General features: G+C 36.6%; 55 protein-coding genes (1 of these 55 running past the window's edge). 40 read left to right on the top strand and 15 right to left on the bottom strand.

The window, feature by feature from the left end; genetic code table 11:
* The 5 genes in view from DKK79_RS12140 to galU are tightly spaced (at most 49 nt apart) and all read left to right on the top strand, a layout consistent with a single transcriptional unit that may run on beyond the window.
* Positions 1-818, top strand: partial view of an amino acid aminotransferase gene (locus DKK79_RS12140; protein ID WP_110424314.1) — the 3' portion only. 376 nt of this gene lie to the left of the window's left edge; 818 of the gene's 1,194 nt are visible here — the last part of the coding sequence; its start codon lies beyond the left edge, outside the window; its stop codon occupies positions 816-818.
* Positions 819-847: 29 nt separating this feature from the next.
* Entirely contained in the window at positions 848-997 is a 150-nt protein-coding gene (locus DKK79_RS12135) for an entericidin A/B family lipoprotein (RefSeq protein WP_258363464.1), read from the top strand.
* 49 nt (positions 998-1,046) lie between these two features.
* Positions 1,047-1,544, top strand: coding sequence for a hypothetical protein (locus DKK79_RS12130; protein ID WP_034883935.1), 498 nt, complete (start codon positions 1,047-1,049; stop codon positions 1,542-1,544).
* 9 nt (positions 1,545-1,553) lie between these two features.
* Positions 1,554-2,024, top strand: a complete 471-nt coding sequence (locus DKK79_RS12125) for a DUF2569 domain-containing protein (protein ID WP_110424313.1) — start codon at positions 1,554-1,556, stop codon at positions 2,022-2,024.
* A gap of 48 nt (positions 2,025-2,072) precedes the next feature.
* Positions 2,073-2,987, top strand: a complete 915-nt coding sequence (galU, locus tag DKK79_RS12120; RefSeq protein ID WP_034883931.1) for a UTP--glucose-1-phosphate uridylyltransferase GalU — start codon at positions 2,073-2,075, stop codon at positions 2,985-2,987.
* Positions 2,988-3,070: 83 nt separating this feature from the next.
* Here galU and DKK79_RS12115 read toward each other — a convergent pair whose 3' ends face one another.
* The 5 genes from DKK79_RS12115 to orn all read right to left on the bottom strand — a co-directional run bounded on the left by DKK79_RS12115 (position 3,071) and on the right by orn (position 8,950).
* Positions 3,071-4,492, bottom strand: coding sequence for a cation:dicarboxylate symporter family transporter (locus DKK79_RS12115; protein ID WP_034883929.1), 1,422 nt, complete (start codon positions 4,490-4,492; stop codon positions 3,071-3,073).
* A gap of 134 nt (positions 4,493-4,626) precedes the next feature.
* Positions 4,627-5,958 carry a CoA-disulfide reductase gene (locus DKK79_RS12110; protein WP_110424312.1) on the bottom strand — a complete coding sequence of 444 codons (1,332 nt, stop codon included), beginning with the start codon at positions 5,956-5,958 and terminating at the stop codon, positions 4,627-4,629.
* 164 nt (positions 5,959-6,122) lie between these two features.
* Complete coding sequence (gene hemH, locus DKK79_RS12105) at positions 6,123-7,100, bottom strand: ferrochelatase (protein ID WP_110424311.1); 978 nt, start codon at positions 7,098-7,100, stop codon at positions 6,123-6,125.
* Between the two features lie 9 nt (positions 7,101-7,109).
* Positions 7,110-8,381, bottom strand: a complete 1,272-nt coding sequence (gene waaA / locus DKK79_RS12100) for a lipid IV(A) 3-deoxy-D-manno-octulosonic acid transferase (protein ID WP_110424310.1) — start codon at positions 8,379-8,381, stop codon at positions 7,110-7,112.
* 2 nt (positions 8,382-8,383) lie between these two features.
* Positions 8,384-8,950: an oligoribonuclease gene (orn, locus tag DKK79_RS12095; RefSeq protein ID WP_034883923.1), complete on the bottom strand. Its 567-nt coding sequence runs from the start codon at positions 8,948-8,950 to the stop codon at positions 8,384-8,386.
* An 80-nt stretch (positions 8,951-9,030) separates the two neighbouring features.
* Here orn and rsgA point away from each other — a divergent pair, with 80 nt between their 5' ends.
* A complete protein-coding gene (gene rsgA, locus DKK79_RS12090) occupies positions 9,031-10,056 on the top strand; it encodes a small ribosomal subunit biogenesis GTPase RsgA (protein ID WP_110424365.1) in 1,026 nt (341 codons plus the stop codon).
* A gap of 84 nt (positions 10,057-10,140) precedes the next feature.
* On the opposite strand, the gene DKK79_RS12085 is transcribed toward rsgA, so the two are convergent.
* Together DKK79_RS12085 and dauA are read right to left on the bottom strand one after the other, a co-directional pair.
* Positions 10,141-10,692: an HdeD family acid-resistance protein gene (locus DKK79_RS12085; protein WP_110424309.1), complete on the bottom strand. Its 552-nt coding sequence runs from the start codon at positions 10,690-10,692 to the stop codon at positions 10,141-10,143.
* 187 nt (positions 10,693-10,879) lie between these two features.
* Positions 10,880-12,553: a C4-dicarboxylic acid transporter DauA gene (gene dauA, locus DKK79_RS12080; RefSeq protein ID WP_110424308.1), complete on the bottom strand. Its 1,674-nt coding sequence runs from the start codon at positions 12,551-12,553 to the stop codon at positions 10,880-10,882.
* Between the two features lie 187 nt (positions 12,554-12,740).
* Here dauA and DKK79_RS12075 point away from each other — a divergent pair, with 187 nt between their 5' ends.
* Positions 12,741-14,108, top strand: a complete 1,368-nt coding sequence (locus tag DKK79_RS12075; RefSeq protein WP_110424307.1) for a histidine-type phosphatase — start codon at positions 12,741-12,743, stop codon at positions 14,106-14,108.
* Positions 14,109-14,112: 4 nt separating this feature from the next.
* Here the strand turns inward: DKK79_RS12075 and dtd are convergent, their stop codons facing one another.
* From dtd to rpsT, 4 genes are all read right to left on the bottom strand, one after another.
* Positions 14,113-14,547: a D-aminoacyl-tRNA deacylase gene (gene dtd, locus DKK79_RS12070; RefSeq protein WP_110424306.1), complete on the bottom strand. Its 435-nt coding sequence runs from the start codon at positions 14,545-14,547 to the stop codon at positions 14,113-14,115.
* An 8-nt stretch (positions 14,548-14,555) separates the two neighbouring features.
* A complete protein-coding gene (locus DKK79_RS12065; RefSeq protein WP_034884780.1) occupies positions 14,556-15,398 on the bottom strand; it encodes a virulence factor BrkB family protein in 843 nt (280 codons plus the stop codon).
* A 12-nt stretch (positions 15,399-15,410) separates the two neighbouring features.
* Positions 15,411-16,004, bottom strand: coding sequence for an SPOR domain-containing protein (locus DKK79_RS12060; protein WP_181415319.1), 594 nt, complete (start codon positions 16,002-16,004; stop codon positions 15,411-15,413).
* Between the two features lie 112 nt (positions 16,005-16,116).
* The gene (rpsT, locus tag DKK79_RS12055; protein ID WP_086358832.1) at positions 16,117-16,380 is read right to left on the bottom strand and encodes a 30S ribosomal protein S20; all 264 of its coding nucleotides are present in this window, start codon (positions 16,378-16,380) and stop codon (positions 16,117-16,119) included.
* Between the two features lie 228 nt (positions 16,381-16,608).
* Here rpsT and pgk point away from each other — a divergent pair, with 228 nt between their 5' ends.
* The 32 genes from pgk to DKK79_RS11895 all read left to right on the top strand — a co-directional run bounded on the left by pgk (position 16,609) and on the right by DKK79_RS11895 (position 53,214).
* Positions 16,609-17,772: a phosphoglycerate kinase gene (gene pgk / locus DKK79_RS12050; RefSeq protein WP_086358833.1), complete on the top strand. Its 1,164-nt coding sequence runs from the start codon at positions 16,609-16,611 to the stop codon at positions 17,770-17,772.
* Between the two features lie 73 nt (positions 17,773-17,845).
* Positions 17,846-18,925, top strand: coding sequence for a class II fructose-bisphosphate aldolase (gene fbaA, locus DKK79_RS12045; protein ID WP_110424304.1), 1,080 nt, complete (start codon positions 17,846-17,848; stop codon positions 18,923-18,925).
* A gap of 183 nt (positions 18,926-19,108) precedes the next feature.
* Positions 19,109-19,537: a 50S ribosomal protein L11 gene (gene rplK / locus DKK79_RS12040; RefSeq protein ID WP_034884321.1), complete on the top strand. Its 429-nt coding sequence runs from the start codon at positions 19,109-19,111 to the stop codon at positions 19,535-19,537.
* Between the two features lie 3 nt (positions 19,538-19,540).
* Positions 19,541-20,242, top strand: a complete 702-nt coding sequence (gene rplA, locus DKK79_RS12035; RefSeq protein WP_065561813.1) for a 50S ribosomal protein L1 — start codon at positions 19,541-19,543, stop codon at positions 20,240-20,242.
* Positions 20,243-20,464: 222 nt separating this feature from the next.
* Positions 20,465-20,962 carry a 50S ribosomal protein L10 gene (rplJ, locus tag DKK79_RS12030; protein WP_034884318.1) on the top strand — a complete coding sequence of 166 codons (498 nt, stop codon included), beginning with the start codon at positions 20,465-20,467 and terminating at the stop codon, positions 20,960-20,962.
* A gap of 58 nt (positions 20,963-21,020) precedes the next feature.
* Entirely contained in the window at positions 21,021-21,389 is a 369-nt protein-coding gene (rplL, locus tag DKK79_RS12025; protein ID WP_034884317.1) for a 50S ribosomal protein L7/L12, read from the top strand.
* 243 nt (positions 21,390-21,632) lie between these two features.
* Positions 21,633-25,661: a DNA-directed RNA polymerase subunit beta gene (rpoB, locus tag DKK79_RS12020; RefSeq protein ID WP_110424303.1), complete on the top strand. Its 4,029-nt coding sequence runs from the start codon at positions 21,633-21,635 to the stop codon at positions 25,659-25,661.
* A gap of 90 nt (positions 25,662-25,751) precedes the next feature.
* A complete protein-coding gene (gene rpoC, locus DKK79_RS12015; RefSeq protein ID WP_110424302.1) occupies positions 25,752-29,969 on the top strand; it encodes a DNA-directed RNA polymerase subunit beta' in 4,218 nt (1,405 codons plus the stop codon).
* A gap of 83 nt (positions 29,970-30,052) precedes the next feature.
* The gene (locus tag DKK79_RS12010) at positions 30,053-30,364 is read left to right on the top strand and encodes an antibiotic biosynthesis monooxygenase family protein (protein ID WP_110424301.1); all 312 of its coding nucleotides are present in this window, start codon (positions 30,053-30,055) and stop codon (positions 30,362-30,364) included.
* Between the two features lie 357 nt (positions 30,365-30,721).
* Entirely contained in the window at positions 30,722-31,321 is a 600-nt protein-coding gene (locus tag DKK79_RS12005) for a LemA family protein (RefSeq protein ID WP_110424300.1), read from the top strand.
* 5 nt (positions 31,322-31,326) lie between these two features.
* Entirely contained in the window at positions 31,327-32,247 is a 921-nt protein-coding gene (locus tag DKK79_RS12000; RefSeq protein ID WP_110424299.1) for a TPM domain-containing protein, read from the top strand.
* 428 nt (positions 32,248-32,675) lie between these two features.
* Entirely contained in the window at positions 32,676-33,011 is a 336-nt protein-coding gene (locus DKK79_RS11995) for a hypothetical protein (protein WP_034884880.1), read from the top strand.
* A 45-nt stretch (positions 33,012-33,056) separates the two neighbouring features.
* Entirely contained in the window at positions 33,057-33,425 is a 369-nt protein-coding gene (locus DKK79_RS11990; RefSeq protein WP_034884881.1) for an SFCGS family glycine-rich protein, read from the top strand.
* Between the two features lie 13 nt (positions 33,426-33,438).
* Complete coding sequence (locus DKK79_RS11985) at positions 33,439-33,735, top strand: DUF4312 family protein (protein WP_110424298.1); 297 nt, start codon at positions 33,439-33,441, stop codon at positions 33,733-33,735.
* A 15-nt stretch (positions 33,736-33,750) separates the two neighbouring features.
* Entirely contained in the window at positions 33,751-34,503 is a 753-nt protein-coding gene (locus DKK79_RS11980) for a DUF4311 domain-containing protein (protein WP_110424297.1), read from the top strand.
* Positions 34,504-34,521: 18 nt separating this feature from the next.
* Complete coding sequence (locus DKK79_RS11975; RefSeq protein ID WP_110424296.1) at positions 34,522-35,175, top strand: DUF4310 family protein; 654 nt, start codon at positions 34,522-34,524, stop codon at positions 35,173-35,175.
* A gap of 48 nt (positions 35,176-35,223) precedes the next feature.
* On the top strand, positions 35,224-36,378 hold the full coding sequence (locus tag DKK79_RS11970; protein ID WP_110424295.1) for an amidohydrolase/deacetylase family metallohydrolase: 1,155 nt from the start codon (positions 35,224-35,226) through the stop codon (positions 36,376-36,378).
* Positions 36,356-37,495, top strand: a complete 1,140-nt coding sequence (locus DKK79_RS11965) for a DgaE family pyridoxal phosphate-dependent ammonia lyase (protein ID WP_110424294.1) — start codon at positions 36,356-36,358, stop codon at positions 37,493-37,495. Before DKK79_RS11970 ends, DKK79_RS11965 begins: the two co-directional genes overlap by 23 nt.
* The gene (dagF, locus tag DKK79_RS11960; protein ID WP_110424293.1) at positions 37,495-38,235 is read left to right on the top strand and encodes a 2-dehydro-3-deoxy-phosphogluconate aldolase; all 741 of its coding nucleotides are present in this window, start codon (positions 37,495-37,497) and stop codon (positions 38,233-38,235) included. The genes DKK79_RS11965 and dagF overlap by 1 nt, the downstream gene beginning before the upstream one ends.
* Before the next feature lie 3 nt (positions 38,236-38,238).
* Positions 38,239-40,158 carry a BglG family transcription antiterminator gene (locus tag DKK79_RS11955; protein ID WP_110424292.1) on the top strand — a complete coding sequence of 640 codons (1,920 nt, stop codon included), beginning with the start codon at positions 38,239-38,241 and terminating at the stop codon, positions 40,156-40,158.
* Positions 40,159-40,455: 297 nt separating this feature from the next.
* Positions 40,456-40,965: a 23S rRNA accumulation protein YceD gene (gene yceD, locus DKK79_RS11950; RefSeq protein WP_110424291.1), complete on the top strand. Its 510-nt coding sequence runs from the start codon at positions 40,456-40,458 to the stop codon at positions 40,963-40,965.
* A 4-nt stretch (positions 40,966-40,969) separates the two neighbouring features.
* On the top strand, positions 40,970-41,137 hold the full coding sequence (rpmF, locus tag DKK79_RS11945; RefSeq protein ID WP_025316508.1) for a 50S ribosomal protein L32: 168 nt from the start codon (positions 40,970-40,972) through the stop codon (positions 41,135-41,137).
* Positions 41,138-41,170: 33 nt separating this feature from the next.
* Positions 41,171-42,217, top strand: coding sequence for a phosphate acyltransferase PlsX (plsX, locus tag DKK79_RS11940; RefSeq protein WP_110424290.1), 1,047 nt, complete (start codon positions 41,171-41,173; stop codon positions 42,215-42,217).
* Between the two features lie 4 nt (positions 42,218-42,221).
* Positions 42,222-43,175 (top strand): beta-ketoacyl-ACP synthase III, encoded by a 954-nt coding sequence (locus DKK79_RS11935; protein WP_110424289.1) that lies wholly within the window; start codon positions 42,222-42,224, stop codon positions 43,173-43,175.
* A gap of 36 nt (positions 43,176-43,211) precedes the next feature.
* Entirely contained in the window at positions 43,212-44,147 is a 936-nt protein-coding gene (gene fabD, locus DKK79_RS11930; RefSeq protein ID WP_110424288.1) for an ACP S-malonyltransferase, read from the top strand.
* Positions 44,148-44,165: 18 nt separating this feature from the next.
* The gene (fabG, locus tag DKK79_RS11925) at positions 44,166-44,900 is read left to right on the top strand and encodes a 3-oxoacyl-ACP reductase FabG (protein WP_110424287.1); all 735 of its coding nucleotides are present in this window, start codon (positions 44,166-44,168) and stop codon (positions 44,898-44,900) included.
* A gap of 149 nt (positions 44,901-45,049) precedes the next feature.
* Positions 45,050-45,283 (top strand): acyl carrier protein, encoded by a 234-nt coding sequence (gene acpP / locus DKK79_RS11920; protein WP_025316503.1) that lies wholly within the window; start codon positions 45,050-45,052, stop codon positions 45,281-45,283.
* 159 nt (positions 45,284-45,442) lie between these two features.
* On the top strand, positions 45,443-46,687 hold the full coding sequence (gene fabF, locus DKK79_RS11915; RefSeq protein WP_110424286.1) for a beta-ketoacyl-ACP synthase II: 1,245 nt from the start codon (positions 45,443-45,445) through the stop codon (positions 46,685-46,687).
* Positions 46,688-46,919: 232 nt separating this feature from the next.
* A complete protein-coding gene (locus tag DKK79_RS11910) occupies positions 46,920-48,011 on the top strand; it encodes a glycerol dehydrogenase (protein ID WP_110424285.1) in 1,092 nt (363 codons plus the stop codon).
* Positions 48,012-48,178: 167 nt separating this feature from the next.
* The gene (gene dnaE, locus DKK79_RS11905; protein ID WP_110424284.1) at positions 48,179-51,658 is read left to right on the top strand and encodes a DNA polymerase III subunit alpha; all 3,480 of its coding nucleotides are present in this window, start codon (positions 48,179-48,181) and stop codon (positions 51,656-51,658) included.
* A 213-nt stretch (positions 51,659-51,871) separates the two neighbouring features.
* The gene (gene accA, locus DKK79_RS11900) at positions 51,872-52,831 is read left to right on the top strand and encodes an acetyl-CoA carboxylase carboxyl transferase subunit alpha (protein WP_220019267.1); all 960 of its coding nucleotides are present in this window, start codon (positions 51,872-51,874) and stop codon (positions 52,829-52,831) included.
* A 14-nt stretch (positions 52,832-52,845) separates the two neighbouring features.
* The gene (locus DKK79_RS11895) at positions 52,846-53,214 is read left to right on the top strand and encodes a diacylglycerol kinase (protein WP_110424282.1); all 369 of its coding nucleotides are present in this window, start codon (positions 52,846-52,848) and stop codon (positions 53,212-53,214) included.
* Between the two features lie 79 nt (positions 53,215-53,293).
* Here DKK79_RS11895 and DKK79_RS11890 read toward each other — a convergent pair whose 3' ends face one another.
* From DKK79_RS11890 to metK, 4 genes are all read right to left on the bottom strand, one after another.
* Entirely contained in the window at positions 53,294-54,136 is an 843-nt protein-coding gene (locus DKK79_RS11890) for a 23S rRNA (adenine(2030)-N(6))-methyltransferase RlmJ (protein WP_110424281.1), read from the bottom strand.
* On the bottom strand, positions 54,130-54,504 hold the full coding sequence (locus DKK79_RS11885; protein ID WP_110424280.1) for a hypothetical protein: 375 nt from the start codon (positions 54,502-54,504) through the stop codon (positions 54,130-54,132). The genes DKK79_RS11890 and DKK79_RS11885 overlap by 7 nt, the downstream gene beginning before the upstream one ends.
* A gap of 257 nt (positions 54,505-54,761) precedes the next feature.
* Positions 54,762-55,265: a SprT family zinc-dependent metalloprotease gene (locus tag DKK79_RS11880; RefSeq protein ID WP_110424279.1), complete on the bottom strand. Its 504-nt coding sequence runs from the start codon at positions 55,263-55,265 to the stop codon at positions 54,762-54,764.
* Complete coding sequence (gene metK, locus DKK79_RS11875; RefSeq protein WP_110424278.1) at positions 55,249-56,400, bottom strand: methionine adenosyltransferase; 1,152 nt, start codon at positions 56,398-56,400, stop codon at positions 55,249-55,251. The genes DKK79_RS11880 and metK overlap by 17 nt, the downstream gene beginning before the upstream one ends.
* A 209-nt stretch (positions 56,401-56,609) precedes the next feature.
* Here metK and murI point away from each other — a divergent pair, with 209 nt between their 5' ends.
* On the top strand, positions 56,610-57,437 hold the full coding sequence (gene murI, locus DKK79_RS11870; protein WP_110424277.1) for a glutamate racemase: 828 nt from the start codon (positions 56,610-56,612) through the stop codon (positions 57,435-57,437).
* The last annotated feature ends 234 nt before the right edge of the window (positions 57,438-57,671 follow it).

Genomic DNA, 57,671 nt, shown 5'->3' with positions numbered 1-57,671 from the left:
TTAGTGATCCAACTTGGGAAAATCATATCGCTATTTTCAATGGAGCAGGCTTTAAGGTAAATAAATATCCCTATTTTGATCCTGAGACTTGTGGCGTAAAATTTGATGCTATGCTTGCGACATTAAATAGTTTACCGGCTAAAAGTATAGTATTGTTGCATCCTTGCTGTCATAACCCAACGGGGGCAGATTTAACCCATCAGCAGTGGGATAAAGTGATTGAGGTTTTACAAAATCGTGATCTCATCCCATTTATGGATATTGCTTACCAAGGTTTTGGGGAAACTATCGAAAGTGATAGTTATGCAATAAAAAAAGTGGCGGAGCAAGGCTTGTGTGGTTTTATCAGTAATTCGTTTTCTAAAACGTTCTCACTTTATGGTGAGCGAGTAGGTGGTTTATCGGTTTTATGTGATGATAATCAAGCGGCTAATAGAGTGTTTGGCCAATTACAAGCTACCGTTCGTCGAAATTATTCAAGTCCAGCCGCTTATGGTGCGCAATTAGTGTCATACGTACTAAACAATGCTGAACTTAAAGCTTTATGGTTTAAAGAAGTTGAATCAATGCGTAACCGTATTGTTAGTATGCGCTCAACATTAGTCGATCTATTAAAAACAGCAGCACCTAAGCAGAATTTTGATTATTTACTCAAACAAAGAGGTATGTTTAGTTATACTGGTTTTTCTAAAGAGCAAGTCGCACAATTAAAAGATGATTTTGCTGTTTATTTGGTGGGCAGTGGAAGAATGTGTGTGGCGGGTTTAAATCACCTTAATATACATCGTGTAGCAGAAGCTTTTGCTACAATCAAATAGCTAGTTCATTAATCAGAGGAGTATTTAAAATGTTCCACAAAATGTTAATGGTAGTAGTAGCTCTTGTTATGGCAACATTGGTTGTAGGTTGTAATACGGTCAAAGGTGTAGGTAAAGATGTTCAATCAGGCGGTAAAGCAATTACCAATACCGCCGAAAATGTTAGTGATAAAATGTAAACAATGAGTGCAATTGCTTATAAATATTTTTATAAGCAAACAGAAAATTATGTATCGAATCTTTATTTTAGTGTTTTTGCTTGTAGGGTGCAGTTCGTTAAATTTTCGAACTGCGCCTTTAACAATGGAAAATTGCCAGTATCAAAATCGTTCTGGTATTGAATTTAAGCTAAACCAGCTTGAATCCAATCTTACAGAATATCCCCATATTTATCTCTCACAAAGTCGAGCGGGTAATCATTTACCAATAAGTTATGCAGGTTTAAAAGGTAAATTAACCGGTCAAACTTTTGAGCGCGATTATCCAAAAGAGACATTTTGGCGTAGCACTAATATATTTGAACGAGCATCAATGTATGATGATGGTTATGATGATCTCTATATTAGCGCCAAACAGAAAGAAGCACGCGATCGTAAAGCAAAATTTGTAGTTAAAGAAGCTGTGTTAGAGACCTGTCAGATTGTCTATATTTCCATTGATTCTTTAGCTAAAGATAGGGATAATCCGTCACTAATTGAATCTAACGATTTATCTATTATCAAATAAGGAATTTATATGACTGACAACTTACCCCTTAGGGGATTAGGTGGCTGGCTTATTATTGTTGCAATAAGATTAATTTTTGGTTTCATCAGTAGTTTATTTTTGATTCTTAATTCAGGCATTGTCTTTATAGGATGGTCTCAATTGACGAATCCAGACTCCGATTTTTATATTGAAAATCTTAAGTGGGTTTATCCATTTGAAATTGGTATTAATCTGATTATTATTCTTTTTAGTATCTATTTGCTCTATCTGTTTTTTACTAAAAATTATAAATTCCCATCTTTAATGATCTGTTTTGAATTTGTAATCGTTATATTTCAGATTTTAGACCTGTTTATTAATGATCAATTTACTATATTTAAACTTGAAATTCGTGATATTTTTATTACAACAAATAGCATAATTTGGAGCACTATTTGGGTTTTGTATATGCTAAATTCAGTTCGCGTGAAGAACACGTTTGTAAATGGACATCGTTGAGAGGAAAGTTATAATATTATTAGTTAATTTATTTTTTAAGGAATTAAAATGCCATTAAATTTTGAAACCTCTGTTAAGGGAAAAGTTAAAAAAGCGGTTATCCCTGTTGCTGGTCTTGGCACAAGAATGTTACCTGCAACCAAAGCGATTCCTAAAGAGATGTTACCAGTGGTTGATAAACCACTTATTCAATATGTAGTCAAAGAGTGTATTGCTGCGGGAATAACCGAAATTATCTTCGTGACACACTCTTCGAAAAATTCTATTGAAAACCATTTTGATACCAGTTTTGAGCTTGAAGCTATGCTTGAAGCGCGTGTTAAACGCCAGCTATTGCAGGAAGTACAAGGTATACTACCAAAAAATGTCACTATCACAAGTGTTCGTCAAGGTTTAGCTAAAGGTCTTGGTCATGCAGTGCTTTGTGCTTATCCTTTAGTTGGTGATGAACCTTTTGCTGTTGTGTTACCGGATGTAATTATTGATGAGTATGATAGCGATCTTTCTCAAGATAATTTAGCGGCGATGATTAATAATTACCATAACACTAAACATAGTCAAATTATGGTTGAACCTGTACCGAAAGAGCTAGTTTCCTCTTATGGTATTGTCGACTGCCGAGGGGAAGAGTTATCCGCTGGTAATGTCGTCCAAATGTATAGTGTAGTTGAAAAACCGTCCATTGATGAAGCACCGTCTAATCAATCAGTTGTTGGACGTTATGTACTGTCTGAAAAAATTTGGCCTTTATTAGCCAAAACGCCATTAGGAGCTGGTGGTGAGATTCAATTAACTGACGCGATTGCGATGTTACTAGAAGATGAGCCTGTCGATGCCTATTGTATAAAAGGTCGAAGCCATGACTGTGGAAATAAATTAGGTTATGTACAAACTTTCGTACAATACGCAATGCGTCACAATAGTTTAGGTGATGATGTTAAAGCGTGGTTAAAAACCCTATAAGTTTGCTTTACTGTTAAGATAAAAAAGACGCCAATTGGCGTCTTTTGCAATTTACAATAAATTTAGTGCAAATTATTTCTTGGTTAAACTTCTGACTGTTCATTATCTAAAGTTACATTTGGATCGTTATAGATATCCATATTCATTAATCCAACTTCGTGATCCGTTGCTATTGCTGCGGTCATTGCTCCAGATACGTTAGCTAAGGTTCTCGCCATATCAATAATTGGATCGACGGCTAACACCATACCGATTAATGGGAAGTGCTCAGCCATTCCCATACCAGAAAGCACCACAGTAGCGGCAACAGTTGCAGTACCTGGAATACCGGCGATGCCAATCGAACCGATAACTACCACAATTACTAGCATAATATAAAATTGAATATCAGTATTAATGCCAACCATATGGGCAACCATAACCGCGAGTAAAGCAGGGAAAAAGCCAGCACAACCATTCATACCCATTGTGCTACCAAGCGATCCGACTAGGTTTGCGGTACCGGTATTTACCCCCATTCTGACTGTCAATGTTGATATCGTCATTGGTAATGTACCAACCGATGAGCGGCTGGTGAAGGCTAGTAACCATGTGCCGAGTGCCTTTTTAATAAAGAGGATAGGGGAAATACCATGCACCATCACAATTACAATATGTACAACAAGCATTATTATAGTGGCAAGGTAAATTGCTAATACAAAGCTTGATACTTCAATAATTGCTGGGATACCGTTTGAAATAATGGTGCGAGCAAGTAAGGCAATTACCGCATAAGGCATATATTTGATGACCGTCATGGCAATTGACATGATGATTTTATAAAGCGCCTCAATAAAAGTTTTAAAAAGAGCGATAGGTTGTGGATTCTTTTTTTCCATGCGGTTAGCGGCAAGCCCCATTAAAGCCGAAAAGATAACTAAACCTACGATATTCTCTTTTACCATAGAAGCAATAATATTACTTGGAATAAGATTGACAAATGTATCGATGATATTTGTATATTGTTTAGCGGTAGCTGTTTTGGCTGAGGCTGAACTGATTTCACCTAAGGATAAGACATTGGCTAAGAGGATACCGACTATACATGCAATTGCGGTAGTAAATAGTAACCAAAAAATCCCTCTGAATGCGATTTGTGGTAAATTCTCTTTACCAGAAAAATCAATAATCACTTTTACGATTGAGACAAAAATTAACGGGATCACCAGCATGCGTATAAAGGCGATAAAGGCGCGACCAAATAAACCATACCATGTTGCTGTTTCTTGCATCCAAACTGTTGAGTCAGTAGGAAAACCGGCTGCGGCTTGGATACCTAAACCAAGAACGGCACCAAGTATCAATCCGACTAACATTCGAATGGAAAAATTAACTTTTTTTGTTTGTAGTGGCCGCATGATAGCGAAAAAGCAAAGCAGTAATAACCCAATGCCGATTAAGGTTTGATAATGAGTGATAGATAAGAACTTTTCGAAAAAAGTTCCCTGAAATATGGCATCTGACATGTTTACCCCCAGCGTTTGGATAAAATTAAATTAATTTTGAATAATCTGTTTTTGGGTTGGATTAACCATTTAAATTAACCCAACTGCCCATTCTGAATCTTAATAACTAAGCAAATATTTATTATGCTTAAACTCTATTTAGCGATACCTCCGGCGATATTTAAAATATCCCACGGTCTTGAAAAAGGTGGTGCATATAAAAAGTCCATCATCGCTAATTCATCAATTTTCATATTTGCCCAAATAGCCGTAGCTAAACTATTGGTTCTTAATGCAGCGCCACTGCCTCCAGCCAGTTGTCCACCTAATAAAACACGAGTTTCAGCGTGATAAATCAGTTTAGCAATAACGCTAGTTTGCCCTGCAACATAGTTACTATGATTTTTATCTTTAACTATCACTGTTTTGTAAGGGATAGCTGCTTGGATAGCTTGCTGTTCGGTGAGTCCTGTTCGGCCAGCTTCAATATCAAACACTCTTAATGCTGATGTGCCAAGGGTTCCTGGGAATTGATTATTACCGCCGGCTAAATTGTCACCAACCACCTTACCGAGTTTGTTGGCGCCAGTCGCTAATGGAATATAGGTCATTGATTGGCTAACACGATGATAAAGTGCGACACAGTCGCCCGCGGCATAAATATCAGCAATATTAGTTTTGCCATAACTATCAATGACAATAGCCCCATTGCTAAGTGTTTCAAGATCTAAATCTTTATATAGCTCGCTATTAGGTTTTACCCCGGTGGCAATAATGACTATATCAGCAGGATATTTAGCTTTATTGGTAATAACATGAGTAACTTTGTGATCGCCTTCGAAACCTTGTACTCGTTCTTGTAGGTGTAAATCACAATGTTGTTTTAGGGTTTCTTCAATTATCTGGGTAAGTTCCGGATCGAAGGCGTCGACCAATACTCTTTCATCTAATTGAATTAGCTTTACATTTTTGTTTAATGCGACTAAAGATTCGGTTATTTCAAGCCCGATATAGCCGCCACCTATGACCACAATATTGCTGTTTTGCCGATTGGTTAAGGCATTTTTTATAGCTAAACCATCATACATATTGCGTAAAGTGAAAATATTTTCCAGTTGGTGATTTTCTAACGGTGGAATTATTGGTGTAGCGCCAACCGCAATAAGTAATTTGTCATAATCATCATCAAAACAATTATTGCTTTTGATATCCCTAATGGTAATTTTTTTCAATTTTGGGTCAATAGCGATAACTTCATGCAATGTTTTGATTTCAATCCCATCTTTAGCAAATTGTTCTGGTGTTCTCGATATCATTTCATTTTCATCACCAAAGTGGTTGCCAATAAAGTAAGGTAGTCCACACGCACCGAATGAAACAATATCTGATTTTTCATATATGCGAATTGTCGCATTGGGGTCCCTTCTTTTGGCTTTTGCCGCAGCACTTGCGCCAGCTGCTTGAGCGCCAATGATGATTATTTTCATCGATTATTCTCCTTTGAGCGCTAATAATTTTTAACTATCATCCTAACACAGGTTAATCATACTAGTTAAATTAGTTGGTTATTTAGCGTTAATATTAATCAATTTTAAGTTGAGCAGATAAGATTTAATATATTTGATTATTATTAAAAATAGATCTTAGTTGGTTAAAACTTTTTGAGGAAAGGAGGTTTTTCAACTATATTTTTGATTAATTTAACCTGTAATGGTGTATCGTTTAGGGCTGGAATATAATAAAACTGTTTACCGCCAGCATTTAAGAATATTTCTCGATTTTGTTCGTCAATTTCATAAATAGTTTCAATACAATCTGCCGAAAAACCTGGACAGATAACCTGCACATGTTCAGTACCGGTTTTAGCCAAGTTTGCTAATATATCGCTGGTGTTGGGTTCAACCCATTTCCCTTTACCAAACTTTGATTGATAAGCCATTATTATTGGCAAACAAGTGCCATTTGCATGGCACTTGTTTGCCAATAATTTAGTGGTTAACTGGCATCTTTGCACATAGTCGTCTTGGCGTTTATCAATATAGCGTTGAGGAATACCATGGTAAGAAAGGAGTAATACATCCGGTTGCCCTTGGGTTGAAAACGCTTGCTGAACTTGCCAATAAAGTGCATCAATATAACTTGGGTGGTCGGCATAATCACGAATATAGCTAAGATTAATTTTGATATTATTGTCAGCAATAAGTTGCTTTACTTTAGCTAATACCGCTTGAGTTGTGGTGGTCGAATATTGCGGAAATAACGGTAATAAAGTGACTTTTTCACATGAATTTAAATTATTTAGCGCCGACAGTAAGTTCGGTTCCCCATAGGTCATGGCTAATTCGCATTGCATATCAGGTAATGCGGGTTGTAATTGATTGATCAAGCGTTTACTGTAATGGAGTAGTGGTGATTCACCCTCTATCCATATCTTTTGATAATGGTTGATGATATAGGGGACACGTTTAGGCAGTACTAGGTATTTTAAAATTGGATACCAAATAAAAGCAGGCAGGTCGACAACATGGCGATCGAGTAAAAACTCGGTCAAGTAACAACGAATCGCCATTGGTGTTACGGCACTTGGTGTGCCTAAATTAACTAGCAATAACCCCTGTTTTTTATTCACAAGCCATCCTTATGATTTTTCAAGATAGTGATGGATAACCTCAAGAAGGCGATTTAGTGCACCTTGGTTATTTTTTAAAACTTGATAGGCATTTTCGCCAATTTGCTGACAACGACTTTCATCATTTAATAAGCTATTAATGGTGGAATAGAGCGAATCAGCAGAACTATCACATACTAGCATGCCATTAGCCTCAATTAACTGTTCACCAATAACTTTAAAGTTAAAAAAATGTGTACCGCTTATAATGGGAATATGGTGTAGAGCCGGTTCCAGTGGGTTATGTCCGCCATGTTCAATTAAACTACCGCCAACAAAAGCAATATTAGCCAAACCATAAAGTTCTAGTAATTCTCCCATGGTATCACCCAAAATCACTTGTGTCTGATCTGTAGGGTGTTGTTTGCTACTGCGAGTAATATAATTCAAACCATTATCGGCAATCAGTTTTTCAACGGTTTTAAAACGTTCAGGGTGACGAGGGACTAAAATAAGTAATAAGTTGCTATGATTTTTAAGAAGCTGTTGAAATGCTGATAAAATGATTTCATCTTCGCCTGAATGCGTGCTGGCAGCGATTAGTACTGGTCGATGCAATTGCCATTGCTGTTTTAACTGCGCAAGATTCTGTTGTTGCTTGGCCGTGAGTTCAATATCAAACTTAATACTACCCGTTACCGCTAAATGATCTGCCGGTAAACCCAATGAGATAAATCTATCACCGTCTTGTCTATTTTGGGCGGCAACCGTGCTGATTTTAGCTAATAGTTTACTAATTGCTTTTCCTAGTTTATGGTATCTTTTGGCTGAACGTTCAGATAAGCGGGCATTAGCAATGATCAATGGAATTTTTTTGCTATCACATTGGCTAATTAAGTTTGGCCAAAGCTCTGTTTCCATAATTATGACTAATTTGGGCTGAACTGTTTTTAGAAAGCGATGTATTGCACAAGGCAGATCATAAGGCAAGTAGACATGACTAACACTCTCTTTGAGTATTGATTTAACTTGTTTAGAGCCAGTGGGGGTCATGGTCGTCACCGTAATCGGTAACTGTGGATATTGGCTTTGAAGTGCTTTAATCAATGGAATTGCGGCTAACGTTTCGCCGACAGAAACCGCATGTACTAAAATTCCACCTGATTTGACTTTATTTTTACAAAATCCATAACGTTCCAACCAGCGTTTACGATAATCTGGCGCTTTACGGCTACGCCAAAGTAATCTCAGCCAGACTAGTGGTTGAATTAGATAAAGTAAGATCGTATATACAATACTCATGATCATTCATTAGTAAGATTAAAAAAATGTTGTCGGTAATAAACTAATTCGGCAATTGAATCACGAATATCATCCAACGCTTGGTGAGAACTCTGTTTACTGATACCTTTTAATATTTCCGGTTTCCAGCGTCTGGCTAATTCCTTAATCGTACTGACATCTAAATATCGATAATGAAAATATTTTTCTAAATTTGGCATATAGTTAAATAGAAAACGGCGATCTTGACCAATGGTATTACCACAGATTGGTGAACTGTTTTCCGGCACCCATTGTTTTAAAAATTCAATGGTTTGTTGTTCAGCTTGTTGTTCGCAAATGGTACTTTGACGTACACGATCAATTAATCCGGATTTGCCATGCGTTCTTTGATTCCAATCATCCATAAGCGCAAGTTGTTCATCTGATTGATGGATAGCAATGACTGGGCCTTCAGCGAGGATATTTAAATTAGAATCAGTTACGATGGTAGCGATTTCGATAATCCGATCGCTATTTGGATCAAGACCTGTCATTTCTAGGTCAATCCAGATAAGATTACTACTGTTTATATTTACTTGTGTCGTCATAATTTTCGAGATAAATTTTCTTTTTAATACCGAGTAGTGTAGCATAAGTACCAAACTGTTTGAGCAAAAAATTAGTTACTGTGGCGAAAAATCAACTCTCAAAAAATCAAAAAAGGCGTATGGCCGCCAAGCATCAACAGCGTTTAGAAACTAAGTTAGATGACAATCTGGCTAATTTTTCTGCGCCTCATGATGGCGTGGTAGTGAGTCGCTTTGGCAAATCAGCGGATGTTGAAGATAATGCTGGCAACATCTACCGATGTAGTATTCGTCGTACTTTACCATCATTAGTGACCGGCGATAAAGTATTGTGGCGTGAAAGTTTAGAACCGAATACTAATGGTATTATAGAAGCCGTGCATCCTCGTCATTCCGAGTTAGTACGACCTGATTTTTATGATGGCGTTAAACCTGTTGCCGCCAATGTCGATCAAATTGTTATTATTTCTGCGGTATTACCTGAATTATCATTTAATATCATCGATCGTTATTTAGTTGCATGTGAAGCGACTAAAATTACCCCAATTATCGTATTAAATAAAATTGATTTGCTTGATGAACAAAAAAAACAAGAGATTGAACAACAGTTTCTTATTTACAGCAAAATTGGTTATCAAGTTTTATATGTCTCTTGCCAATCACAACAGGGTATTGCGCCTTTGCAGCAGGTATTAGATGGCAAAATATCTATTTTAGTTGGGCAATCAGGTGTCGGTAAATCGAGTATTATCAATTTGCTATTACCTCATGACCAAGCTACGCTAACTGGCGAAGTGTCTGAAATATCTGGGCTTGGCCAACATACCACAACTTCAACTCGGCTTTACCATTTACCTAATGGCGGTGATATTATTGATTCGCCGGGAATTCGGGAGTTTGGTTTATGGCATTTAGAACCTGAGGAAGTTATTGCCGGTTTTGTCGAATTTGATGATTATTTAGGGGGCTGCCAATTTCGGGACTGTAATCATTTAGATACCCCAGGTTGTTTATTGCAAAAAGCGGTTAATGAAGGCGCGATAGCGCCATCAAGATTAGCTAATTATCATCGAATATTGCAGTCAATGCGCGAAGTTAAAGGGAAAACCAATAAAAGTTATAAATAGCAATCTTTGATTGAGTCGTTAACATGGTCTTTTTTGAACAGCAAAAGAGAATTGCTCACAAATTATATTGTGAGCAATAACATATTAAGCGTTAGGCTTTTTTAACGCTAAACCAATGGTAATATAAGCAAAACCTTGGAAAATAAGATCGATACCTAAAAACATTCCTAGCACCCAAATACTATCATATGGCCAACCGGTTATTAGCATAAATCCTAATATGATGTTAATAATCCCAGAAAAAACCACCCATCCCCAACGTGGTAAATTGCGGTTACTCATGGCAACAAAAATTTGGCTAAATCCACTAATAGTCAATAATAGTGAAATGAGTAACGTTAATGCTGAGGAGACGGCAAGTGGTTGTAAAAACGACATCACCCCAATAAAAATATATAAAATCCCCATGATGGCCCATAAAGCCGTCTGACCGAAACCTTTAAGGTTAAATGCGTGGATAACTTGGATAACACCGGCGATAAAAAGTAGAGAGCCGATAAAATAAACAGAAAACACAGTGGCGATGAATTGATAACCCAATGCCAAACAACCAAGAATAATTAAGATCACACCAATTACAATAAACCAATTCGCTTTTTGCTTAACATGTTGAATAATATTTTCATTAGCTATCATATTAATTTCCTATTTTTGTTGTTAATGTAACGTATTAAATAACACAATCTTGCTGAGCTAACTTTGATGCATATTAGTTCGAAATAGGGAAGTGTGCATAGGTGGTACAAAATACTTAGTGAAAATCAGGACGATTTATTTTCACTAAGTATAATATTTAATCAATATAATAAAACCAATTTAGCTATTAAATTTTATCTTTCAGTGCTTCATCTAAAGTTGAATAAAACATTAATTTGTCTGCGATTGGTACAACTCTTGCTCGCGCTAAGGTTTTTAATGGTTGAAATTGTAGTTCGCAAATAGATAGATCGACTTGCGGTGGTAATTCATCAATAAAATGGATCAGTGCATTTAAGCCACCAGCATCAAGAATAGGTACGGCATCCCATTGTAAAACAATATGTTGGTACCCATTAATTTTTTGATATAACTCTAAGAATGTCTTTTCAGCAGCGGCGAAGAACAATGGACCATTAATACGTAGAACTAAGGTTTTTTCATTGCTTTGATTCAATTCGACCAAGCGAGTCATACGGGCAATACGTCGCATAAATAAGATAGAGGCTAATACAATCCCCAGTGTAATAGCAATAACCATATCGAATAATACGGTAAGTGACATGCAAATAAGCATGATAATAATGTCGTCTTTAGGCGCACATTTAATAATATAGATTACGCGTTGAACGGCACTCATATTCCATGCAACAATTAACAATAATGCTGCCATTGCTGATAATGGGATAAATGATAAAAGCGGGGCAAAACAGATAAGGGCCAATAATACGATTATTGAATGTAATACAGCGGCAATCGGCGAGGTAGCACCAGCTTTAACATTGGCTGCTGAACGAGCAATGGCGGCAGTTGCTGAAATTCCGCCAAAAAATGGTGCGATGAGATTACCTAAACCCTGACCAATGAGTTCGCTATTGGAGTGATGTTTGGTATGTGTCATTTCATCTAACACGACTGCACATAGCAATGATTCAATTGCACATAACATTGCCATAGTTAACGAGATCGGCATTAAAGCGGTTAATGTCGACCAATCCCAGGTAAAAGTGGCGTGTTCCCATGGTAAGATAAATTCTGGTAAAACCGGCGGAATACCATGACCAACAGTGTTATCGGCCAATGTATAAGTGAATCGTGAACCTATTGTTTCGATGTGATAGCCAAATTGATTGAATAACAACATGGTTAAAATACCGGCAATTAATGCTGGTAAATGGCCAGATATTTTTACCCGAAATTTAGGCCAAACAATTAGAACAATCAGTGTAACAAAACCAACCAAAGTATCGGCGATATTAATAGTTGGAAAAGTTTTAACCAGTTCAATAACTTTATTGATATAGCTTTCTGGCATATGTTCTAGCGTTAAGCCAAAGAAATCTTTTATTTGCATGGTGGCAATGGTTATCGCAATACCGGACGTAAAACCTAATACCACCGGTAGTGGAATGTATTCAATCAATCGCCCTAAACGAATCACACCCATTAATATCAAAAAAACACCGGAAAGTAGGGTGGCAATTAACAGTCCGGATAAACCAAATTGTGTAGAAACAGGATATAGAATTACCACAAATGCCGCAGTTGGCCCCGAAACGCTAAAACGTGAGCCACCGGTAAGGGCTATCACAAACCCGGCGATAATTGCCGTATAGAGGCCATGCTGAGGCGCAACACCACTCGCAATAGCTAACGCCATAGCCAGCGGAATAGCGATAATACCAACGGTTATTCCGGCAATGAGATCTTTAAGAAAACGCGTTGTGTTGTATGGAGTAGTTATGCAGGCTGATATAAACGCACAGCTAATTTTAGTACCAGAAAGGCCATATAATTTCATTATGTTTTAAATCAATTAAATGAGTTATAAAAAGTAGCTAATAAGATAATCTTTTTTTTAAAAATTGAAAGAGTGTTATTAAAATAATTACATGATTTTCAGTTAAATTATGTCATTAATAGTATACAATGATCAAAAAAGCATTCATATTTTCCACTTATATTGTTGATTATAGGTAGGAGTCATTATGTCTTTTATAAAACACTCTTTTTTTATCCAGTTTTTAATCGTCGCAATTTTATTGCTGATATTTTCCCCCCTCAGTTTGGCAACAATGATGACATCAGGCTCAAAGACCGCGTATCACTATGTTAAACAACCAATTTCTGCACCAGCTGGCTATCAAGCATTTTATATTGATCATATTGGTCGCCATGGTTCACGTTATCTTAGTAAACCGAAATATGAAGATATTGCTTATAGGGTATTAACCTTAGCTGAAAAAAATAATCAATTAACCGATATGGGAAAATCATTATTAAAACAAATTATTGGTATTAACGCACTGAATAGAAATCATTATGGAGAACTTACAGATCTTGGTCGAAAAGATATTAGTTTGATTAGTCAACGGATGTTAAGCAACTATCCGACAGTTTTTAAAGGACAAAAAATCGAAGTAATATCATCAACTTCGCCACGAGCGAAAGAAACCGCGGAAATTTTTGTTAAACCATTTAAAGCGAATTATCCTGATATTCACATTTTTCAACCACCAGAAAATAAACAAACGTTATTACGCTTTTTTGAGTATTCTCCAGCCTATGAAGCTTATAAGAAGAGTAAAAGTATCAAAGCCGCATTAAAATCGTTAGAACGTGCAACTAAAACCGCGGATATGAGCCAAGATGTTGCTCGTTTGATATTCACAGCTGATTTTATTCATCAGTTAAATAATGGTGTTGCTTTATCTGAAAAATCTTCAATTAAAACAGCAGATTTTGTTATTGCTATTTATCAACTTTATCAAGAATTACTATCGTTTTCGCCAGAAACGCTAGCTAGTAACCATCTTGATTTTAGTGATTATTTTACTCAAGATCAGCTAGTGTGGTTTAATACGGTAGTTACAGCTAAAAATTTTTTACAAATAGGTCCTGCTTTTGATGCAAAGGGGATTCAAGTTAAAATTGCTGCCCCACTATTGTTGGATATGCTAAAAACTGCTGATAAGGCTATAACCGATAAGAATGTCGATGCTAACTTACGCTTTGCGCATGCCGAAACCGTTTCGCCATTAGCAACATTGCTGGAACTTGAGGGAGCATATACAGCGGTTAATTCAGTGGAGGACTACCCTTCCGTTTGGCAAGCAGAAAGAATTATTCCTATGGGAGCCAATATTCAATGGATTTTTTACCAAAGTAACCAATCTAATCAACCTATATTAATCAAAGTGATGTTAAATGAACGAGAAGTCCATCTCCCTTTGCCAACCAATAATTTTCCATACTATCGATGGGATGAAGTTAAACAGTACTATAAAAATAAATTGCATCAGTTAGGTCTGACTGATGAGAGCGCCTCATTGGAATGGTTAAATAAGGTAAAATAAGTTATTAAACTTGTAGCCAAAAGGTCACTGGGCCATCATTAATCAGCGCAACCTGCATGTCAGCGGCGAATTGTCCTGTTTGAGTTTCAATATGCTGTTGGCACTGTTTGACAAAAAATTGGTAAAGCTCATTGGCCATAGCGGGTGGTGCGCCTTTTGTGAAACTTGGGCGCATACCTTTTTGTGTATCCGCTGCTAGCGTAAATTGTGAAACAACTAATAATTTGCCATTTATTTGCTGAACATTGAGGTTCATTTTGCCATCATCATCACTGAAAATACGATAACCAAGTACTTTTTCCCGCAAACGTATCGCTTTTTGCTCGTTATCACCTTGCTCAATACCAAGTAAAACAAGTAATCCCTGATCTATTTGACCAATAATTTGACTATCAACAGAAACTGATGCCTGTTTTACGCGTTGAATTAGGGCAATCATAATTGATACTACTCCGGTTTAGGTGAGTACTTTAACAGTACTTTTCTTTGTTTATTAAAATCTGTTAGGGTTGCTGCAAATTCAGCACCAAATAGCACTATACACCACGAGCAATAGATCCACACTAACATAATAGGAATTGAAGAAACTACGCCATAAATTAGTTGATAAGTTGGGAAAGAAGTAACATACAGCGCAAAAGCACGTTTACCAATTTCGAATAATATTGCGGCAACTAAAGCACCAATAGCCGCTTCTTTAAACGGTATTGATTCGGTAGGAATAATGCTGTAAAGCAACCAGAATCCAACAATCGATATGATAAATGGTAAAGTGCTCAGTAGTAAATCACCACTAGCGGCAGTTGATAACCATTTTAGCGAGAATATATAAGAACTAACCGCAACACTCGATCCAGCTAAAATAGGACCTAATGTTAAAATTGTCCAATACATGGTTAAGTTATACATGAATGAGCGTTTACGTTTGGTTCGCCAAATGCGGTTTAACGCATTATTAATTGAATTAATCAGTAGTAATGATGTCACCATTAAACCGATAATTCCGACAAAAGTCATTTTTTTGGTATTGGCAATAAATTGTTCGAGATAATTTTGAATGGTGTCACTTGCAGTAGGTACTAGGTTGCTATAAATGAGCCGTTTTAATGATTGACTAATTTCGTCAAACATTGGAAAGGCAGAGAGTAAAGAAAAAATAACAGTTATCAGAGGGACTAATGCCAGTATGGTTGTATAAGCAAGCTCTGCTGATGAGGTGGTTAAACGGTCATGATTTACTCGAAACCATAACATTATCAAAAAGGCTCGTATATGCTTAAGTATATTCATAATATACCTTATTTAATTAGATATAATACAGTTATTAATCCCATTAGTTTCTAATGTGCTTAACACCTTTTGCGCATCACCTTTACTGGTATAGGGGCCGGCAGTGACTCGATATAACTGCTGGTTTAAAGCGATATTGCTACTAATACCAGCCATCGCCAAAGAGGCTTTTACTGCATCGGCATTGGTTTTATCTTTAAATGCACCACATTGTAGTAACCATTTACTATTATTGGCATTTGCTGATGGAGTTGGAGTGGTCGAGGTGATAGGTTTATTATTCATAAAACTATTTAGTGCTTGTTGTCTTTCGCTCGTGGTGGTATTTGAATTACCACTGGCGTTAGAGGTTTCTAGTTCTTTAAGATAGGTCCAACGTTCTTGAGGTTTTTCTGGTAAGGTAATAGCTGGCGTCTCAGTTTTTACTTTTGGCTGCTCAACTGGCTTTTTAGGGGAATTGCTTGAAATAAAGTACAAAATAGTCGAAAACAAAATAATAATGACGATCGCAAAGATTATCATTATAGTTGGCAATAATCGTGATTTATTTTTTTTCTTTTTCTTTTTTGATTGGCTCTTTTTTCTTACATAATCACGCTGAACCACAATATGCTCTCTTTTTTTATTCATATAATTAAAATAGTATATAAATAAAAAAAGTGGCCTACACCACTTTTTTTCAATTTTGTTTAACTTTATTTGTCAACAGAGTAAAGTATTAAGCTAATGCTTTAATCTGTTTAATTAAATTCGCTTTATGACGTGCAGCTTTATTTCTGTGGATTAAACCACGAGCCGCTTGACGGTCAACAACTGCTTGCATGTCTTTGAATGCTACTTCAGCTGTTTGTTTATCACCAGCTGCTACAGCTGCGTAAACTTTTTTAATATAAGTACGCATCATTGAACGGTTACTAGCATTGTGTTTACGGCGTTTTTCGGACTGAACCGCACGCTTTTTAGCTGATTTGATATTAGCCAAAGTCAACTCCCAAGTTTAGATAAAATACATATTAATAAGGCGGGGAAATATGCCTGATTTTCTTTCTATTGTCAATGCTGTTACATAAAAAAATTTGCTATAAAAGTATAAATGGCCTTTTTCAAGTAAATGTTTACTATATAACCGATAATGATTGTAACCTAAAAACAAATTTTATGTTAGAATACCAAAAATTTTATTGTTTATATATTTATAAGAGGAAGTCTCATGTCTATCATTAGAATGCAAGATCTTGATCTAAAAGGGAAACGTTTATTTATTCGCTCAGATCTTAATGTGCCAGTCAAAAATGGTAAGGTTACTTCTGATGCGCGAATTAAAGCATCATTACCTACTATTGAAGAAGCCATTAAAAAAGGCGCTAAAGTAATGGTTACTTCTCATATTGGCCGTCCAACGGAAGGTGAATATAACCCTGAATTCTCTTTACAACCAGTGGTTGATTATTTAAAAGAACATGTTTCTTTCCCTGTTCGTCTAGTTAAAGATTATCTTAACGGTGTTGACGTTAAAGAAGGTGAACTTGTTGTTCTTGAAAATGTACGTTTTAATGTTGGTGAAGGTAAAGATGACGAAGCTTTATCTAAAAAATATGCAGCACTTTGTGATATCTATGTAATGGATGCATTTGGTACCGCTCACCGAGCCCAAGCTTCTACTCATGGTGCTGGTAAATTTGCACCAGTTGCTTGTGCAGGTCCATTATTAGCTGCAGAACTTGATGCATTAGGTAAAGCGCTCGATAATCCAGCTCGTCCAATGGTTGCGATTGTTGCTGGTTCTAAAGTATCAACTAAATTAACAGTTCTTGATTCTTTATCAAAAATCGCTGATCAAATTATTGTTGGTGGTGGTATAGCTAATACCTTCATCGCAGCTGAAGGCTATAATGTGGGTAAATCACTTTATGAAGCTGATTTAATTCCTGAAGCGAAAAAATTAATGGCTAATTGTCATATTCCAGTTCCAACTGACGTTCGTGTAGCAACAGAATTTAGTGAAACAGCAACGGCAACTGAAAAATCAGTTAAAGATGTGAAAGAAAACGAACAAATCCTTGATTTAGGCGATGAGTCAGCAGAAGCGTTAGCTGATATTATCAAAAAAGCAAAAACCATTTTATGGAATGGTCCTGTCGGTGTGTTTGAATTCCCTAATTTCCGTCGTGGTACTGAAATTGTTGCTAAAGCAATTGCTGATAGCCAAGGTTTCTCAATCGCTGGTGGCGGTGATACATTAGCGGCAATTGACTTATTTGGTATTGAAGATAAAATCTCTTATATTTCAACTGGTGGTGGTGCATTCCTTGAGTTTGTTGAAGGTAAAAAACTTCCTGCGGTTGCCATGCTAGAAGAGAGAGCAAAAGCGTAATATTTTTCGATATGAAGGATGAGCCGATTACTCATCCTTTACTTTTTATATAAATAAATCTATAGGTATTAAAATGGCTACAAAGATTTCTGATGTCGTGAAACCTGGTGTTGTAACCGGTGATGATGTTCAAAAAGTGTTTCAAGTTGCTCGTGAAAACAATTTTGCATTACCAGCAGTTAACTGTGTTGACACTAATACAATTAACGCAGTAATTGAAACTGCTGCTAAAGTTGGTTCTGCTGTTATCGTTCAATTCTCTAATGGCGGTGCTCAATTTATCGCTGGTAAAGGATTAAAATTAGATGGGCAAGAAGCTGCTGTTTTAGGTGCAATTTCTGGTGCTAAACATGTTCACCTTATGGCTGAAAAATATGGTGTACCTGTTATTGTTCATACCGACCACTGTGCTAAAAAACTTCTTCCATGGGTTGATGGATTACTTGACGCAGGTGAAGCAAACTTTGCTAAAACTGGTAAACCTTTATTCTCTTCTCACATGATCGACCTTTCAGAAGAATCTTTGAAAGATAACATTGATATCTGTTGTCAATATCTTGCTCGTATGTCAGCAATGAAAATGACATTAGAATTAGAACTTGGTTGTACTGGTGGTGAAGAAGATGGCGTAGATAATAGCCATATGGATAGTTCAGCACTTTATACTCAACCAGAAGATGTTGCTTATGCTTATGAACGTTTAAGTGCAATTAGCCCTCGTTTTACTATTGCTGCATCATTTGGTAACGTTCATGGTGTTTACAAACCAGGTAATGTGAAATTAACGCCAAAAATTTTAGATAACTCACAAAAATTTGTATCTGAAAAATTCAATTTACCAGCTAAATCATTGAACTTTGTGTTCCATGGCGGTTCAGGTTCTACACCAGAAGAAATTGCAGAAGCAGTAAGCTATGGTGTTGTTAAAATGAATATTGATACTGATACTCAATGGGCAAACTGGGCTGGTATTTTAGGTTATTACAAAGCAAATGAAGCTTATCTTCAAGGTCAATTAGGTAACCCTGAAGGCGTTGACGCACCGAATAAGAAATACTATGACCCACGTGTATGGTTACGTAAAGGTCAAGAGTCTTTAGTTGCGCGTTTAGAACTTGCATTTAAAGAACTTAATGCTGTCGACGTACTTTAATACTTTCTATGTTTATTGTATAAAAGCAGGGTTGTCCCTGCTTTTATTTTATCTGCTAATAAAAATCTTGCATTTTTGTAATAATTGTAGGATAATCTCGCCCTCATTTAACTTAGGGGAGCTGTCTATTTATTAATAGCTGTTATTAATAGAGGCGTTTGCACCCGAGAAAAGGAAACTAAAATGGCAAAAAAAGTACAAGCTTACATCAAGTTGCAAGTAGCAGCTGGTGCAGCAAATCCTAGTCCGCCAGTTGGTCCAGCACTTGGTCAACATGGTGTGAATATTATGGAATTCTGTAAAGCATTTAACGCTAAAACAGAAAGCATGGAAAAAGGTTTACCTATTCCTGTTGTTATTACTGTATATTCTGACCGTTCATTCACTTTTGTAACTAAGACTCCTCCTGCTGCTGTATTATTAAAGAAAGCCGCTAAAATCAAGTCTGGTTCAGGTGAGCCTAACAAGAAAAAAGTAGGTAAAGTCACTAGCGCTCAAATTCGCGAAATCGCTGAATTAAAAGCTGCTGATATGAATGGTGCAACCATTGAAACGATGATGCGTTCTATCGAAGGAACAGCACGTTCAATGGGCTTGGAAGTGGAGGGTTAATTCATGGCTAAATTATCTAAGAAAGCTAAACTTATCCGCGAAAAAGTAAACGCAACTAAACAATATGAAATTAATGAAGCTATCGCTTTATTAAAAGAATTCGCAACAGCTAAATTTACTGAAAGCGTTGATGTTGCCGTAAATTTAGGTATCGATTCACGTAAATCAGATCAAAATGTACGTGGTGCTATCGTTCTTCCACACGGTACTGGACGTAGTGTACGTGTTGCTGTATTTACTCAAGGTGCAAACGCTGATGCCGCTAAAGAAGCAGGTGCTGAATTAGTTGGTATGGATGATCTAGCAGATCAAATCAAAAAAGGCGAAATGGACTTTGATGTTGTTATCGCATCTCCAGACGCAATGCGCGTAGTAGGTCAACTTGGTCAAATCTTAGGTCCTCGTGGTCTAATGCCAAACCCTAAAGTTGGCACGGTAACTCCTAACGTTGCTGAAGCAGTAAAAAATGCTAAAGCAGGTCAAATCCGCTACCGCAATGATAAAAATGGTATTATTCACACCACTATCGGTAAAGCTGATTTTGATGCAGATAAACTTAAAGAAAATTTAGAAGCATTACTTGTTGCATTGAAACGTGCAAAACCAGCCTCTTCAAAAGGTGTATTTGTGAAGAAAGTTAGCCTTTCTACCACAATGGGCGCTGGTGTTGCTATTGATCAAGCAACATTAAATGCATCTGTTTAATTAATATTAAACAAAGAATCGGTTGGTGTCTGGCCTTAACCAGACCCCGTCCAAGACCGTAGGTGTAATTAACATTTAATTACTTAATCTTCCTACGTAGACGGTGACAGAACCTGATAAGATATAATAGAGGGATTCTGCTCATCGTGATTGTGCTAACTACATTTGTAGTTAGTTAAAGCAATTCTAGGCTTTGCCTAGTTTAATCCAGGAGCAATACCAATGGCACTAAATCTTCAAAATAAACAAGAAATTGTTGCTGAAGTTAATGAAATCGCCAAAGGTGCGCTATCTGCAGTTGTGGCTGACTCTCGTGGCGTAACTGTAGAAAATATGACCGCATTACGTAAATCTGCTCGTGAAGCTGGTGTTTATATGCGTGTTGTTCGTAACACCTTATTACGCCGCGTTGTTGAGGGAACTCAATACGAGTGTTTAAAAGATACGTTTGTTGGTCCAACTCTAATTGCATTTTCAAACGAGCACCCTGGTGCTGCAGCGCGTATTTTTAAAGCGTTTGCAAAAGAAAATAGTAATTTTGAGATTAAAGCCGCAGCCTTTGAAGGTGAGTTGATTACTGCAGCGAACATTGATCGCTTAGCAACATTACCTACTTATGAAGAAGCATTAGCTCGCTTGATGTCAACCATGAAAGAAGCCGCAGCTGGCAAATTGGTTCGTACTCTTGCAGCGGTTCGCGATCAAAAAGAAGCTGCTTAATTGCGGTTTGATTGTGAATTTTATTAATTAAAAAAATGTAAATTTGGGAAACTATATTATGTCTATCACTAAAGAACAAATTTTAGATGCAGTTGCAGAAATGTCTGTAATGGATGTTGTTGAACTTGTATCAATGATGGAAGAAAAATTTGGCGTTTCTGCAGCAGCAGCTGTAGCAGTTGCAGCAGCTGGTCCAGCTGAAGCAGCAGAAGAAAAAACTGAATTTGATGTAATCTTAAAAGATGTTGGCGCTAACAAAGTAGCGGTTATCAAAGCAGTTCGTGGTGCAACAGGTTTAGGCTTGAAAGAAGCTAAAGACCTTGTTGAATCAGCTCCAGCAACAGTTAAAGAAGGCGTTAGCAAAGCTGATGCAGATGAACTTAAAAAAGCACTTGAAGAATCTGGTGCAGTTGTCGAACTTAAATAAGTTTATCGCTAGCAACCTAAATGGCTGGGGGTTTTTTACCTCCAGCCTTTTTGCGCTGTAATAAGTCACACAATTTTATTTGAAGATTATCAATAAAAAGCAATAAAGAAATAATATATATATTAAGCCTAATCAATTGATATTTATAGATATTTTCGATGAGGTGTCAGGCGTTATTATTTCGTAGTACCCTGATGAATATTTAATCATGCTAAAATAGCAGATAAGCAAGTTGAGGAACTAATGGTTTACTCTTATACCGAGAAAAAACGAATTCGTAAGAATTTTGGTAAGCGTCCACAAGTCTTGGATATACCGTATCTTCTTTCTATTCAACTTGATTCGTTCCAGAAGTTTATTGAGCAGGATCCAGAAGGTCAATATGGCTTAGAAGCCGCTTTTCGTTCAATATTTCCGATAAAAAGTTATAGTGGTAGCGCTGAGTTACAATACGTGAGCTTTAAAATGGGCGAACCTGTATTTGATGTTAAAGAATGTCAAATTAGAGGGATCACTTACTCAGCACCATTGCGCGTTAAATTACGTTTAGTTATTTATGATAAAGATGCGCCAGAAGGAACAGTTAAAGATATTAAAGAGCAAGACGTCTACATGGGCGAAATTCCTTTAATGACGGACAATGGTACGTTTGTAATTAACGGTACAGAACGTGTTATCGTTTCACAATTGCATCGTAGTCCAGGTGTGTTCTTTGATAGTGATAAAGGTAAAACACACTCTTCTGGTAAAGTTCTATATAATGCTCGGATTATTCCTTATCGTGGCTCTTGGCTTGATTTTGAATTTGATCCAAAAGATAATCTTTTTGCTCGTATCGACCGTCGTCGTAAACTTCCTGCAACAATCATTTTGCGTGCGTTAGGTTATGAAACTGAAGAAATTTTAGATATGTTCTTCGAAAAAACGATTTTTGAAGTAGGCAAATCAAAATTAAAGATGGATCTTGTACCAGAGCGTTTACGTGGTGAAACGGCGCTATTTGATATCGAATCTAAAGGCAAAGTTTACGCAGAGAAAGGTCGTCGTATTACAGCTCGTCATATTCGTGAGCTTGAAAAAGATAAAGTAACTAAAATTGACGTTCCAGTTGAGTATATTGTAAATAAAGTACTAGCTAAAAATTATATTGATGAAGAAACGGGTGAAGTCGTTGCATTTGCCAATACTCCAATTTCGTTAGAACTATTACTTCAATTAACCAATGCTGGTTATAAGAAAATTGAAACTTTATTCACTAATGATTTAGATCATGGTCCATTTATTTCTGAAACTTTAAATGTTGACTCAACACGAGATCGATTAGGTGCTTTAGTTGAAATTTACCGAATGATGCGCCCAGGCGAGCCACCAACAAAAGAAGCTGCTGAAGCATTATTTGATAATCTATTCTTCTCTGACGAACGTTATGACTTATCAGCAGTTGGTCGTATGAAGTTTAATCGTTCTTTAGGACGAGACGATATTGAAGGCGAAAGTGTCTTAACTAAAGCTGATATCGTTGATGTAATGAAGAAATTAATCAGCATTCGTAATGGTCATGGTGAAGTCGATGATATCGATCACTTAGGAAACCGTCGTATCCGTAGTGTTGGTGAAATGGCTGAAAACCAATTCCGTATTGGTTTAGTGCGTGTAGAACGAGCAGTAAAAGAGCGCTTATCATTAGGCGATCTTGAGTCATTAATGCCACAAGATATGATTAATGCTAAACCAATTTCAGCGGCTATCCGCGAATTCTTTGGTTCAAGCCAATTATCTCAGTTTATGGATCAAAACAATCCATTATCTGAAATTACGCATAAACGTCGTATTTCTGCATTAGGTCCAGGTGGTTTAACCCGTGAACGTGCCGGATTCGAAGTACGTGACGTACATCCTACCCATTATGGTCGTGTATGTCCGATTGAAACACCGGAAGGACCAAACATCGGTTTGATTAACTCATTAGCGGTTTATTCTCGTACTAATGAATATGGATTCCTTGAAACGCCATATCGTCGTGTAGTTGATGGCGTGGTAACTGATGAAATTAACTATTTATCAGCAATCGACGAAAGTGAATTTGTTATTGCCCAGGCTAACTCAAATCTTGATGACGATGGTCGTTTTAAAGAAGATTTAGTGACTTGTCGTTTAAATGGTGAGTCAGGTTTATATAGTCCAGAACAAGTCCATTATATGGACGTATCAACGCAACAAATCGTATCCGTTGGTGCTTCATTAATTCCGTTCTTAGAACACGATGATGCGAACCGTGCCCTAATGGGTGCGAACATGCAACGTCAAGCAGTACCGACATTAAAAGCGGAAAAACCATTTGTTGGAACTGGTATGGAAAGGGCTGTAGCAGTTGACTCAGGTGTAACTGCAGTAGCTCGTCGTGGTGGTACTGTTCAATATGTTGATGCATCACGCATTGTAATTAACGTTAATGATGATGAAATGTATGCTGGCGAAACAGGGATTGATATTTATAACTTAACTAAATATACCCGTTCAAACCAAAATACCTGTATTAACCAAATTCCATGTGTGGAATTAGGTGAAAAAGTTGAGCGTGGTGATGTCCTTGCCGATGGTCCATCAACTGACTTAGGTGAGTTGGCTTTAGGTCAAAATATGCGAGTGGCATTCATGCCATGGAATGGTTATAACTTTGAGGATTCTATTTTAGTCTCTGAAAAAGTAGTACAAGATGACCGTTTCACTTCGATTCATATTCAAGAGTTATCTTGTGTATCTCGTGATACCAAACTTGGTGCAGAAGAAATTACCGCCGATATTCCAAATGTGGGTGAAGCGGCTCTTTCTAAACTGGATGAATCAGGTATTGTTTATATTGGTGCTGAAGTTAAAGGTGGCGATATTCTGGTTGGTAAAGTAACACCAAAAGGTGAAACACAATTAACGCCAGAAGAAAAATTACTACGCGCTATTTTTGGTGAAAAAGCGTCAGATGTTAAAGATACTTCACTTCGTGTGCCAAATGGCGTTTCAGGTACAGTTATTGATGTTCAAGTCTTTACTCGTGATGGTGTACAAAAAGATAAACGTGCACTTGAAATTGAAGAGATGCAACTTAAACAAGTTCGCAAAGACTTAACAGAAGAGCTTAAAATCCTTGAAGCAGCGTTATTTGCTCGTATCCGTGATGTGTTAATTTCTGGCGGTATTAAAGCCGACAAATTAGATGCTTTACCACGAGAAAAATGGTTAACCATTGGTATTGCTAATGAAAGTAAGCAAGCGCAATTAGAGCAACTTGCTGAACAGCATGATGAAATTAAAGCTGAGTTTAACAAAAAACTTGAAGCTAAACGCATGAAGATCACTCAAGGTGATGATTTACAACCTGGTGTTCTGAAAATTGTTAAAGTTTACTTAGCGGTTAAACGTCAAATTCAGCCTGGTGATAAGATGGCAGGTCGTCATGGTAACAAAGGGGTTATCTCTAAAATCAACCCAATTGAAGATATGCCATATGATGATAAAGGACGTCCAGTTGATATCGTATTGAATCCTCTAGGTGTTCCTTCACGTATGAATATCGGTCAGATTTTAGAAACTCACTTAGGTATGGCGGCGAAAGGTATTGGTCAGAAGATTGATACTATGCTGAAAGAACAGCAAGAATTAGCTAAATTACGCGAATTTATCCAAAAAGCGTATGACCTTGGTTTAGGTGCAGCACAAAAAGTTAATGTTGCTGAATTTACTGATCAAGAAGTCATGACTCTGGCACAGAATTTACGTAATGGTATGCCACTTGCTACACCTGTATTTGATGGTGCTAAAGAGCAAGAAATTAAGGCATTACTTGAACTTGGTGATTTACCAACTTCAGGTCAAATTACCTTGTTTGATGGTCGTACTGGTGAGCAATTTGAACGTCCAGTAACAGTAGGTTACATGTACATGCTTAAATTGAATCACTTAGTTGATGATAAGATGCATGCTCGTTCTACAGGTTCATATAGTCTGGTTACGCAACAACCGTTGGGTGGTAAAGCTCAATTTGGTGGTCAACGTTTCGGTGAGATGGAAGTATGGGCACTTGAAGCATATGGTGCCGCTTATACTCTACAAGAAATGTTAACTGTTAAATCAGATGATGTGAACGGTCGTACTAAGATGTATAAAAATATTGTAGATGGCGATCATCGTATGGAACCTGCGATTCCAGAATCATTTAATGTATTACTAAAAGAGATTCGTTCGTTAGGTATTAATATCGAGTTAGATGAAGAATAATCTTAACTAACTGAAATGATTTCTATTTATAGGGATAACTTATCAGTAATGATAAGTTATCTAATTGGTTTAACTCCATAGGAGTCAATTGTGAAAGACTTACTAAAGTTTCTAAAAGCGCAAACAAAAACTGAAGATTTTGATGCTATCAAGATTGGCCTTGCTTCTCCTGATATGATTCGTTCATGGTCTTTTGGTGAAGTTAAAAAACCTGAAACAATTAACTATCGTACGTTCAAACCTGAACGTGATGGCTTGTTTTGTGCGCGTATTTTCGGACCAGTTAAAGATTATGAATGTTTGTGTGGAAAATATAAACGTTTAAAACACCGTGGTGTTATTTGTGAAAAATGTGGTGTAGAAGTCACTCAAGCTAAAGTGCGTCGTGAACGTATGGGGCACATTGAACTTGCATCACCTACTGCACATATCTGGTTTTTAAAATCATTACCATCACGTATCGGTTTATTACTCGATATGCCACTGCGTGATATTGAACGGGTACTTTATTTTGAATCATTTATGGTTCTTGATGGTGGTATGACAAACCTTGAACGCGGTCAAATTTTAACTGAAGAACAGTATTTAGATGCGTTAGAAGAGTTTGGTGATGAGTTTGATGCACGCATGGGTGCAGAAGCTATTCAAGAGTTACTACGTAACATTGATGTTCAAGCCGAATGTGAAGCATTGCGTGATGAACTTTCAACGACTAACTCAGAAACTAAACGTAAAAAATTAACAAAACGCATTAAAATCATTGAAGCATTCATTCAATCAGAAAATAAACCAGAATGGATGATTTTAAATGTGTTACCTGTGTTGCCACCAGATTTACGACCATTAGTACCACTTGATGGCGGTCGTTTTGCAACATCAGACTTAAACGATTTATATCGTCGTGTTATCAACCGTAATAATCGTTTAAAACGTTTATTAGATTTAGCTGCACCAGATATTATTGTACGTAACGAAAAACGTATGTTACAAGAATCTGTTGACGCCTTACTTGATAATGGTCGTCGTGGTCGTGCAATTACCGGTTCAAACAAACGTCCATTAAAATCACTTGCCGATATGATTAAAGGTAAGCAAGGTCGTTTCCGTCAAAACCTATTAGGTAAACGTGTAGACTATTCAGGTCGTTCAGTAATTACTGTAGGTCCATACTTACGTTTACATCAATGTGGTTTACCGAAAAAAATGGCGCTTGAACTATTTAAACCATTTATCTACGGTAAATTAGAACGTCGTGGTTATGCAACAACCATTAAAGCGGCGAAGAAAATGGTTGAACGTGAAGATGCAGTTGTTTGGGATATCTTAGATGAAGTTATTCGTGAACATCCGGTATTATTAAACCGTGCACCAACACTTCACCGATTAGGTATTCAAGCGTTTGAACCTATTCTTATTGAAGGTAAAGCTATTCAGTTACACCCATTAGTTTGTGCGGCATTCAATGCTGACTTCGATGGTGACCAAATGGCGGTGCACGTTCCATTAACGTTAGAAGCGCAATTAGAAGCACGTGCGTTAATGATGTCAACCAACAATATTCTTTCACCTGCAAGTGGTGAGCCTATCATCGTTCCATCTCAGGACGTGGTTTTAGGGCTTTACTACATGACTCGCGATAAAGTCAATGCGAAAGGTGAAGGCATGATATTAACTGGCCCTAAAGAAGCAGAAAAACTGTATCGTTTAGGTCTTGTTGAATTACATGCTAAAGTTAAAGTTCGTATTACAGAAAGTCATCGTAATAGTATTGGTGAATGGGAAGATACAACTTCTGTTGTCGATACTACAGTTGGTCGTGCTATCTTATGGTTAATTATGCCTAAAGGTATGAGCTTCTCTGTTATCAATCAACCGCTGGGTAAAAAGGCGATTTCACGAATTTTAAACATTTGTTATCGCCAATTAGGCATGAAAGAAACTGTTATTTTAGCTGACCAAGTTATGTATACCGGCTTTGCTTACGCAGCTCGTTCTGGGGTATCAGTTGGTATTGATGATATGGAAATTCCTGCGAAGAAATTACAAATCATCAACGAAGCAGAAATTGAAGTTGCGGAAATTCAAGAACAGTTTCAATCAGGTTTAGTAACCGCAGGTGAACGCTATAACAAAGTTATCGATATTTGGGCTGCAGCCAATGAACGTGTTGCTAAAGCGATGATGGATAACTTATCAACTGAAAAAGTTATTAACCGTGAAGGTAAAGAAGAAGTTCAATCTTCATTTAACAGCATCTATATGATGGCCGACTCTGGTGCTCGTGGTTCTGCAGCTCAGATTCGTCAGTTAGCAGGTATGCGTGGTTTGATGGCAAAACCAGATGGTTCGATCATCGAAACGCCAATTACGGCAAATTTCCGTGAAGGGTTAAACGTTCTTCAGTACTTTATTTCTACCCATGGTGCGCGTAAAGGTCTTGCAGATACCGCATTGAAGACAGCGAACTCAGGTTACTTGACTCGTCGTTTAGTTGACGTGGCTCAAGATTTAGTTGTTATTGAAGATGACTGTGGCACGTTAGAAGGCGTGGTAATGACACCGGTAATTGAAGGTGGTGATGTTAAAGAACCACTACGTGAACGTGTTTTAGGTCGTGTAACAGCTGAAGATGTATTAAAACCAGGTAGTGCAGATATCTTAATCCCTCGTAATACATTACTAGATGAAAGTTATTGTGATTTACTTGAACAAGAATCTGTAGATAGCGTTAAAGTTCGTTCAGTTGTTTCGTGTGATACTGACTTTGGTGTTTGTGCGAAATGTTATGGTCGTGACTTAGCTCGTGGTCACCTAGTAAATAAAGGTGAAGCAATTGGTGTTATCGCCGCTCAGTCAATCGGTGAACCGGGTACACAGTTAACCATGCGTACATTCCATATCGGTGGTGCGGCATCACGGGCAGCGGCAGAATCAAGTGTTCAAGTTAAAAACAAAGGTAGTATTAAATTAACTAATGCTAAATTTGTAACTAACCCAGATCAAAAATTGGTTATTACCTCGCGTAATGCTGAATTAACGATTATCGATGAATTAGGACGAATGAAAGAAACTTATAAAGTTCCTTATGGTTCGATTTTAACTAAAGGTAATGGTGCAGCTGTTGATGCTGGTGAAACACTAGCTAACTGGGATCCACATACAATGCCGGTTATCTCAGAAGCTAAAGGTTTTGTTCGCTTTGTTGATATGATTGATGGGCAAACTATTACTCGTCAAACTGATGAGTTAACTGGTTTATCATCTATTGTGATCTTAGATGTAGCAGAACGTACAGGTGTTGGTAAAGATTTACGTCCAGCAATTAAGATTGTCGATGCTAAAGGTAATGATATCTTTGTGGCAGGTACTGAAATGCTTGCGCAATACTTCTTACCAGGTAAAGCATTAGTACAATTAGAAGATGGTGCGGAAATCAACGTTGGTGACACACTTGCTCGTATTCCACAAGCATCTGTGGGTACTAAAGATATCACCGGTGGTTTACCACGAGTTGCTGATTTATTTGAAGCACGTAAACCTAAAGAGCCAGCAATTCTTGCTGAAATTGATGGTATTATCTCATTCGGTAAAGAAACGAAAGGCAAACGTCGCTTAATCATTACGCCACTAGATGGTAGCGAACCATACGAAGAGATGATTCCAAAATGGCGTCAGCTTAACGTATTCGAAGGTGAACAAGTTGGTCGCGGTGATGTGATCTCTGATGGTCCTGAATCAGCACATGACATTTTACGTCTACGTGGTGTTAATGCTGTGACTCGTTACATCGTGAATGAAGTTCAAGAAGTTTATCGCTTACAAGGTGTAAAAATTAACGATAAGCACATTGAAGTCATTGTTCGTCAAATGTTACGTAAAGCAACGGTTATTCATCCAGGAAGTTCTCGTTTACTTGATGGTGAACAACTTGAAGTTTCACGCTTGAAGATTATTAACCGAGAACTTGAAGCTCAAGGTAAAGAACCAATTGTCTATTTGCATGATTTACTTGGTATTACTAAAGCATCACTTACTACTGAATCATTTATTTCTGCGGCATCGTTCCAAGAAACGACTCGCGTATTAACTGAAGCAGCAGTTGCAGGTAAAAATGATGAACTTCGTGGCTTGAAAGAGAACGTTATTGTTGGTCGCTTGATCCCAGCTGGTACTGGTTATGCTTATCATAAAGAGCGTTTGCGTAAACGTGCAATGCCAACTAATGATGAAATTCAACCAACGGTTTCGGCTGAAGAAGCTACGGCTAATTTAGCGGAACTATTAAATTCAGCAGAAGAAAATCAATAGATTTTAGATAAACTGACTAAAATAGCACGTGATACCACGTGCTATTTTTTTGTCAAGCGTATGGTATATGAAAGGAGTATTAGATGTATATTGTCATGAATCGGTTTAAAATTAAGTTAGGTAGTGAAGATACTTTTATTGAAATCTGGCGTAATCGTGATAGTCATTTAAAAGAGATGAAAGGTTTTAATCGTTTTTATTTCCTTAAAGGTAAAACTTATGCAGATTACACATTGTTTTCATCATATGCCGAATGGGAATCAAAACAAGATTTTGAAAATTGGGTTAATTCTGCTCATTTCAAACATACTCACCGTAATACAGATAACCGTCCAAATAACCCAGATATCTATTTTGAACCTGCTCAACTTGAATGTTTTGAAGTCATTATCTAAGTAATTTTTAAACTAAAAAATCAAATTTAAAAATAAGTATTGTGAGCAATACTAATAAAAATTACCTATGATAATTCTTCGCAAATTACATAAAAAAAGATATAATTGATAAAACTCTATGGCATAACATCGATTAAAGAAATATGTCAGTTCATGTAAATTAAATCTATTATCTAAAAGTCTCTTCTTGGTAGTCTGTAGTCCATAACTATTATTATAAATAGTTATTAAATGTATTCCTCAATTAAGCATTATAAGTTTGTTTAGTAACAAAATTTTTAGGCTACTGTTTAGTATTTTCTAATTATCATTGCTTTTTAAGCTATTTGGAAGTTTAACTATTTATAGGGGTTCACTATGAAATCCAAATCGTTTTTGCTTATCATTATATTAATTATTATCGGGGCATTTTTATTTTTTAAAGACTATAACAGCATTCAAACTCAAGACGAAAAAGTGGCGGCTTCTTGGTCAGAAGTTGTTAATCAGTACAAACGACGCGCTGATTTAGTGCCTAACTTAGTTAATACGGTAAAAGGTTATGCTAGTCATGAAAAAGATGTTTTTACTCAAGTAACTGATGCCAGAGCCAAAGTCGGCTCGATTCAAATCAATGCAGATCAACTTAGTGATCCAGCTTTATTCTCGAAATTCCAACAAGCTCAATCTGAATTAAGTTCTGCCTTAAGTCGCTTAATTGCCGTTAGTGAAAATTACCCAGAACTTAAAGCAAATACACTCTATCAAGATTTAATGAGTCAACTTGAAGGAACCGAAAACCGTATAACGGTTGCTAGAGGTCGATATATTGAGACTGTACAATCCTTTAACACTTATATTCGACAATTGCCAACCAAATGGATTGCAAATGTTATAGGGGTACAACCAAAACAACAGTTTACGGTTGAAAATGAACAACAAATTTCTAATCCACCAGCAGTCAATTTTGGACAATAAGCATAATGAAAAAATATTATCTGCTCTTTTGTTTACTGTTTTTTAGTGCGGTAAGTTATGCATTAACTGAGATTCCTACATTTGATCGCCGTGTTATTGATACGTCAGATACTTTAGAACCATCACAAATAGATGATTTGGAATCAAGCTTGATTGCTTTTGAAAAGACGCGAACTGATGGTGCACAGATCGCGGTATTAATGATCTCAAAACTCGACAATGAAACGGTTGAACAGTATGCCGATCGGGTATTTATTCAGTGGAAAATAGGTAACAAAGAGCGAGATAATGGCATTTTATTATTAATTATTAAAGATGATAAATTGATGCGAATTGAAGTCGGTTATGGTTTTGAAGGCACCATTACCGACTTGATTGCTAGCCATATCATCCGCGAACAATTAGCACCACAATTTAGACAAAATAACTATTATCAAGGTATACATGATGCACTTTCAAAATTAATCAATCAATTGAATGATCCTCAACAAGTACCTGCGACCAACAGTGATCCTGATCTCAAAACGGTACTTGCTGGTGATTTTGGTGCCAATTTATTTAATTATGGGCTAGCATCTTTTTTTATCTGCTTCACTATTGCCAGCTTATTTTCGATTAGTTCCACTAAACGTAGCACTAGCCGAAGTTTAGGTACTGGTTTGCTAAATGGAATGTCAGTTGGTGGTTTTACTTTATTCAATGGCTATTCATTACATATTGTTTTACCACTAATATTTTTAGCTTTTGTTGCCAGTGCAATTTTAAGTGGCATTTTAACTATGCGTGGTGGTGGCGGTAGTGGACGCGGTCGAGGAGGCGGTTTTGGCGGCGGTAATGGTGGTGGTTTTGGCGGAGGTTCATTCGGTGGTTTTGGTGGTGGTGGCGGCGGACGCAGTGGCGGTGGAGGAGCTTCTGGCAGCTGGTGAACTTTAATAAAACTAAATACTAAAGGGATTGGTAATTTATATATTTTAACTCTATTCGACAAATATCTTTTTCAATGTCCTACATACTGGGGATGTATCATGTTGCCTCAGTTGTGTGGTTAAAATAATATTATTTAACAGGTTTTAACTTTAATATTAAAAATAGCTATTTTTACCTGATAAAAATATGAGGAAAAGAAGTTTTCTCATATTAAGTTTGCTATTTAATCGCATTTTTATGCGTTTATGGATTAAATTTAAAATAAATTAACTCAATTCACAAAGATATCTCACACTAAAATGCTTGTTAGTAACAGCATTAATCCATAATTACAATAAATTTCCTTTTGCAATAGGAAAAATTCTCTCTCCACATTTATAGTTATTTCATTTAGGCTAAGATATCTTAAAAAAACAAGAGAATTAGAATGACTATGCCACAAAAACAATTCCGTATGATCGAAGATGATTTAGATCCCGAAGTTGTGACAGAGCAAACGATAGAAATTATTAATCGTTGGTTAACTGATCATCAAATAACCCAAAACGACGTGCAAAAAGCAATGTTGTTATCACATGTCAAAGCGATGGTTGAAAGAGCAAAAACACTAGAAAAATTACCTGAAGTCGATCCTTCTTTATTTGATGAACTCTCAGAACAATCCTTAATGCTTGCACATAAAACTGTACAATTATTCAATAGCCTAGCAAAAGAAGAGGCTTATTTATTAGCTGTTCATTATGAAGTGGCTATAGCAAATTAATCAAATTACTAGATCTAAAAAACAATAATTAAAAGGAGAATTATTATGGCTGAAGTAATCATCGTAATCGGCGATAGAATGGGAAAAGGGCAAAAAATTGCAGAAGGAATTAATTCTATTGAAGGATGTCGTGCAATTGTTATCCCAGGTATGGCTGCTGATATGAAATTAGGCGATGTGATGAATAATGAGAATGCCGATTTAGGGCTTTCGTTTTGTGGCAGTGGTGGTGCGGGTGCCATAACGGCGCAAAATAAATATGGATATTCTCAACGACATGGTATGCGTTCAATTGAAGAAGGTGAAACAGCCATTAATGACGGTTGTAAAGTACTTGGCTTTGGTTTTATGGATACAGTGGAACTTGGTCAACGTATAGCTCAAGCATTTTTGAAAAAATATCCACGTAGTTAAATAGGTTAGAAACATGAAAAAAACTGAGCAGATACAAGTTAGAGTAACTGGGCAAGGAGATTCAAAGCAGCGTGCATTTGCTATAGCACTAAATCAGGTGCAAAAGCAAGTGCTTAAAAATACGAATAATATAATGCTACGAATTGAGCCGCTTGATATTAGTGTTGTTTCTGCTATTGAAAAGATAACTACAGAACGTTTTTTATTTATTTTTTTACCACGAAAAAAGACATTTTATGACATCACTCTTGATGTCTCAGTAAATGTTACATTTATCGATCTGAACGATATTAACTTTATCTCTAAATAACGCAAAAGGAAAGTAATGGAAATTCTAATTATAGCATTGAAGTCCATTGTAATTGGTGGGCTATGTGGATTTGGAGTAGGCGCTGGTGCTGCTCGAATGTTTCATGCTCCAACTTATCAAGGTATGGGGGCATTTCGTACCCTAGGTGAACTTAATTCTTGTGAGAGTGATCCTGCTGCACATTTCTCATTTGGCTTAGGATTCTTTTTTAATGCCTGGGCTTCATCTGTTGCTGCCGGTTCATTTACCCAAGATGTTGATCACCGAATTATCCCTAACTGGGGCGCAGCACTATTGATGATAAAAAACCGAAATTTGGAGCAAACATTACATTCTCCTAAAAAAATGGCTTTTGCTTGTGCATTAATCGGTGTGATTGTTGTGTTATTTTTAAATACAACAACCTCTGTAATTCCTGATTCTTTAAAAATCACCGCGACCAAAGTTTTAGTTCCCGCTGCGAATTTACTGGTAGCAACCGTGATGCCGGTTATTTTCTGGTTGGCAGCTTTAGATGCCGGTAGAAGAAGTGGCTTTTGGGGCACATTGTTTGGTGGGCTTGCGCAATTAATTATGGGGAATGCTGTACCTGGTTTAGTGTTAGGTATTTTGATTGGTAAAGGAGTGGATGACAGTGGTTGGAACCGAGTGATGAAAATCATGTTAGCTGCGGTAATTGTTTTATTTGTCATGAGCGGTTATTTCCGTGGATTTGATATGAAAATGATTAATTCATTCCGAGATGGTCTGTCTTATTGGTTTAAATAATATAGGGAACAATAGATTATGAATACTCAAACAACCATTAATAAAAGTTTTTGGTATGCCGATTGGTCATTCCCTATTCTTTGTGGATTACTCTCTGCAGGTATTTTTGCTGGAACGCATACTTTTTATGTATATGGAATTGGTGCTTTTAATGAAATAGCCTTTGTTGCAATGCTTAAATCAGGCATGACGACAGGCGATTATGGTGCAGTAGCAGCGTTTGGTGCCAGTTTTTTATTTGCCCGTGTCATTGAAGGCTCGCTAGTTGGAATTCTCGATATTGGTGGCGCGTTACAAACAGGTATTGGTTTAGGTGTGCCAGCGTTGTTATTGGCTGGTGGCTATACATTGCCAATTGAAAACTTTTTGGTGGCGTTATTAACCGGTTTATTACTCGGTATGGCAATAGGTTTACTTATCATCCTTATCCGTAAATTTACGGTTAATAGTGGTGGTGGATCAACTTTTGGTGCTGATGTCATGATGGGCGCGGGAAATGCATCTGGTCGTTTTCTTGGTCCAATGATTATTTTATCCGCTATGGTTGCCTCTATTCCTATCGGTATAGGTTCATTGCTTGGTGCACTATTATTTTATGTATGGAAAAAGCCTATCACTGGCGGTGCAATATTAGGTGCCATGATTTTTGGTGGTATCTTCCCAATTATATAATGTTATGTCCCCTCAATCATAATTGTGGTCGAGGGGTTGGGTTAAATTATGTATGATTTAATTATAAAAAATGCCAAACTTATTGACAATTCAGTAACTGATATTGCCATTAAACATGGCAAAATTGTTGAAATTGACAAAAATATAATCGCAACTTCAAATCGAGTGTTAGATCTACAAAATCAACACTATATAAGTGCCGGATGGATAGATTCTCATACCCATTGCTTTGCACATTCACCAATTTACTATGATGAACCCGATCTCATTGGTGTTGAGTCTGGCGTGACGGCAGTGGTTGATGCTGGTAGTGTTGGTGCACTTGATATTGACGAGTTTTATGATTTAGCGATGCAGGCTAAAACTCATGTTTACTCCTTCCTAAATATCTCAAAAATAGGCTTAGTAAGGCAAAGTGAGCTTGCTGATATGCAAGATGTGGATGTGCCGTTATTTGATCAAACTTTAGCTAAATATCCCAATTTTATTATTGGTATAAAAGTTAGGATGAGTCGTAGCGTTGTTGGTGAAAATGGTATTTTACCGTTAATCAAAGCGAAAGAGATGCAAAAAAAGACTGGTTTGCCACTAATGATTCATGTAGGAAACAATCCTCCTGAACTTGATGAAATTGCAGATTTATTAACTAAAGGCGATATTATTACTCATTGTTTTAATGGTAAGCCCAACCAAATATTTGATAATCAAAATAATCTGCGTGATTCAATTAAACGTGCTATTGAACGTGGGGTGATTTTAGATATTGGTCATGGTGGTGAAAGTTTCAGTTTTGCAGTAGCTGAGCGAGCAAAATGTTTAGATGTTTATCCAAACACAATCAGCTCTGATATCTATTCTAAAAATCGCTTACAAGGTCCTGTGTTTAGTTTAGCTAATGTAATGAATAAATTTATCTCTCTAGGCTATAGTAAAACCAGAATTATTGATAGTGTTACTAAAAACGCGGCACAAATTTTGCATTTAAATAATAAAGGGGAAATAGCCATTGGCTATGATGCCGATTTGACTATTTTTGATATAAAACAACAAACCGTCTCTTTAACTGATTCAGAAGGTGAAAAAAGGGAATGTCATGAACAGTTTGTTCCTTTAGCTGCTATCGTAAAAAATACAACAAAAAATGTTACAATCATTGAAATAAAACAAGAAGGTAGTAAAAATGAGCTCAGAATCTCAAACTGAAAAAGAAATATACAGTAAATACCACTTGAAAAAAGTGATTAATGCTTCGGGGCGAATGACTATTTTAGGTGTTTCAACACCAAGAGTTGAAGTGGTTGATACTGTATCCCATGGATTAAATGAATATTTTGAAATAAAAGATTTAGTCGATAAAACTGGACAATATATTGCTAAATTACTCAATGTCGAAAATGCTGTAGTTGTATCTTGTGCCTCTGCTGGCATTGCGCAAGCTGTCGCAGGTTTAATCGTTAAAGATGATCGCGATTTATTATTTAATTTACATAGCTCTGATAAATGGGTAGCTAGGGAAATTATTGTACCAAAAGGACATAACGTAAATTTTGGCGCTCCTATTGGTACGATGGTCTCTTTAGGTGGTGGAATTGTGGTTGAAGCGGGTTATGCAAATGAGTGTAAACCAGAGCATATTGAATCATTAATTAATTCTGATACCGCGGCTATTTTATATGTCAAATCACATCACTGTGTGCAAAAAAGTATGCTATCAGTTGCGCAAGCTGTAACGGTGGCCAAAAAATATAATATTCCATTAATTGTTGATGCCGCAGCAGAAGAGGATTTACAAACCTATTATCAACAAGGTGCTGATTTAGTTATTTATAGTGGTGCAAAGGCAATTGAAGGGCCAACTAGTGGCTTAGTTATTGGCCGTCATCAAGCCATTGAATGGCTTAAACTTCAATCTCAAGGTATTGGTCGACCAATGAAGGTAGGTAAAGAGGGTATTTTAGGCTTAACCAAGGCTATTGAGTTATATATTAACGATCCTAAACAAGAAACTGGACAAGAAATGGTTGCCAAAATGACACCATTTATCGAAAAGTTAAATTCTATTAATGGTATATCGGCAAAAGTTGTCTGGGATGGTGCAGGCCGAGATATTGCTCGTACAGAAATATCCTTTGATACGAAGGTAATTGGTAAAACTGCTGTTGAAATGATAGATCTAATGAAGCAAGGCGAGATTGCAGTCTATTTTCGGGAATATAAAGCCAATGAAGGTAAAGTAGACGCAGATGTTCGTAGTGTAACGGCTGAACAGCTTGATATTGTCTATAACAAAATTATAAAAATTATCCAAGGAGTAAAATAATGCAATTGACACCAAATTATTTTAACGATCGTGTTTGTTTAAACGTATTAGCCAATTCAATTGATAACGCTAGTGCTATTTATGAAGCAGCGCAAACTTATGTTGTTGTGGGGGTATTATCTAAAAATTATCCAGATAATCAGCAAGCAATAGCAGATATGAAAAAATATGCGTTAGCGATTGATAATGCTATTTCTGTTGGTCTGGGTGCAGGTGATCCTAACCAATCTACTATGGTGTCAGAAATATCTGCAGTTCTCCAGCCTCAACATGTCAATCAAGTTTTCACAGGGGTGGCAACAAGTCGAGCTTTATTAGGACAAAAAGAAACGGTAATCAATGGTCTTGTATCACCAACTGGTAAAGTAGGTTTAGTTAATATTGCCACAGGACCACTAAGCTCAAAATCACCCGCTGCAATCGTGCCGGTCGAAACCGCAATTGCTTTATTAAAAGACATGGGGGGGAGCTCTATAAAATATTTCCCTATGGGCGGGTTAAAACATATTGATGAATATGAATATGTGGCTAAATGTTGTGCTGAACATGATTTCTATCTAGAACCTACTGGTGGTATAGATTTAGATAATTATGAAGCCATTTTAAAAATTGCTTTAAATGCTGGTGTGAAAAAAGTTATTCCACATATTTATACCTCAATTATCGATAAAGTTACAGGTGCGACAAGAACGGAAGATGTTAAACAACTATTAACGATTACGCAAAAGTTAGCAGGATGAGTAATGGCATCTAAATTGCTATTTCCCTATCAACGACTAGCGTATATTTTTGATACGATAAAAAACGAATTGCTACCTCAAAAAGAGTTAGCAAATCGTTTTTCAGTATCAATAAGAACTATTCGTTCAGATATTGTTGCTCTTAACGATATATTACACACTTATGGTGCTAAAGTTGATTATGTTAAGAACGTTGGTTATCATCTTGTCATATCCGATTCTAATTTGTATGCAACCATACCGATTGTTCAGCAAATAGAACGGGTTCCTCGGACTAATAAAGAACGCGTTTCCGCCTTATTGATTGCATTTTTAACCCAATCAAAATCAGTAAAGTTGGATGATATTGCTGGTGAATGGTTTTTAAGCCGCAATACATTACAAAATGATGTTATTGAAGTTAAGCAATATCTAGATAAATACCATTTATCGTTGGAAAATCGTCCTTATTCTGGTATACGATTAGTTGGTGAGGAATCGGCTATTCGAGCGTGTTTAACTGATATTTTATGGCAACATCATATAACAGGAGACACTATTAATTTCACTCGGCTAATTCAGGCGATATTATCTGATATTGATTTAGATTATCTGGAAAGTGTACTACAAAATCAGTTTGAACGTTTTGAATTAAAATTAACTTCGGAAGGTCAAGGGTATCTGCTCTATTGTTGTGCCGTTTCAATCACCAGAATTACACAAGGGCATGAATTAGTAGAATATCAAGTCGATAATATTGATTCGACAGTTATTGGCGCTGCGCGTGAGGTTTCTGAAGGTTTCTCCTATTTTTTAGGTAACACTCTTTCAGAACCCGAATTTAACTATTTATGTGTGCAGATTATGTCGCGCACTATTATGGAATCGCCTAACCAAGCCAAAAGTTTAGAGCTATTTGAACATATCTTGTCTTATATTAATGATTCTTATCACTATAATTTAAAACAGGATATGAAGTTACGCCAAGATATGCTAATTCATATTTCATCAATGCTATCTCGCATAAAATACCAAATTCGTACTTTCAATCCAATATTACATGAAATTAAACAATATTATCCTTTTGCTTATGATATTACTTTATCGGCATTAGCGAATATTCATAAATTTACGGATGTTGAAATGACTGAAGATGAAATTAGTTATTTAGCAATTCATATTGGTGTGGCATTGGAGCGTAATTATAGTGCTGGATATGAAAGATTAGTGCAAATTTTACTGGTTAGTGAATTAGGTAACGCAACTATGCGCATGATTGAATCAAAAATTAACCGCGATTTTCCGCATATTTTAATCAACCGTACACTATCTTATCGAGAGTATGAACAGTTAACCAATATTGAGGAAGACTTTGTGGTATCAACCGTTCGCTTAACCGAAAAAGATAAACAAATAGTGAAAATTGCACCGTTTCCAACGCCTTATCAACTTGAACAATTAGGACGTTTATCTATGGTTGATCGCACTATGCCATATATTATTGAGCGTTTTTTTAATGAAAAGTTTTTCCTAATTATTGATAAACCGATGACACAAAGTGAACTGTTTCAGATGGTTTGTCAGCGGCTTGAGGAGTCCGGATATGTGGGACAGGACTTTTATCCATCTGTAGTAGAGCGAGAAAGTATTGTATCAACCTTAATCGGAGAAAATATTGCCATTCCACATTCAGTTGGGTTGTTGGCCAAAAAGACAGTAGTTACCACTATTTTGGCTCCTCAAGGCATTGAATGGAATAAAAATGAAATTGCGCATGTTATTTTCTTATTAGCAATTAGCAAAGATGAATATGAAGATGCGATGCGAATTTATAACTTAGTCGTCAATTTTGTTAAAGAGAGATCAACTAAGCGGTTATTAAACAGTCGTAACTTTGATGATTTTCAAGCTATAGTGAAAGATAGTTTTGGGCGATTATCATAATTAATTCGTTTTAATTTAAAATTGAAAATGGAATTTTATCAAGTGAATAAAAATTGTTAGGTAATGGTTAAATAAATAACGATTTTTGACGCAAAAAAAACTTCCTTCAATATTTTTTTTGCTAATTATGAAGTAAAATAAAACTTATAAATATTAAGAAAATAATCAAAAATTAAAACAAATTATCTTGTGCTTGCCCATTGACGAAACAGTGATTTAAGGGTAAGATGCGCGCCTTATGGCTTTGTGTGGTTTTTAGCTACACTTAATAATTTTTAAGGTTGGGGTGCATATCTTATGCAAAATAAATTACCATTAACAATTGACCCAATCAAAGCAGCACAAAAACGACTTGATTATATTGGATATTATCCAGCTCAAAGTGCAACGAGGATTGAAAGTCCAAAAAGTGATATCGAATGTCATTTGTCTTTTGATTTTGATGAGCAAAGACTTTGCGTTATCACCATTGATGCAAAAATGACGCTAGAACAAATTTGTCAGCGTTGTTTTAAACCTTTTATCACTGAAGTTCATGTGATGAATAAATTTAGTCCTGTTAAGAGCGATGCTCAAGCAGAGACATTACCGGAACATTATGAGCCCGTTTTAGTTAACGAGTTTGGTGAAGTAGATATATTAGCGTTAATTGAGGACGAAATTATTCTCTCTTTACCAATTGTCCCGGTGCATGATAGTAAACACTGCGAAGTGTCAGAGGCAGATATGGTATTTGGTGAAATTCCAGCGGAGAATGAAAAACCAAATCCATTTGCAATTTTAGTTAGTTTAAAGAATAAGGGGTAAATCCATGGCTGTTCAACAGAATCGTAAAACTCGTGCAAAACGTGGTATGCGTCGTTCTCATGATGCATTAACTGTTGCTAATATCTCAGTTGATGAATCAGGAAAAACACATTTACGTCATCACGTAACCGCTGATGGTTATTATCGTGGTCGTAAAGTGATTTCTAAATAATTACTTAGTAATTAGAAATCTTCAGGTGACACTTTGGATAATCTAACCATTGCGTTAGATGCTATGAGCGGGGACTTCGGTCCTCGTATTGTTGTTCCTGCTGCAATTCAAGCATTACACCATTATCCAAACCTCTCTATCTTCCTTATCGGTGATTTAAAGGAAGTCAACGCCTTTTTGTCTAAAGAAAATGCAAAGCTGGTTAGCCAATATCAAGAATGTGGTCGTTTGATGATAACTGAATCTACTTCGATTATTACTAATGATATGAAGCCATCATATGCAATTAGACATAGTCAGGGCTCCTCAATGAGAATTGCATTGGAGTTAGTAAAAAGCAATAAAGCTCAGGCTTGTGTCAGTGCTGGTAATACCGGTGCACTGATGGGGCTATCAAAGTTATTATTGCATTCATTAACTGGCATCGATCGACCGGCGTTAGTTGCAACTATTCCTGCTTTGAATAATCAAAATACAGTTGTGCTCGATTTAGGGGCTAATGCAGAATGCGATAGTGATATGTTAGTGCAATTTGCCATAATGGGCGAAATTTTAGCAAAGTCAGTGCTGCATATTGAAAATCCGCGGGTTGCCTTACTTAATATTGGTGAAGAAGATATTAAGGGATTAGATAAAATTCGTGCTGCGGCGTCTATTTTGAAAGCCAATGATCAAATCAATTATATCGGTTATTTAGAAGGTAACGAGTTGTTAACTGGTAAAACCGATGTGCTTGTTTGTGATGGTTTTGTGGGTAATGTGACGTTAAAAACCGTAGAAGGATTGATCAAAATTTTTATGTCATCATTCAAAATGCTGTTAGGGCATAATTCATTAATTATGAAATTGTTGAGTAAATGGCTGCAACGAAAAATAGTAAAAAATTTTGGTTATTTAGACCCAGGACGATATAATGGCGCCTGTTTACTTGGACTTCAAAGTATTGTGATTAAAAGTCACGGTAGTGCCAATCAAAAATCTTTTTTTGCAGCCATTGAACAAGCTATTTTAGCTATCGAAACCAATATACCTGAGAAGATTGCCAACAGTCTTTCTTCCGCACTACCTAAGAGCGAATAATTAGATGTATACAAAGATATTAGGAACAGGAAGTTACCTTCCAAAACAAATAAGAACCAATGCCGATCTTGAAAAGATGGTGGATACTAGTGACGAGTGGATAACAACTCGTACTGGTATTAAAGAGAGACGTATTGCCGCACCCGATGAAACCGTTACGAGTATGGCTTATGAAGCAGCGATTAACGCGATTGAAATGGCTGATATTGATAAACAAGAAATTGGTTTAATTATTGTTGCAACAGCCACCTCGGTTAATGCTTTTCCTAGTTCTGCTACTGAATTACAAGCTAAATTGGAACTGGGTGATGTAATTGCATTTGATGTATCGGCAGCTTGTTCAGGATTTATCTATGCGCTAGATATTGCGGATAAATATGTAAAAAGCGGTGCAATTAAATATGCTTTAGTTGTTGGCTCAGATATGTTAACTCGCGGTGTTAATCCAAATGATCGCGGTACAATTATTATTTTTGGTGATGGTGCGGGCGCGGTTGTGGTCGGTGCTTCTCAAGAACCTGGAATTATTGCTTCTCATCTTCATGCGGATGGTCGTTATGGTGAACTATTAAAATATCCCTATGTCGATCGTCGTTCATTGAATGATCCTGTCTATATGACAATGCAAGGTAATGAAGTATTCAAAATTGCGGTCAAAGAACTTTCAAATTTAGTCGATGAACTTTTGAACGAAAATGCATTTAAGAAATCAGATTTAGATTGGTTAGTTCCTCATCAGGCTAATTTACGTATTATTTCAGCAACGGCTAAACGCCTTGATATGGATATGAGTAAGGTTATTGTGACGCTTGATAAACAAGGCAATACTTCTGCCGCGTCCGTGCCTTGTGCTTTAGATACTGGGGTACGAGATGGCCGTATTAAGCGAGGGCAATTAATTTTATTAGAAGCTTTCGGTGGTGGTTTTGTTTGGGGTTCGGCACTCGTTAAATTTTAATTTATAACTTATTTTAGGTAATCAAGGATTTCAAAAATGACCAAATTTGCAATGGTATTTCCAGGACAAGGCTCACAAGCTGTAGGTATGTTAAAAGATCTTGCGGAAAACTATCCAGTTGTTAAGTCAACTTTTGATGAAGCGTCACAAGTGTTAGGTTATGATTTATGGGCTTTAGTGCAAGAGGGGCCAGCTGAAGAACTCAATAAAACGTGGCAAACTCAACCGGCATTACTTGCTTCATCGGTAGCTATTTACCGTGTTTGGCAAAGTATAAATGGTGCTCAACCTGAATTTATGTCTGGTCACAGTTTAGGAGAATACTCCGCATTGGTATGTGCCGGCGTAATTGATTTTAAAGATTCTATTAAATTAGTTGAATTACGTGGAAAACTAATGCAAGAAGCGGTACCAAGTGGTACTGGCGCGATGTTTGCTATTATTGGTTTAGATAACGATTCAATTCAAAAAGCATGTGAACAAGCGGCTCAAGGTCAAGTTGTTGCACCAGTTAATTTCAATTCACCAGGCCAAGTTGTTATAGCCGGTAATAAAGAAGCGGTTGAACGCGCAGGGGCGCTTTGTAAAGAGGCTGGTGCTAAACGTGCATTACCGCTTGCAGTTAGTGTACCTTCTCATTGTGCCTTAATGAAACCTGCTGCTGATAAATTAGCGATAACTTTAAATGATATTACATTCAATACTCCTAAGTTTGCGGTAATTAATAATGTCGATGTTAAAGTTGAAACATCAGCAGAAAAAATTAAAGCCGCATTAATAGCTCAGCTATATAGTCCTGTTCGTTGGACTGAAAGCGTTGAAGAAATGGCAAAACAAGGAGTAACACTGTTAGTGGAAATGGGACCAGGTAAAGTATTAACTGGTTTAACTAAACGAATTGTTGATTCATTATCAGCTTGCGCTGTTAATGATAAAGCGTCATTAGATGTTGCGATAGAAAATACTAAATAAATGATAAAAGGGGTAGTTATGAACCTATCAGGAAAAATTGCTTTAGTCACAGGTGCCAGCCGTGGAATTGGTAAAGCAATTGCAGAAAAATTAGTTGCTTGTGGTGCTACCGTAATTGGAACTGCAACAACAGAAAAAGGTGCCCAAGCCATAAGTGATTATTTAGGCTCTAACGGTAAAGGTTTAGCGCTAAATGTGACCGACGAAGCATCGATTGAATCAACCATTAATGCCATTAAAACGGAATTTGGCGATATCGATATTCTAGTTAATAATGCCGGTATTACCCGTGATAATTTATTAATGCGAATGAAAGAAGATGAATGGCAAGATATTTTAGATACTAATTTAACATCGGTATTTCGTTTATCAAAAGCATTAATGCGTACTATGATGAAAAAACGTTATGGTAGAATCATTACTATAGGATCTGTTGTTGGGACTATGGGCAATGCAGGCCAAGCTAACTATGCGGCGGCAAAAGCTGGATTAATTGGATTTAGTAAATCACTAGCACGTGAAGTTGCATCTAGAGGTATTACGGTAAATGTAGTCGCCCCAGGATTCATTGCAACTGATATGACAGAAGCATTAACTGATGAACAAAAAGCGTTAACATTAGCGCAAGTACCAGCAGGGCGTTTAGGTGAACCAGCTGAAATTGCTAATGCAGTTGCGTTCTTGGCTTCTGATGAGGCATCTTACATCACTGGTGAAACTTTGCATGTCAATGGTGGCATGTATATGGTGTAATTCATCAGAATAGTGTAAAATGAACCAATAATTTACTTTTTGAACAAAAATTAAGCAATTGGGTTGAAAAATGATTGGCATCTTTTTCAACATTTTATAAACTTACATTCACCGCCACTTTCGGCGATATTTATAGGAAAAAAAAGAGTATGAGCACTATTGAAGAGCGAGTTAAGAAAATTATTGTTGAGCAACTTGGTGTGAAAGAGGACGAAGTTAAAAATGAATCTTCTTTCGTTGAAGATCTTGGCGCTGACTCTCTTGATACAGTTGAATTAGTTATGGCTTTAGAAGAAGAATTTGATACTGAAATTCCTGATGAAGAAGCTGAAAAAATTACAACTGTACAATCAGCAATCGATTACATTACTGCAAATCAATAAGGTTGGCAGAGTTTTCATAATAGGCGGTCAAATGATCGCCTAGTTTGTATTTATGTCGCTATTTTCCAAAAAAAGAATTTGGCATAAGTTAGTTCTGAAAACTGATAATAAAAATTTCAATGATTCAAATTTCATTTCAATCCTTTTCTGGAGGACAATGTGTCTAAACGCAGAGTTGTTGTTACTGGAATGGGCATGATATCTCCAGTAGGTAATACAGTTGATTCTACTTGGCAAGCTTTATTAGCAGGTCAAAGTGGAGTAGAACTTATAGAACACTTTGATACAGCCCCTTTTGCAACGCGCTTCGCAGCGATGGTTAAAGACTTTAATGGCGAAGATTATAATATTTCACGTAAAGATGCACGTAAAATGGATTATTTTATCCAATATGGTATTGCTGCAGGTATGCAGGCAATGCAAGACGCGGGCATTGAAATTACAGAAGAAAATGCTGAGCGCATCGGTTGTGCTATCGGTTCAGGTATTGGTGGACTAGGATTAATTGAAGAAAATCATAGTGCATTAGTTAATGGTGGTCCACGCAAAATTAGTCCATTTTTTGTGCCTTCAACTATAGTTAATATGATTGCAGGTCATTTATCCATTATTTATGGATTAAAAGGTCCAAGTATTACTATTGCTACTGCTTGCTCTTCTGGTGTACATAATATTGGCCATGCAGCTCGTATGATTGCTTATGGTGATGCTGATGCGATGTTAGCTGGAGGCGGTGAAAAAGCGAGTACTCCTCTTGGTATAGGCGGTTTTGGTGCCGCTAGAGCATTATCAACGAATAATGATAATCCAAAAGCTGCAAGTCGCCCATGGGATAAAGACCGTGATGGTTTTGTACTGGGTGATGGGGCAGGTATTATGTTCCTAGAAGAATATGAACATGCTAAAAAGCGTGGTGCTAAAATTTATGCTGAAGTAGTTGGCTTTGGTATGAGTGGTGATGCTTATCATATGACTTCACCTCCAGCTGATGGTAGTGGAGCAGCATTAGCCATGAAATGTGCAATTCGTGATGCAGGTATAACACCTGAACAAATTGGTTATATTAATGCTCATGGTACATCAACTCCGGCTGGTGACAAAGCTGAAACTCAGGCAGTTAAAAGTATTTTCCAAGAAAACGCTAATAAAGTAATGGTAAGTTCAACTAAATCAATGATTGGGCATTTATTAGGTGCAGCAGGTGCCGTTGAATCTATCTTTACAGTGCTTGCCTTACGAGATCAGGCTGTTCCACCAACAATTAATCTTGATAACCCTGATGAGGGTTGTGATCTGGATTATGTTCCCCATACAGCTCGTCAAGTGAAAAACTTAGAATATGCTCTTTGTAATTCATTTGGTTTCGGTGGTACCAACGGTTCAGTTTTATTCAAGAAGATCTAATCTCCTTTCTTCCCATCACGGTTTAGTGATGGGAATCATCTGTTTTAATCTTTTGACAATACTTTTCATAATAAAAAATGTGGCATATACCTCATTTTTAAAAATATTTAGTAGCTTATTCATAATAAAAGCGTATGTTTGAACATAGCCACATGGATAAAAAATATTTTTCTGAATAATGGTAATAAGATTTATCTATGCAAGATTTTTTTAATTTTTAGGAGTTGTTATTATGATTACTACTGCACTTTTCCCTAATCGTTACATTCAAGGTTTTAATGCCATTGAAAATAGTTTAGGCGAAGAATTAGCGAGGCTAGGTAAAAAAGCGTTATTGTTGGAAAGTCCATCTGCCCACAAAAATTTATCTAAAACTATCGAAAAATCACTATCCGGTAAGATTGAAAGTGTTGTTGATATTTTTAACCGAGAGTGTAGTGACGAAGAGATTACAAGAATTATTGAGTTAGCTAAAGCTCAAAATATTGATGTGATTGTTGGTATAGGTGGAGGTAAGGTTATTGATACAGCAAAAGCGGTAGCCGCGACTATTCATTATCCATGTGTTGTTGTGCCAACACTAGCTTCAACCGATGCGCCTTGTAGTGCTTTATCAGTAATTTATACCTCAACAGGTGAATTTAAACGCTATTTTGTGTTACCAAGAAATCCTGATGTCGTTTTAGTTGATTCAAAAGTTATTGCTAATGCGCCTGCAAGATTTTTAGTTGCAGGTATGGGTGATGCTTTAGCAACTTGGTTTGAAGCCGAAGATTGTCGACAATCAAAAGCCGGAAATATGACCGGACGACCAGGTCCAATCACCGCCTTTGCCCTAGCAAAATTTTGTTTTGAAATATTGTTAAAATATGGTGTTCAGGCTAAAAATGCTTGTGAACAAAAAGTAGTAACCTCTGCACTGGAACATGTGATTGAAGCCAATACACTACTTTCTGGATTAGGATTTGAAAGTGGTGGGCTTTCAGCTGCTCATGCCATTCATAATGGATTTACCGCATTAGAAGCAACGCATCAGTATTGGCATGGTGAAAAAGTGGCGTTTGGTACCCTAGCTATGTTAATGTTAATTGATAGTGAGCCACAGATGATAGAGACAGTTTATCATTTTTGTCAGTCCGTAGGGTTGCCAACTACGCTAGCAGAAATTGGCTTAGCTAATGTTAGCGATGATGATTTAATGCAAGTGGCAACTTTAGCTTGTGCGCAAGGTGAATCAATTCATAATTCTCCAGCTGAAATTTCTCCAGAAACAGTATTCGCAGCAATAAAAGCAGCTAATGCTGAAGGTTTACGCCGCAAATAATTTTTAGCATTGATCCAGATAAATTTGCTTAACTTCCGTTATTTTTTTAACGGAAGTTTTACTAATTGCTTGATTGGCTGATTTTGCGATAAATAAAGACAATAAGAATATTCATCTAGTTTATGCTATAATTGTAGCTAATTTTTTGTGTAATCATTTTGGTAAATATGACCGAACCTAAGTTTATTCATCTTCATTTGCATAGCGATTTTTCAATGGTTGACGGCATCGCTAAAGTCGGTGCCTTAGTCAATGAAATAAGCAAATTGCAAATGCCTGCTTTTGCGATTACTGATTTTACCAATCTTTGCGGACTCGTTAAGTTCTATGGTTCTGCCATGGGAAAAGGCATAAAACCCATTATTGGTGCTGACTTAGCAGTTAAAAGTCCACAATTAAATGATGATATTTATCGATTAACGATATTAGCAGCTAATAATACTGGCTATCAAAATCTTACAATGCTAATTTCAAAAGCTTATCAGCGAGGTTATATCGGTGATATGCCAGTTGTTGATCAAGAATGGTTAACTCATCATCGAGATGGATTAATCATATTAGCTGGTCGGGAAAGTGATATTGGTATTGGTGTTATTCGTGATAATCAAGCGATTATTGATGAGGCGGTCAATTATTATTTAGATCATTTCAGCCAACATTTCTATTTTGAATTAGTTCGTACCAATCGCGCTAATGAAGAGTTATTTATTCATAGTGCTATTAAATTAGCTGAACAATATTCTTTACCCGTTGTGGCAACTAATGATGTTCGTTTCTTGACTCCTTCTGATTTTGAAGCGCATGAAATTCGCGTCGCGATTCATGATGGTAATACACTTGACGATCCAAATAGACCGAAAAATTACTCATCTGAGCAATATTTGCGTTCAGAACAAGAGATGTGTAAATTGTTTTCCGACATTCCTGAAGCATTGGAAAATAGTGTTGAAATAGCTAAACGATGTAATGTAACTATTCGTCTCGGTGAATATTTTTTACCGCAATTTCCTACCGGTGATATGTCGACCGAAGATTTTTTGGTACACAAATCGCGTCAAGGTCTAGAAGAACGATTAGCTTTTCTTTTTCCTGATCCAGAAGTGCGAAAGCAGCGACGTCCTGAATATGATGAACGATTGGAAACCGAATTAAACGTAATTAATCAAATGGGGTTCCCTGGTTACTTTCTGATCGTCATGGAGTTTATTCAATGGTCAAAAGATAATGATATTCCTGTTGGACCAGGACGCGGATCAGGAGCGGGTTCTTTAGTTGCTTATGCTTTAAAGATCACTGATTTAGACCCATTAGCATTTGATCTACTTTTCGAACGTTTTTTGAATCCTGAACGGGTTTCAATGCCGGATTTTGATGTCGACTTTTGTATGGAAAAGCGTGATATGGTTATTGATCACGTTGCTGATATGTATGGTCGTGATGCGGTATCGCAAATTATTACTTTTGGTACAATGGCGGCTAAAGCTGTTATTCGTGATGTAGGGCGAGTTTTAGGTCATCCTTATGGATTTGTCGATCGAATATCAAAATTAATTCCACCTGATCCGGGGATGACATTAGCTAAGGCATTTGAGATTGAACCGCAACTTCAAGAACTTTATGATAACAACGAAGAAATTAAATCGCTTATTGATATCGCCAGACAGTTGGAAGGGGTAACTCGAAATGCCGGTAAACATGCTGGTGGCGTAGTAATATCTCCGACGAAGATCACTGATTTTTCACCTATTTATTGCGATGCTGAAGGTCATCATCCGGTAACGCAATTTGATAAGAATGATGTTGAATATGCTGGACTGGTTAAATTTGACTTCTTAGGGTTACGTACCTTAACCATTATTGATTGGGCGATTAAAATGATTAATGAGCGCCGGTTGAAAGATGGTAAATCACCAGTAGATATTACTCGCATTCCTCTTGATGATGAAGAATCATTCCAACTATTATTAAAAGCCGAAACAACAGCGGTCTTCCAATTGGAATCGCGTGGCATGAAAGACTTGATTAGACGCTTAAAACCTGACTGTTTTGAAGATATGATCGCGTTAGTGGCGTTATTTAGACCGGGCCCGTTACAATCAGGTATGGTAGATAACTTTATTGACCGTAAACATGGACGGGAGGAAGTATCATATCCAGATATTAATCATCAACATGAATCCCTTAAACCGATTTTAGAACCAACCTATGGCATAATTTTATATCAAGAACAGGTTATGCAAATTGCCCAGACGTTATCTGGTTATACGCTAGGCGGTGCTGATTTGCTTCGCCGAGCGATGGGTAAGAAAAAACCGGAAGAGATGGCTAAACAGCGCTCGGTCTTCAAAGAAGGCGCGGAAAAACAGGGTGTTGATGGTGAACTATCCATGCACATCTTCGATCTGGTTGAAAAGTTTGCTGGCTATGGTTTTAATAAATCTCACTCGGCTGCTTATGCACTGGTTTCATATCAAACATTATGGTTAAAAACCCATTATCCCGCCGAATTTATGGCAGCAGTGATGACTGCTGATATGGATAATACCGATAAAATTGTTGGGCTTGTTGATGAATGTTTAAGGATGGGATTGCAAGTAAATCCGCCTGATATTAACAGTGGCCTTTACCATTTCCATGTGAATGATAAAGGGGAAATTGTTTATGGTATTGGTGCTATAAAAGGTGTTGGTGAGGGGCCGATTGAAGCAATTGTAGAGGCGCGTAATAGCGGCGGATATTTTAAAAATATCTTTGAGCTTTGTGCTCGAACTGATATGAAAAAAATTAACCGACGTGTCCTAGAGAAATTAACTATGGCAGGGGCTTTTGATAAATTGGGCCCACATAGAGCAGCTATTTTACATAGTATTAATGATGCGATGCAGGCAGCAGATCAATATGCTAAAGCGCAAAACATTGGGCAAGAAGATATGTTTGGTGTATTAGCCGAAGAGCCCGAACAAGTTGAAAATGCGTATGCTGCTGTTCCTGAATTACCCGAACAAGTTTTACTTGATGGTGAACGTGAAGCCTTAGGTTTATATTTAACTGGTCATCCAGTTACCCAATATTTAAAAGAACTTAATCGATATTCTGGTGGTGTGCGAATAAGTGAAGCAGCCCCGACTGGATGGGGAAAAACAGCAACTTTTGCTGGTATTGTAGCTGATACAAGAGTTCGAATTACTAAAAAGGGTAATAAAATTGGTTTACTTACTTTAGATGATAGATCTGGACGTATCGATGGTTTGCTTTTTTCTGATGCGTTAGAGAAGTTTGGTCATTTATTGGTAAAAGATAAAATTTTAATTGTTTCAGGTCAAGTAAGTCATGACGATTTTAATGGTGGATTTAAGTTGTCCGTTCGTGATATCGTCGACTTAAAAGATGCTAGAGCTAAATATGTTAAGGGATTAGCTATTACCTTAACGGATGTTGAAGTTAATCGAGCTAATTTACAACGATTACAACAAATTATAGAACCCTATCGACATGGTAGTGTACCGATTAATCTCTATTATCATCGAGAAGATTCTGTGGTACGCCTGCAATTTGGCACAACTTGGCGAATTGTACCGGAAGATGCACTAATAATAGAGTTGAAAACCTTATTAGGCAATGATCGTGTGGATTTTGAGTTTGATTAATTAAAACGGATTTTTTTATGGTTACAGTTAATCGGTCTTAAACTAACTGTACTATTGGGAATGTTGTTGTTCATTAATAATAAATATTGGTGACTTCAATAACGATTACATAGTAAAATTGACTTAATACTATTTTAATAAATAGTCAGTATACTAAATTTAGTAATGTATTTTAGCAAAATACAAATAATACAAGAGGCAATCATAAGCGTTATGAATAATTTTTTGGAATTTGAAAAGCCGATAGCGGAATTAGAAGCAAAAATTAATTCCTTAAAGAATATTGATTCGCAACAAGTTGAATTAGATATCAATTTAGATAAAGAAATTAAACAATTGAATCAAAAAAGTCGTGAATTGACTAAAAAAATATTTTCAAATTTATCGCCTTGGGATGTTGCTCAATTAGCTAGACACCCAAATCGACCTTATACATTAGACTATATTAATGAAATTTTTACCGATTTTGACGAGTTGGCAGGTGATCGTGCTTACGCAGATGATAAAGCCATTGTTGGTGGGATAGCGCGCATTGATGAACGCCCTGTTATGGTTATTGGTCATCAAAAAGGTCGTGAGACTAAACAAAAAATTTATCGAAATTTCGGGATGCCCGCACCTGAAGGTTATCGTAAAGCTCTAAGATTAATGCAAATGGCTGAGCGCTTTAAACTTCCAATCATCACATTTATTGATACACCAGGTGCTTATCCTGGTATTGGCGCAGAAGAAAGAGGCCAAGCTGAAGCGATTGCTCGTAATTTACGCGAAATGTCTCGTTTGAATGTTCCAACAATTTGCACCGTTATTGGTGAAGGTGGTTCTGGTGGTGCTCTGGCAATAGGGGTGGCGGATAAAGTTAATATGCTGCAATATAGCACTTATTCTGTTATTTCTCCTGAAGGTTGTGCATCTATTCTTTGGAAGAGTGCAGATAAAGCTCCAGTAGCGGCTGAAGCAATGAATATGACTGCAGATAAATTAATAAAGCTAAAACTCATTGATGCGGTTATACCCGAACCTCTAGGCGGTGCACATCGTGATTATACGGCGGTTGCTGCTTCACTTAAAAAGCAATTATTATCTGATCTTGACGAATTAGAAAGTTTAGAATTACCGGTACTACTTGAAAGACGCTTCCAGCGCCTTATGAATTATGGTTATGTACGCTAATATGGAATGAAAAAATGGATAAACCCAAGGGATTAAAACGCATAATTAATGCATTTAAATATTCATTAAAAGGATTTAAATCAGCAATAAAAAATGAAACAGCATTCCGTCAGGAATTGATTATGTTAGTAATTGCTTATGTTATAGTTATGCTGATCGATTTTTCAATCTATGAACGGATTTTATTGTTAGGTTCAATTGGTGTGGTAATGATTGTTGAGCTGATCAATAGTGCTATTGAATGTGTGGTGGATCGTATTGGGCCAGAAAGACATGAATTATCTGGACGAGCAAAAGATTATGGATCGGCAGCCGTTTGTCTTTCATTGCTTTTAACTGTGACGTTATGGATATATCTTTTTGCTTGTCACTTCTTTCCTTAATCTAGAATCTAGTTTTTTCTGAATTATCAATAAAAAATGCGAGAATTTCTCGCATTTTTTATTTTAAAAACAGTTTAAATCATTCAGACACTAACTCTTTGATAAGATAATTTCCGGTTTTTTCAGTATCAAGAATGTTTTTTAACCAAGGCATAATAGTTTGCATCTGTTCTTGTAACTTCCAAGGCGGATTGATCACAATCATCCCTGAAGCCGTCATACCTTTCTGGTTATTATCCGGTTTTACCGAAAATTCAAATTGTGAAATTCTTTTAATACCTGAATTTACAATTTGATCTATCATCTTTTGAGTTTGCGTTCGCGAAACAACTGGATACCAAATTAAATAAACTCCGGTAGCGAAACGTTTATATGCTTCAACTAACGCTTTCGGAATTTTGTGGTAATCATCTTTTATCTCATATGATGGATCTATCAAAATAATACCACGTCTAGACTCTGGCGGTAATTTTGATTTTAATTGAGCAAACCCATCTTCTCTTAATACCTTAGCTCGCTTATCCTTACTGAATTCCTGTCTCAATAAGGGATAATCTGTTGGGTGAAGCTCGGTAAGATTAAGTTTGTCCTGTTCTCTTAATAGTTGTTTAGCAATTAAAGGTGAGCCAAGATAATATTTCAAGTTATCAAAAGGATTATAACGCTTCAACACAGATAAATAAGTATTAAGTAATTCTGGCGTATCAGATTGTTGCCATATTAGATTGATTCCAGATAAAAACTCTCCCGTTTTTTCAGCATGCTCACTTTGTAGTAAATAACGTCCGGCACCAGAATGGGTATCTAAATATAAAAAAGGTTTTTCTTTTTCTTTCAATGCATTAATACATAATGTTAATACAATATGTTTTAATACATCTGCGTGATTTCCTGCGTGATAGCTATGGCGATAGCTTAACATGTTTTGTTTAACCTCTTTTGTTCATTTTTTTGCAGATAAAATGTCGTTAATGCAAGACTCAAAAGACAAGGAATCTCCATCAACTCTTCAATAAGATCTTTGCGCTCGGGATCCAAAACTAACCATTGGTAACCTAAACGACGGTGTTCAGCCGTATCGGCAATACCTAAAAACAGAAAGGCAAAAAACAGATGCCAGACAGGAATTGTTTCATATTTATATCGACGAGCTATTTCTCGACGAATGGTGGGTAAAAATATACTTAACATGGGTATTGCCATGATAATGCTAGCAATGATTTTGTAATAAAAACGCGGCACGTCAGGGAAAAAATCTCGCCCCCAACTGATTCCTCGACCAAAAAGCATAAACCACCAAAAAATTGTCCAAATCCAAAATTTGTAGAGATTTACATGATTTTTGACATTCTTCGCATAATAGTATGTGTAACAACACATAAATAATAAGAACAATGATTGTAAGTGTTCAACTAAGCTAACTGTTAATTTTCCATATAATGGAATGTAAAAGTTACCGAAGATATAGAGACAAAGGCTTAAAATTACAATGAAAATCGAGCTTTTGTAAAAATGAGTATCGAAATTAGGCATGATTTATTTCAAAATTAAATACAATTTTTAAGTTTGAGTATAGTACCGCATTTACGACATTGATAACTAGTTTTATTCTTTCTAATTTTGTTATGTCGTATTGTTGATAAATAATGTTCTTGGCAATTGCAAATATAAACATATTCGTTACGTTTAATCTGAAAATTATGAGTAACCTTCGGTTCTTTCTTCATTATTTCAGACATGACATATTGCCATTCTTTACCGTGTGGTTTAACTTTTCCAAAGTTTTGATAAGTAATGAGATGGGCCAATTCGTGGGGTACTACTTCAGCAATAAATTTTTCGCCATTTTCAAAAAGCATTATGCTATTGAGTTGAATTTCCCAACGAGTCAAAAATGCGCAGCCTGCAACACTACCTTTAGGTTTATAACTAACTTTAGGTTCTTTATAATGAGAATTTAATATATTGTTGGCTTGGGTTAAGTGAGTTCTTAAGCAAGCCAACACCTGATTATGGAGATAAATCGGTATTCGTTTATAATCCTGCTGCATCTCTAAGAATTGCTGCTTTATCCGTTTTTTCCCATGGGAATATATCTCGGCCAAAATGACCGTAGGTGGCCGTTTTTTGATAAATTGGTTGAATAAGATCAAGCATTTGAATTAATCCGTAAGGTCTTAAATCAAAAAATTCTTTGATTAGCGAGATGATTTTATCCTGAGCAATTTTTTCAGTGCCAAAAGTATTAACATAGATTGATGTAGGATTAGCAACACCAATCGCATAGGAAATTTGTAATTCACATTTATCAGCTAATCCGGCTGCAACAATATTTTTAGCAACATATCTTGCTGCGTAAGCCGCGGAACGGTCTACTTTTGAAGGATCTTTGCCAGAAAATGCGCCACCACCATGACGAGCTGCACCACCATAGGTATCAACAATAATTTTTCGCCCCGTTAAACCACAATCTCCCATAGGCCCGCCAATTACAAAACGCCCAGTAGGGTTTATAAAGTATTTGGTTCTTGACGTTAACCACTCTTTTGGTAAAGTTGGTTTAATGATCTCTTCCATGACAGCTTCATGTAAAGCTTTTTGTTCAATGCCTTCTGAATGTTGAGTGGATAAAACCACAGTATCAACACCTTGTATTTTTCCATTTTGGTAAATTAAAGTGACTTGGCTTTTCGCATCAGGTCTTAACCATGGAAGTGTACCATTTTTTCTCACTTCAGCTTGACGACGCATAAGATCATGAGCATAACTAATTGCCGCTGGCATTAAATTAGGCATTTCATTGGTTGCATAACCAAACATGATACCTTGGTCACCAGCCCCTTGTTCCAACGGATCTTGTCGATCGACACCTTGATTAATATCGGGTGATTGTTTACCAATTGCATTGAGAACTGCGCAAGAATTAGCATCAAAGCCCATTTCTGAGCTGGTATAACCAATGTCGTTAATGGTTTTTCTGGTTAATTCTTCAATATCAACCCATGCGGAAGTTGTAATTTCGCCACCAACTAATGCCATACCAGTTTTTACGTAAGTTTCACAAGCTACGCGAGCTTTAGGATCTTGTTCCAAGATAGCATCTAAAACTGCATCAGATATTTGATCGGCTATTTTATCGGGATGCCCCTCTGATACAGATTCTGAAGTAAATAAAAATTCTGACATGTTTTACCTTCTTTAACTTATATAGTTAGTGTAATGCTCTAAATATAATTATGTAAGATGCTTAAGTTTAGCAGTTTTACCATCTAGACGTCTATTTTAATGATTTATTCCATGAAAAGCCAGTAATACCTTAAACAAAATTGCTTGCATAAAATTTTAATCAATTTAGGATATGGCTCGTTTAATTTTTTAACCTTCGTTAACTACATATGAATATTGTAAAAAAATCTCCAACAGTATTAGTTTTTGATTCTGGTATCGGTGGATTATCTATCTATAATGAGATCCACAATAAAATACCTCATTTACATTATATCTATGCTTTTGATAATGAAATGTTTCCTTATGGCGATAAATCATCTGAGTTTCTAATAAAAAGAGTAAACCAGATAATTGATACAATCATCAAAACCTATTCAATTGATTTAGTCGTAATTGCATGTAATACCGCAAGTACTATTTGTTTACCTAGTTTACGTTCAAAGTTTTCTTTTCCTATTGTAGGAGTAGTGCCTGCAATTAAACCTGCAAGTAAAGTTACTAAAAATAAATGTATAGGGTTATTGGCAACAAAAGCAACTATACAAAGAGCATATACTAGTAATTTAATTCAGGAGTTTGCTCCAGATTGTGATGTTAAATTGCTTGGTTTATCTGAATTAGCCCATATAGCAGAAAATAAATTACAAGGTATTGCTGTTGATATGCAGCAACTTGAGACACTATTGCAGCCGTGGCTAGAGTTATCTGTCATTCCAGATACTATTGTTCTTGGTTGTACTCATTATCCATTTATTGAGGAGGAGCTTAAAATACTTTTTCCTCATACAACTTTTATAGATTCAGGAAACGCAATAGCTGCTCGAGTCACTTCATTACTTAATGAGCGATTTGATCTGAATAATCAAGAACAGTCGTCTTCAAAAGATAATATTGTCTTAAGTACACAATGCAATCAACATGTCGAAAAACTGATGAAAAAATTATCTGAATATAATCTTGATAAATATCATTGCATTAGCGTTTTAGGTGGTTAAAGCTTACCCGAACGATTAATTAATTGTAGTTTTTCACTTGCCAAAAAAAATGAAGCGCCTATAATGCGCATCCACTGACACGGCGTCAGCGATAAGCAGACAAAAGTAGTGTTAGTGAGCAAGGTCAAAAATTTTTAAAAAAGATCTTGACGAATGAAAAAGTGTAGCGTAGTATACGCAGCCCTTGAGACAGCAAACTAAAACAAGAAATTGTGAAGTTAATTAATAAGCTGT

Source organism: Gilliamella apicola, from assembly GCF_003202915.1.
Lineage (GTDB): Bacteria > Pseudomonadota > Gammaproteobacteria > Enterobacterales > Orbaceae > Gilliamella > Gilliamella apicola_Q.
Note: the sequence above shows the minus strand (reverse complement) of the source record. Positions and strands in the feature narration are given on the sequence as shown.

Bases quoted from the DNA above. Each gene is read 5' to 3' on its own strand.
- DKK79_RS12135 (WP_258363464.1), top strand. From the start codon at position 848: ATGTTCCACAAAATGTTAATGGTAGTAGTAGCTCTTGTTATGGCAACA.
- DKK79_RS12130 (WP_034883935.1), top strand. From the start codon at position 1,047: ATGTATCGAATCTTTATTTTAGTGTTTTTGCTTGTAGGGTGCAGTTCG.
- DKK79_RS12125 (WP_110424313.1), top strand. From the start codon at position 1,554: ATGACTGACAACTTACCCCTTAGGGGATTAGGTGGCTGGCTTATTATT.
- galU (WP_034883931.1), top strand. From the start codon at position 2,073: ATGCCATTAAATTTTGAAACCTCTGTTAAGGGAAAAGTTAAAAAAGCG.
- DKK79_RS12115 (WP_034883929.1), bottom strand. From the start codon at position 4,492: ATGTCAGATGCCATATTTCAGGGAACTTTTTTCGAAAAGTTCTTATCT.
- DKK79_RS12110 (WP_110424312.1), bottom strand. From the start codon at position 5,958: ATGAAAATAATCATCATTGGCGCTCAAGCAGCTGGCGCAAGTGCTGCG.
- waaA (WP_110424310.1), bottom strand. From the start codon at position 8,381: ATGAGTATTGTATATACGATCTTACTTTATCTAATTCAACCACTAGTC.
- orn (WP_034883923.1), bottom strand. From the start codon at position 8,950: ATGACGACACAAGTAAATATAAACAGTAGTAATCTTATCTGGATTGAC.
- DKK79_RS12085 (WP_110424309.1), bottom strand. From the start codon at position 10,692: ATGATAGCTAATGAAAATATTATTCAACATGTTAAGCAAAAAGCGAAT.
- dauA (WP_110424308.1), bottom strand. From the start codon at position 12,553: ATGAAATTATATGGCCTTTCTGGTACTAAAATTAGCTGTGCGTTTATA.
- DKK79_RS12075 (WP_110424307.1), top strand. From the start codon at position 12,741: ATGTCTTTTATAAAACACTCTTTTTTTATCCAGTTTTTAATCGTCGCA.
- dtd (WP_110424306.1), bottom strand. From the start codon at position 14,547: ATGATTGCCCTAATTCAACGCGTAAAACAGGCATCAGTTTCTGTTGAT.
- DKK79_RS12065 (WP_034884780.1), bottom strand. From the start codon at position 15,398: ATGAATATACTTAAGCATATACGAGCCTTTTTGATAATGTTATGGTTT.
- pgk (WP_086358833.1), top strand. From the start codon at position 16,609: ATGTCTATCATTAGAATGCAAGATCTTGATCTAAAAGGGAAACGTTTA.
- fbaA (WP_110424304.1), top strand. From the start codon at position 17,846: ATGGCTACAAAGATTTCTGATGTCGTGAAACCTGGTGTTGTAACCGGT.
- rplK (WP_034884321.1), top strand. From the start codon at position 19,109: ATGGCAAAAAAAGTACAAGCTTACATCAAGTTGCAAGTAGCAGCTGGT.
- rplA (WP_065561813.1), top strand. From the start codon at position 19,541: ATGGCTAAATTATCTAAGAAAGCTAAACTTATCCGCGAAAAAGTAAAC.
- rplJ (WP_034884318.1), top strand. From the start codon at position 20,465: ATGGCACTAAATCTTCAAAATAAACAAGAAATTGTTGCTGAAGTTAAT.
- rplL (WP_034884317.1), top strand. From the start codon at position 21,021: ATGTCTATCACTAAAGAACAAATTTTAGATGCAGTTGCAGAAATGTCT.
- rpoB (WP_110424303.1), top strand. From the start codon at position 21,633: ATGGTTTACTCTTATACCGAGAAAAAACGAATTCGTAAGAATTTTGGT.
- DKK79_RS12010 (WP_110424301.1), top strand. From the start codon at position 30,053: ATGTATATTGTCATGAATCGGTTTAAAATTAAGTTAGGTAGTGAAGAT.
- DKK79_RS12005 (WP_110424300.1), top strand. From the start codon at position 30,722: ATGAAATCCAAATCGTTTTTGCTTATCATTATATTAATTATTATCGGG.
- DKK79_RS12000 (WP_110424299.1), top strand. From the start codon at position 31,327: ATGAAAAAATATTATCTGCTCTTTTGTTTACTGTTTTTTAGTGCGGTA.
- DKK79_RS11995 (WP_034884880.1), top strand. From the start codon at position 32,676: ATGACTATGCCACAAAAACAATTCCGTATGATCGAAGATGATTTAGAT.
- DKK79_RS11990 (WP_034884881.1), top strand. From the start codon at position 33,057: ATGGCTGAAGTAATCATCGTAATCGGCGATAGAATGGGAAAAGGGCAA.
- DKK79_RS11985 (WP_110424298.1), top strand. From the start codon at position 33,439: ATGAAAAAAACTGAGCAGATACAAGTTAGAGTAACTGGGCAAGGAGAT.
- DKK79_RS11980 (WP_110424297.1), top strand. From the start codon at position 33,751: ATGGAAATTCTAATTATAGCATTGAAGTCCATTGTAATTGGTGGGCTA.
- DKK79_RS11975 (WP_110424296.1), top strand. From the start codon at position 34,522: ATGAATACTCAAACAACCATTAATAAAAGTTTTTGGTATGCCGATTGG.
- DKK79_RS11970 (WP_110424295.1), top strand. From the start codon at position 35,224: ATGTATGATTTAATTATAAAAAATGCCAAACTTATTGACAATTCAGTA.
- DKK79_RS11965 (WP_110424294.1), top strand. From the start codon at position 36,356: ATGAGCTCAGAATCTCAAACTGAAAAAGAAATATACAGTAAATACCAC.
- dagF (WP_110424293.1), top strand. From the start codon at position 37,495: ATGCAATTGACACCAAATTATTTTAACGATCGTGTTTGTTTAAACGTA.
- DKK79_RS11955 (WP_110424292.1), top strand. From the start codon at position 38,239: ATGGCATCTAAATTGCTATTTCCCTATCAACGACTAGCGTATATTTTT.
- yceD (WP_110424291.1), top strand. From the start codon at position 40,456: ATGCAAAATAAATTACCATTAACAATTGACCCAATCAAAGCAGCACAA.
- rpmF (WP_025316508.1), top strand. From the start codon at position 40,970: ATGGCTGTTCAACAGAATCGTAAAACTCGTGCAAAACGTGGTATGCGT.
- DKK79_RS11935 (WP_110424289.1), top strand. From the start codon at position 42,222: ATGTATACAAAGATATTAGGAACAGGAAGTTACCTTCCAAAACAAATA.
- fabD (WP_110424288.1), top strand. From the start codon at position 43,212: ATGACCAAATTTGCAATGGTATTTCCAGGACAAGGCTCACAAGCTGTA.
- fabG (WP_110424287.1), top strand. From the start codon at position 44,166: ATGAACCTATCAGGAAAAATTGCTTTAGTCACAGGTGCCAGCCGTGGA.
- acpP (WP_025316503.1), top strand. From the start codon at position 45,050: ATGAGCACTATTGAAGAGCGAGTTAAGAAAATTATTGTTGAGCAACTT.
- DKK79_RS11910 (WP_110424285.1), top strand. From the start codon at position 46,920: ATGATTACTACTGCACTTTTCCCTAATCGTTACATTCAAGGTTTTAAT.
- dnaE (WP_110424284.1), top strand. From the start codon at position 48,179: ATGACCGAACCTAAGTTTATTCATCTTCATTTGCATAGCGATTTTTCA.
- accA (WP_220019267.1), top strand. From the start codon at position 51,872: ATGAATAATTTTTTGGAATTTGAAAAGCCGATAGCGGAATTAGAAGCA.
- DKK79_RS11895 (WP_110424282.1), top strand. From the start codon at position 52,846: ATGGATAAACCCAAGGGATTAAAACGCATAATTAATGCATTTAAATAT.
- DKK79_RS11890 (WP_110424281.1), bottom strand. From the start codon at position 54,136: ATGTTAAGCTATCGCCATAGCTATCACGCAGGAAATCACGCAGATGTA.
- DKK79_RS11885 (WP_110424280.1), bottom strand. From the start codon at position 54,504: ATGCTTTTTGGTCGAGGAATCAGTTGGGGGCGAGATTTTTTCCCTGAC.
- DKK79_RS11880 (WP_110424279.1), bottom strand. From the start codon at position 55,265: ATGCAGCAGGATTATAAACGAATACCGATTTATCTCCATAATCAGGTG.
- metK (WP_110424278.1), bottom strand. From the start codon at position 56,400: ATGTCAGAATTTTTATTTACTTCAGAATCTGTATCAGAGGGGCATCCC.
- murI (WP_110424277.1), top strand. From the start codon at position 56,610: ATGAATATTGTAAAAAAATCTCCAACAGTATTAGTTTTTGATTCTGGT.